50 protein-coding genes, 2 pseudogenes and 1 riboswitch (1 of these 53 running past the window's edge) are annotated in these 57,671 nt (G+C 36.9%); of the genes and pseudogenes, 18 read left to right on the top strand and 34 right to left on the bottom strand.

Annotated elements, in window-relative coordinates; genetic code table 11:
* From GA0061081_RS09375 to ilvI, 4 genes are all read right to left on the bottom strand, one after another.
* Positions 1-1,543: the 5' portion of an IgaA/UmoB family intracellular growth attenuator gene (locus GA0061081_RS09375; RefSeq protein WP_091350275.1), read on the bottom strand. It extends 1,022 nt beyond the left edge of the window; 1,543 of the gene's 2,565 nt are visible here — the first part of the coding sequence; its start codon is at positions 1,541-1,543; the stop codon falls past the left edge of the window.
* Between the two features lie 114 nt (positions 1,544-1,657).
* Positions 1,658-3,841: an IgaA/UmoB family intracellular growth attenuator gene (locus GA0061081_RS09370; protein ID WP_209435400.1), complete on the bottom strand. Its 2,184-nt coding sequence runs from the start codon at positions 3,839-3,841 to the stop codon at positions 1,658-1,660.
* 109 nt (positions 3,842-3,950) lie between these two features.
* Complete coding sequence (gene ilvN / locus GA0061081_RS09365) at positions 3,951-4,445, bottom strand: acetolactate synthase small subunit (RefSeq protein WP_065586122.1); 495 nt, start codon at positions 4,443-4,445, stop codon at positions 3,951-3,953.
* On the bottom strand, positions 4,445-6,163 hold the full coding sequence (ilvI, locus tag GA0061081_RS09360) for an acetolactate synthase 3 large subunit (RefSeq protein WP_091350268.1): 1,719 nt from the start codon (positions 6,161-6,163) through the stop codon (positions 4,445-4,447). The genes ilvN and ilvI overlap by 1 nt, the downstream gene beginning before the upstream one ends.
* Before the next feature lie 283 nt (positions 6,164-6,446).
* Between ilvI and ygfZ the strand changes: the two genes are divergently transcribed.
* The gene (ygfZ, locus tag GA0061081_RS09355) at positions 6,447-7,322 is read left to right on the top strand and encodes a tRNA-modifying protein YgfZ (RefSeq protein ID WP_091350264.1); all 876 of its coding nucleotides are present in this window, start codon (positions 6,447-6,449) and stop codon (positions 7,320-7,322) included.
* Positions 7,323-7,391: 69 nt separating this feature from the next.
* Here the strand turns inward: ygfZ and GA0061081_RS09350 are convergent, their stop codons facing one another.
* The 5 genes from GA0061081_RS09350 to ppdD all read right to left on the bottom strand — a co-directional run bounded on the left by GA0061081_RS09350 (position 7,392) and on the right by ppdD (position 12,265).
* On the bottom strand, positions 7,392-8,549 hold the full coding sequence (locus GA0061081_RS09350; RefSeq protein ID WP_091350262.1) for a M20 aminoacylase family protein: 1,158 nt from the start codon (positions 8,547-8,549) through the stop codon (positions 7,392-7,394).
* A gap of 214 nt (positions 8,550-8,763) precedes the next feature.
* Positions 8,764-9,513, bottom strand: coding sequence for a prepilin peptidase (locus tag GA0061081_RS09345; RefSeq protein ID WP_091350259.1), 750 nt, complete (start codon positions 9,511-9,513; stop codon positions 8,764-8,766).
* Positions 9,513-10,688, bottom strand: coding sequence for a protein transport protein HofC (gene hofC, locus GA0061081_RS09340; RefSeq protein ID WP_091350256.1), 1,176 nt, complete (start codon positions 10,686-10,688; stop codon positions 9,513-9,515). Before hofC ends, GA0061081_RS09345 begins: the two co-directional genes overlap by 1 nt.
* Positions 10,685-11,794 carry an ATPase, T2SS/T4P/T4SS family gene (locus tag GA0061081_RS09335; RefSeq protein ID WP_091350254.1) on the bottom strand — a complete coding sequence of 370 codons (1,110 nt, stop codon included), beginning with the start codon at positions 11,792-11,794 and terminating at the stop codon, positions 10,685-10,687. Before GA0061081_RS09335 ends, hofC begins: the two co-directional genes overlap by 4 nt.
* Before the next feature lie 39 nt (positions 11,795-11,833).
* Positions 11,834-12,265 (bottom strand): prepilin peptidase-dependent pilin, encoded by a 432-nt coding sequence (ppdD, locus tag GA0061081_RS09330; RefSeq protein WP_091350251.1) that lies wholly within the window; start codon positions 12,263-12,265, stop codon positions 11,834-11,836.
* 201 nt (positions 12,266-12,466) lie between these two features.
* On the opposite strand from ppdD, the pseudogene ampD reads away from it, so the two are divergent.
* A pseudogene (gene ampD, locus GA0061081_RS11375) lies at positions 12,467-13,015 on the top strand (1,6-anhydro-N-acetylmuramyl-L-alanine amidase AmpD); the annotation flags it as partial.
* Positions 12,995-13,318, top strand: a complete 324-nt coding sequence (locus GA0061081_RS11370; protein ID WP_370737817.1) for a YqcC family protein — start codon at positions 12,995-12,997, stop codon at positions 13,316-13,318. The pseudogene ampD and the gene GA0061081_RS11370, both read left to right, overlap by 21 nt.
* A gap of 122 nt (positions 13,319-13,440) precedes the next feature.
* Here GA0061081_RS11370 and mltG read toward each other — a convergent pair whose 3' ends face one another.
* Positions 13,441-14,463, bottom strand: a complete 1,023-nt coding sequence (mltG, locus tag GA0061081_RS09320) for an endolytic transglycosylase MltG (RefSeq protein WP_091350244.1) — start codon at positions 14,461-14,463, stop codon at positions 13,441-13,443.
* Between the two features lie 7 nt (positions 14,464-14,470).
* A complete protein-coding gene (gene alr, locus GA0061081_RS09315; RefSeq protein ID WP_091350241.1) occupies positions 14,471-15,556 on the bottom strand; it encodes an alanine racemase in 1,086 nt (361 codons plus the stop codon).
* A 202-nt stretch (positions 15,557-15,758) separates the two neighbouring features.
* On the opposite strand from alr, the gene GA0061081_RS09310 reads away from it, so the two are divergent.
* A complete protein-coding gene (locus tag GA0061081_RS09310) occupies positions 15,759-17,903 on the top strand; it encodes a TonB-dependent receptor (protein ID WP_091350237.1) in 2,145 nt (714 codons plus the stop codon).
* Positions 17,904-18,005: 102 nt separating this feature from the next.
* Here GA0061081_RS09310 and GA0061081_RS09305 read toward each other — a convergent pair whose 3' ends face one another.
* Positions 18,006-18,335 carry a nitrous oxide-stimulated promoter family protein gene (locus GA0061081_RS09305; RefSeq protein WP_091350233.1) on the bottom strand — a complete coding sequence of 110 codons (330 nt, stop codon included), beginning with the start codon at positions 18,333-18,335 and terminating at the stop codon, positions 18,006-18,008.
* Positions 18,336-18,405: 70 nt separating this feature from the next.
* On the opposite strand from GA0061081_RS09305, the gene GA0061081_RS09300 reads away from it, so the two are divergent.
* Entirely contained in the window at positions 18,406-19,236 is an 831-nt protein-coding gene (locus tag GA0061081_RS09300; protein ID WP_167349344.1) for a shikimate 5-dehydrogenase, read from the top strand.
* 54 nt (positions 19,237-19,290) lie between these two features.
* On the opposite strand, the gene ycaO is transcribed toward GA0061081_RS09300, so the two are convergent.
* Positions 19,291-21,054: a 30S ribosomal protein S12 methylthiotransferase accessory factor YcaO gene (gene ycaO, locus GA0061081_RS09295; protein ID WP_091350230.1), complete on the bottom strand. Its 1,764-nt coding sequence runs from the start codon at positions 21,052-21,054 to the stop codon at positions 19,291-19,293.
* A 126-nt stretch (positions 21,055-21,180) separates the two neighbouring features.
* Here ycaO and GA0061081_RS09290 point away from each other — a divergent pair, with 126 nt between their 5' ends.
* Entirely contained in the window at positions 21,181-21,537 is a 357-nt protein-coding gene (locus tag GA0061081_RS09290; protein WP_180214330.1) for a DUF4282 domain-containing protein, read from the top strand.
* A 97-nt stretch (positions 21,538-21,634) separates the two neighbouring features.
* Here GA0061081_RS09290 and tsaD read toward each other — a convergent pair whose 3' ends face one another.
* The 4 genes from tsaD to coaE are packed head-to-tail and all read right to left on the bottom strand — an operon-like array spanning position 21,635 to position 24,263.
* Positions 21,635-22,660 carry a tRNA (adenosine(37)-N6)-threonylcarbamoyltransferase complex transferase subunit TsaD gene (gene tsaD, locus GA0061081_RS09285; protein WP_091350227.1) on the bottom strand — a complete coding sequence of 342 codons (1,026 nt, stop codon included), beginning with the start codon at positions 22,658-22,660 and terminating at the stop codon, positions 21,635-21,637.
* Positions 22,660-22,878, bottom strand: coding sequence for a DNA gyrase inhibitor YacG (yacG, locus tag GA0061081_RS09280; RefSeq protein WP_091350225.1), 219 nt, complete (start codon positions 22,876-22,878; stop codon positions 22,660-22,662). Before yacG ends, tsaD begins: the two co-directional genes overlap by 1 nt.
* Positions 22,879-22,915: 37 nt before the next feature.
* Positions 22,916-23,653, bottom strand: coding sequence for a cell division protein ZapD (gene zapD / locus GA0061081_RS09275; RefSeq protein ID WP_091350220.1), 738 nt, complete (start codon positions 23,651-23,653; stop codon positions 22,916-22,918).
* A gap of 4 nt (positions 23,654-23,657) precedes the next feature.
* Positions 23,658-24,263, bottom strand: coding sequence for a dephospho-CoA kinase (gene coaE, locus GA0061081_RS09270; RefSeq protein ID WP_091350216.1), 606 nt, complete (start codon positions 24,261-24,263; stop codon positions 23,658-23,660).
* Between the two features lie 245 nt (positions 24,264-24,508).
* Between coaE and lexA the strand changes: the two genes are divergently transcribed.
* Together lexA and GA0061081_RS09260 are read left to right on the top strand one after the other, a co-directional pair.
* Positions 24,509-25,135: a transcriptional repressor LexA gene (gene lexA / locus GA0061081_RS09265; protein ID WP_091350213.1), complete on the top strand. Its 627-nt coding sequence runs from the start codon at positions 24,509-24,511 to the stop codon at positions 25,133-25,135.
* Between the two features lie 62 nt (positions 25,136-25,197).
* A complete protein-coding gene (locus tag GA0061081_RS09260; protein WP_091350209.1) occupies positions 25,198-25,587 on the top strand; it encodes a hypothetical protein in 390 nt (129 codons plus the stop codon).
* 140 nt (positions 25,588-25,727) lie between these two features.
* Here GA0061081_RS09260 and GA0061081_RS09255 read toward each other — a convergent pair whose 3' ends face one another.
* The 3 genes from GA0061081_RS09255 to GA0061081_RS09245 are packed head-to-tail and all read right to left on the bottom strand — an operon-like array spanning position 25,728 to position 27,920.
* Positions 25,728-26,438 (bottom strand): ABC transporter permease, encoded by a 711-nt coding sequence (locus tag GA0061081_RS09255; protein WP_091350206.1) that lies wholly within the window; start codon positions 26,436-26,438, stop codon positions 25,728-25,730.
* 6 nt (positions 26,439-26,444) lie between these two features.
* The gene (locus tag GA0061081_RS09250) at positions 26,445-27,128 is read right to left on the bottom strand and encodes an ABC transporter permease (protein ID WP_091350203.1); all 684 of its coding nucleotides are present in this window, start codon (positions 27,126-27,128) and stop codon (positions 26,445-26,447) included.
* 3 nt (positions 27,129-27,131) lie between these two features.
* Positions 27,132-27,920: a lysine/arginine/ornithine ABC transporter substrate-binding protein gene (locus GA0061081_RS09245; RefSeq protein WP_091350199.1), complete on the bottom strand. Its 789-nt coding sequence runs from the start codon at positions 27,918-27,920 to the stop codon at positions 27,132-27,134.
* Positions 27,921-28,308: 388 nt separating this feature from the next.
* Between GA0061081_RS09245 and GA0061081_RS09240 the strand changes: the two genes are divergently transcribed.
* From GA0061081_RS09240 to GA0061081_RS09230, 3 genes are all read left to right on the top strand, one after another.
* Positions 28,309-28,665 carry an ArsC family reductase gene (locus tag GA0061081_RS09240; RefSeq protein WP_091350195.1) on the top strand — a complete coding sequence of 119 codons (357 nt, stop codon included), beginning with the start codon at positions 28,309-28,311 and terminating at the stop codon, positions 28,663-28,665.
* Positions 28,666-28,678: 13 nt separating this feature from the next.
* The gene (dapE, locus tag GA0061081_RS09235; RefSeq protein ID WP_091350192.1) at positions 28,679-29,818 is read left to right on the top strand and encodes a succinyl-diaminopimelate desuccinylase; all 1,140 of its coding nucleotides are present in this window, start codon (positions 28,679-28,681) and stop codon (positions 29,816-29,818) included.
* Positions 29,819-29,895: 77 nt separating this feature from the next.
* A complete protein-coding gene (locus tag GA0061081_RS09230) occupies positions 29,896-30,087 on the top strand; it encodes a YpfN family protein (protein WP_091350188.1) in 192 nt (63 codons plus the stop codon).
* Between the two features lie 8 nt (positions 30,088-30,095).
* Here GA0061081_RS09230 and cysZ read toward each other — a convergent pair whose 3' ends face one another.
* The 7 genes from cysZ to GA0061081_RS09195 all read right to left on the bottom strand — a co-directional run bounded on the left by cysZ (position 30,096) and on the right by GA0061081_RS09195 (position 36,833).
* The gene (gene cysZ, locus GA0061081_RS09225) at positions 30,096-30,941 is read right to left on the bottom strand and encodes a sulfate transporter CysZ (RefSeq protein WP_245176389.1); all 846 of its coding nucleotides are present in this window, start codon (positions 30,939-30,941) and stop codon (positions 30,096-30,098) included.
* 102 nt (positions 30,942-31,043) lie between these two features.
* Positions 31,044-33,071 (bottom strand): GNAT family N-acetyltransferase, encoded by a 2,028-nt coding sequence (locus GA0061081_RS09220; RefSeq protein ID WP_091350185.1) that lies wholly within the window; start codon positions 33,069-33,071, stop codon positions 31,044-31,046.
* A gap of 3 nt (positions 33,072-33,074) precedes the next feature.
* On the bottom strand, positions 33,075-33,530 hold the full coding sequence (locus GA0061081_RS09215; RefSeq protein WP_091350181.1) for a DUF441 domain-containing protein: 456 nt from the start codon (positions 33,528-33,530) through the stop codon (positions 33,075-33,077).
* A complete protein-coding gene (gene purC / locus GA0061081_RS09210) occupies positions 33,530-34,240 on the bottom strand; it encodes a phosphoribosylaminoimidazolesuccinocarboxamide synthase (RefSeq protein ID WP_091350174.1) in 711 nt (236 codons plus the stop codon). Before purC ends, GA0061081_RS09215 begins: the two co-directional genes overlap by 1 nt.
* 72 nt (positions 34,241-34,312) lie before the next feature.
* Positions 34,313-35,062 (bottom strand): outer membrane protein assembly factor BamC, encoded by a 750-nt coding sequence (gene bamC / locus GA0061081_RS09205; RefSeq protein ID WP_091350171.1) that lies wholly within the window; start codon positions 35,060-35,062, stop codon positions 34,313-34,315.
* A 37-nt stretch (positions 35,063-35,099) separates the two neighbouring features.
* A complete protein-coding gene (dapA, locus tag GA0061081_RS09200) occupies positions 35,100-35,978 on the bottom strand; it encodes a 4-hydroxy-tetrahydrodipicolinate synthase (protein ID WP_091350169.1) in 879 nt (292 codons plus the stop codon).
* A gap of 96 nt (positions 35,979-36,074) precedes the next feature.
* A complete protein-coding gene (locus GA0061081_RS09195; RefSeq protein ID WP_091350166.1) occupies positions 36,075-36,833 on the bottom strand; it encodes a Nif3-like dinuclear metal center hexameric protein in 759 nt (252 codons plus the stop codon).
* 202 nt (positions 36,834-37,035) lie between these two features.
* On the opposite strand from GA0061081_RS09195, the gene rnt reads away from it, so the two are divergent.
* Complete coding sequence (rnt, locus tag GA0061081_RS09190) at positions 37,036-37,710, top strand: ribonuclease T (protein WP_209435399.1); 675 nt, start codon at positions 37,036-37,038, stop codon at positions 37,708-37,710.
* 104 nt (positions 37,711-37,814) lie between these two features.
* Here the strand turns inward: rnt and GA0061081_RS09185 are convergent, their stop codons facing one another.
* The 4 genes from GA0061081_RS09185 to clpB form a co-directional block, all read right to left on the bottom strand.
* Complete coding sequence (locus GA0061081_RS09185; RefSeq protein ID WP_091350279.1) at positions 37,815-38,141, bottom strand: Grx4 family monothiol glutaredoxin; 327 nt, start codon at positions 38,139-38,141, stop codon at positions 37,815-37,817.
* Between the two features lie 774 nt (positions 38,142-38,915).
* On the bottom strand, positions 38,916-40,301 hold the full coding sequence (locus GA0061081_RS09180; RefSeq protein ID WP_141683363.1) for a hypothetical protein: 1,386 nt from the start codon (positions 40,299-40,301) through the stop codon (positions 38,916-38,918).
* Between the two features lie 867 nt (positions 40,302-41,168).
* Positions 41,169-41,765: a hypothetical protein gene (locus GA0061081_RS09170; RefSeq protein ID WP_091350153.1), complete on the bottom strand. Its 597-nt coding sequence runs from the start codon at positions 41,763-41,765 to the stop codon at positions 41,169-41,171.
* A 165-nt stretch (positions 41,766-41,930) separates the two neighbouring features.
* Positions 41,931-44,501 (bottom strand): ATP-dependent chaperone ClpB, encoded by a 2,571-nt coding sequence (gene clpB, locus GA0061081_RS09165; RefSeq protein ID WP_091350152.1) that lies wholly within the window; start codon positions 44,499-44,501, stop codon positions 41,931-41,933.
* A gap of 286 nt (positions 44,502-44,787) precedes the next feature.
* Positions 44,788-44,833, top strand: a riboswitch (PreQ1 riboswitch).
* A gap of 3 nt (positions 44,834-44,836) precedes the next feature.
* Here clpB and queD point away from each other — a divergent pair.
* The gene (gene queD, locus GA0061081_RS09160; protein ID WP_091350149.1) at positions 44,837-45,259 is read left to right on the top strand and encodes a 6-carboxytetrahydropterin synthase QueD; all 423 of its coding nucleotides are present in this window, start codon (positions 44,837-44,839) and stop codon (positions 45,257-45,259) included.
* A gap of 2 nt (positions 45,260-45,261) precedes the next feature.
* On the top strand, positions 45,262-45,876 hold the full coding sequence (locus GA0061081_RS09155; RefSeq protein ID WP_091350147.1) for a 7-carboxy-7-deazaguanine synthase QueE: 615 nt from the start codon (positions 45,262-45,264) through the stop codon (positions 45,874-45,876).
* A gap of 157 nt (positions 45,877-46,033) precedes the next feature.
* On the opposite strand, the gene GA0061081_RS09150 is transcribed toward GA0061081_RS09155, so the two are convergent.
* Positions 46,034-47,623: a hypothetical protein gene (locus tag GA0061081_RS09150; protein ID WP_141683362.1), complete on the bottom strand. Its 1,590-nt coding sequence runs from the start codon at positions 47,621-47,623 to the stop codon at positions 46,034-46,036.
* A 550-nt stretch (positions 47,624-48,173) separates the two neighbouring features.
* On the opposite strand from GA0061081_RS09150, the gene argS reads away from it, so the two are divergent.
* Together argS and pbpC are read left to right on the top strand one after the other, a co-directional pair.
* The gene (argS, locus tag GA0061081_RS09145) at positions 48,174-49,907 is read left to right on the top strand and encodes an arginine--tRNA ligase (protein ID WP_091350142.1); all 1,734 of its coding nucleotides are present in this window, start codon (positions 48,174-48,176) and stop codon (positions 49,905-49,907) included.
* Between the two features lie 75 nt (positions 49,908-49,982).
* Positions 49,983-52,322 (top strand): penicillin-binding protein 1C, encoded by a 2,340-nt coding sequence (gene pbpC, locus GA0061081_RS09140; protein ID WP_091350140.1) that lies wholly within the window; start codon positions 49,983-49,985, stop codon positions 52,320-52,322.
* A gap of 51 nt (positions 52,323-52,373) precedes the next feature.
* Here pbpC and GA0061081_RS09135 read toward each other — a convergent pair whose 3' ends face one another.
* The gene (locus GA0061081_RS09135; protein ID WP_091350138.1) at positions 52,374-52,664 is read right to left on the bottom strand and encodes a putative quinol monooxygenase; all 291 of its coding nucleotides are present in this window, start codon (positions 52,662-52,664) and stop codon (positions 52,374-52,376) included.
* 456 nt (positions 52,665-53,120) lie between these two features.
* On the opposite strand from GA0061081_RS09135, the gene GA0061081_RS09130 reads away from it, so the two are divergent.
* Positions 53,121-54,137, top strand: coding sequence for an amidohydrolase family protein (locus GA0061081_RS09130; protein ID WP_202983816.1), 1,017 nt, complete (start codon positions 53,121-53,123; stop codon positions 54,135-54,137).
* A 129-nt stretch (positions 54,138-54,266) separates the two neighbouring features.
* Here the strand turns inward: GA0061081_RS09130 and GA0061081_RS09125 are convergent, their stop codons facing one another.
* Positions 54,267-55,655, bottom strand: coding sequence for a hypothetical protein (locus GA0061081_RS09125; RefSeq protein ID WP_091350135.1), 1,389 nt, complete (start codon positions 55,653-55,655; stop codon positions 54,267-54,269).
* Positions 55,656-56,306: 651 nt separating this feature from the next.
* On the opposite strand from GA0061081_RS09125, the pseudogene GA0061081_RS09120 reads away from it, so the two are divergent.
* Positions 56,307-57,671: pseudogene (locus tag GA0061081_RS09120) on the top strand (hypothetical protein); the annotation flags it as partial.

Below are 57,671 nucleotides of genomic sequence, written 5' to 3'. Positions count from 1 at the left end.
GATAACTAGCCAGTGTCAAATTATCGGTGATATTAACTAATTTAAAGATGCTAATAGATAAAATAAGCGCTGTAACAAATAGTATTAGATTGCGCATTATAAATTTTGGCGGTCCAAATTCTTCTATTTCACGACTGATGGATAATGAATTGCCATAACGAAGCAGTTTTTTGCTATTTGCAACGATATCCATGTCGATATTTTCATTCGTTTTATCAGGCAGAAATGGAGCCCAATAAGCGGGGTATTTTAAAGTTAGATCATCACCAACTATCATTTGGTTTTTTATTTCATTTTTGTGTCGAATTTTCGTTTTTATGTGGTTAACATCTAATGTATAAGATTCAGCTTTACGAAAGTAAAAGAAAGCAGTAGCAGATAAACTAAGCGCGATAAATACAGGTAAAAAACTATCAAAAGAGTACCAGTACTTAGCAAATAACATCGCTGCTACCACTAAAAAAACGGCGGCAAATATGCCATTGTTTTTTTTACTTCGATTCGCCGATTCTAGAGGTGTTTCTTCACGCTGTTCGACTATTTCACAAGTAAACTTGCTTTTTAATTCAGTATCTTTATCAATTTTAATTATGCTGTCATTTGCATCAGTTAGGTTTTGTTCAAGTTCAAGTTCGACTTCTGCTTTTTGACTTTCCCAAGGCTTCGCAAAATGTGGTTTTAGGTTTGGTTGCTTTTGATTTTGTTGTGCTGTTTTTAGGTCATATTGATTGAGTTTGATCACTATTGCATAGTGTTCGGTAAATACGACTTGTACGATGTTGATGTCTTCAACGTATTGTTCCATGTCATAAGGAAAAAAGACAACGGTATCACCAATTCGATAAGTGTAGATAGGATCATTACGCTTATTAGATTGGTTAATAGCAATACAAGAACCAACAATAACTGAAACTGTTGGACTAACTAGTGAAGGTCCATGTTCATAAGGCCCTACCATAGACGGGTCGTTAAGATAAGGTTCAAGTAGTTGGTATTCTTCTTCTCTTATTGTTCGACTTAAGTTAGAGAAAAATGATAAACCATATTTGTTATTTTCATCATTGGAATTATCACTAAAATCAGCTAACGTGTCTAAACCATAGCCGTTAAAACTAACGGCAATCGCATAGCGTGATGTGAAAACGACTTCCACAACATTATAATCTAAAGCAAATAGTTGTAAATGATAAGGAAATAGGACTTCGATACCATCAATTTTGTAATAAAATTCGGTTTCTTTTGAATCGGTATAAAGACTATGGCGAACGCAGTCTCCCTCAATAATAGATACTTCAGAATTCACTAATGAAGATTGCAATTTATAAGGCTTAACCAATTTTTTATTGGTGAGATAAGGGGTTATCAGCTCAAGTTCTTCTGATGTTAATCTTCTTGTTGTTTGGAGATTATTTATACGCTCTTCTAGGTTTCTTCTGTTTTGTCGACGTTCATATTTAAAATCACTCCACTTCGCAAATCCGATTAAGGCACTAAATAACATGATTAGGAGTAAAATGATTTTTAAAGTAAAAATAGTATCCATTGTTTGGCGTTTTCCTTTTTATTTCAGTGTATTTCTATTTTCTTTATGTTTAACAATGTAGAAAACCAATGCGATTACATTTAATTTTCTATATAACAATATGTTATATAATAATTATATTATTCGATTTTTATATATAGCTAAAATTTTATTCTTACGTCGATGATTAGCCAACAATTTGTAACAAATTACAACGCTATTTAAAATCGAGACTAAAGCCGTAATCATAAAAACAGCAAGACTAACAAAAATTGGGGATACGAATGAAAATAGTTCATCTAAATTCGTACTGTAATGAGAGTTTGCCTTAATCTTCAAACCCGATATTGAATTATCATCTCGATAATAAATATCGCTAACTCGTCCAACAATGTCAATGTTCCCCGCTTTTGCAAATAGCACATCATAATAGTATTCTACATTTAATAATGAAACAGGCCCTGATTTGTCATTATTTATATGTTCTAGTTTGCCCATTTCTAAGTAACTATTTTCGGATAAATCAATCCTAAAACTTGATTTATTATGCTGATAATCTGAAACAACACTCTTTAATCTTGTGATTACATCTGCCTTCAATCTTGAGATTGAATTATCAAGCTTAGAAACATTTCTGACGGAAACAATCTCATCATGATTTGGATTAATTTCAGATTCATTAACAAATTTTTCCCAATCAGATAAATCATCTGAAACCTGTATATCAAACAAAGCAGTCAACTCTTTCTTGACGCTTAGACAATCGATTTCAGAAACTTTGCATACTTTATCCACAGTAATTACGATTTTTCCAATATCTATTAGTTTTGTAAATGATTCTTTGATATATCGTTGATATTGAGATGTTATCCTATCAAAGGATTTATACAATTCAATCAATCGGTCTTGATATTGCTGCGCTGCAATAACATCTTGATCAACACGAGTATTTATAAAATTATCTTTAAATAAATTTTTTATTGGTTCAGCTATTGATACTATGTAATTAGTTTCGATATCAATAGGTTGATTATTGATGAATAATGTATGACACCTATTTTCATTTTTCTTTTCATTTACATCGCATGATGCACCACTTATTTTTATATTGACTAAATCACCTTTTTGAATTGGACTATTTTTTAAGGTTGATTCATCCTGTAAATTTCTAGCGGTTATATTGTCGTTGAAAAATTGATAAGCTAACATTGCATTATCAACTAAACTTGTTTGAAAATAGACAACAGCAGATAAAATAGTTCCAGTAATTAAGAGTATTAAATTATGCTTAGCAAATTTTGGTGCTCCAAATTGTTCGATCTCTTGGTTAATGGAAAGTGTATTTTCATAACGAATTAGCTTTCTATCACTCACTGATATGTCCATGTTTGCAGGCAAAGACGACTTGTCAGGAAGAAAAGGCAGCCAATGGTGGGGAATGTTTAAAATATAATCTTCACCAATGATAACTTCTTTTTTAGAAACGTTTTTATTTTTAATTAAGCCCTTAACGCAAATTACGTTGTTTAAATCGTATTTAGATCTAGGCTGATACCAATAAAAGACAATGGAAAGTATCGCACTAAAAATAACTAAAATAAGAATGGTAGAATTATTGGAATACCAATAGATAAGGAAAAACACAGTCATCAAAGTTAAAAAAATAGCTGATAATAGACCGTTACCTTTTTTATTTCTATTTCTTGATTCTAATGGAGTTTCTTCACGTTCCAACAATTTTACAAAATCTATTTTTTTGTCAGGGTTCGGTTTTACGCTCACTACAGTATCATTACTTGTTTGTTCATCTTCTGGCATTTTAGAATCAAAAGATTGCTCATACATCCAAGGTTCATCTAATTCTGAGCATATGATTCCGCCTTGAGATTCTGCGGCAGTTTTTAGATCATAATCATTGATTTTAACTACAAATGCATATTTTTCGGTAAAAACGACTTCTGCAACGTTAAAATCTGAAATATGGAGGTACATGTTATAAGGGAAAAAGAGTTCAATCCCATCAATCTCATAATAAAAAGATGTTTCTTCAGTATTCGTATATAAACTATAACGGACACAATTTCCTTCTATCTTTGATACTTCTAAATCAATTAATGATGATTGATATTTATACGGAAACACTAACCATTTATTATTCAGATAAGGTTCTAAAAGTTCAAATTCGTTTTCTGTTAATTTTCTTATTGATATGCGATCTTTAATGACATCCTTTAAATTTCGATTATTTGTATGTCTTTTTGAGCTATAGTTAATCCAAGAAAATATAGCAAGTCCTATTAAAAAAATCTTAATTAACAAATAAAACTCCATTTCACTATTTTCCTTATATTATTTTTTTATTCTAATATTTTTAATAACATTAAGGCGCACAATGCGCCTTAACTAAAGATGCTAACAATGAATATCACTATTTAACTGTTTTTTCACTACGTGATAAACCAATAATCCCAGAGCGTACAGTTTCGACAATATTACAAGTTTCGCGAATTGAAGCTAAGAATGAGTCTAGCTTTTCACTCGTGCCCGATAATTGTACGATGTAATGAGTTGCAGTCACATCGACAATCGATCCTCTAAAAATATCGGCACAACGTTTTACTTCGTCACGCGCATCAGAACCTTTTGCGGCAACTTTGACTAGCATAATTTCACGCTCTACATGTGGTCCTTCGGTTAAATCATGCACGCGATAAACATTAACTAATTTATGCAACTGTTTTTGGATCTGTTCAAGAACATGCTCATCACCCGTTGTTTGAATCGTCATACGATGCATAGTTGGGTCTTCAGTTTGCGCGGTAGTAATTGTTTCAATATTAAAACCACGTTGTGAAAATAAGCCAATTATTCTTGATAATGCGCCGGGTTCGTTTTCGGTTAAAATTGATAAGATATAACGCATTAGGTTCTCTCCGTTTTACTAAGCCACATTTCGTTCATTGCCCCACCTCGCACTTGCATTGGATACACATGTTCAGTGGCATCGGTCATGACATCAACAAAAACCAACCGGTTTTTAATTGCTAACGCTTGTTTTAATTTTGGTTCAAGTTCTTCACGCTTGGTTATGACCATTCCAACGTGGCCATAGGCTTCTGCAATTTTGGCAAAATCAGGTAAAGATTCCATATAAGAACTGGAATGCCGTCCAGCATAAATCATATCTTGCCACTGCTTAACCATGCCTAAAAAACGATTATTTAAATTTAAAACCAGTACAGGTAGGCCATACTGTAATGCGGTTGATAGCTCTTGAATATTCATTTGAATACTGCCATCACCAGTTACGCAAACAACGGTTTTTTTAGGGAATGCCAATTTAACCCCTAAAGCTGCTGGTAAGCCAAATCCCATGGTGCCAAGTCCACCCGATGTAATAAAGTGACGCGGTTTGTCAAATGGGTAATAAAGTGCCGCAAACATTTGATGCTGTCCAACATCGGTTGCCACAAAGGCATCACCTTTGGTCAATTTGTATAATACTTCAATTGCTTCTTGTGGTTTAATGCTTTCTCCATCATGACGATAAGCCAAACAGTGACGAGCTCGCCAATGTTCGATCTGCTTCCACCAATCAACTAATGCATCCAAATCACGATCTACATTTAGCTCATCGATTTGAGATAACATTGTTTCAACCACCATTTTTGCATCGCCCACAACCGGTATACTTGCCATAATGGTTTTTGATATTGAAGTTGGGTCAATATCAACATGAATAATTTTTGCTTTTGGGCAATATTTTTCAACATTATTTGTTGTTCTATCATCAAACCGTGCACCTATAGCCAAAATGACATCGGCATTATGCATAGCCATATTCGCTTCATAAACACCGTGCATACCAATCATGCCAAGGTTATGTTTGTCTGTACCAGGAAAGGCGCTAATACCCATTAATGTTGAAGCAACTGGTAAATTTAGTTTTTTAGCAAACGTTTTGATTGCATCACTTGCATTGGCGGCAATCACACCACCACCAATAAATAAAACGGGTTTTTTAGCTGCTAAAAAAGTCGTTAACGCTTTTTTAATTTGCCCTTTGTGACCTTGTATCGTTGGGTTGTAAGAGCGCATGGTGACAGATTTTGGATAATGATAGTTATACTTATTGGCAGGATTAACCATATCTTTTGGCAAATCAATCACCACTGGCCCCGGTCTACCTGTCGATGCGATATAAAACGCTTTCTTAATCGTTTCAGGGATGTCTTTACTATCTTTAATTAAAAAGCTGTGTTTCACAATGGGGCGTGAAATTCCAACCATGTCACATTCTTGGAATGCATCGTTACCAATTAAATTACTCGCAACCTGCCCGGATAATATTACTAGTGGTACAGAGTCCATGTATGCCGTTGCAATGCCAGTAATGGTATTTGTAGCTCCAGGACCCGATGTAACTAAGACGACACCAACATCACCCGTTGCTCTTGCATAACCATCAGCCATATGTACCGCAGCTTGTTCATGACGAACTAAAATATGTTCAATGCCACCTAATGTGTGAATGGCATCATATATATCAAGAACACTACCACCGGGATAACCAAATATCTGTTTTACTCCTTGGTCAATCAAAGATTGAATAACCATCTCTGCGCCTGACAGTTTTGCCATGGTTGTTGCCTCCAATGTAACTGATTTGTCATTTTTAGAATCATTTTGCATCAACTTGTAAGTAAAATCAATAAAGTCAATTAGCTAAGTTTATTACAAGTAAAATTGAGCACTCACAATATTAATTTTTAAAATATTGTGAATAATATCCATAATCTATCAATTTTATTTAAATATTGCTGATTGATTTTATTGTTATTTTATTGTTTTTTATATACACTCAGAATCTAAGTATTTCTAGTCATAGCAGTACTAGAATTCTTCATTATTCAAAGGTATAAATATGAGCAATATTTCATCTAAACCAATCTCACTTGCTGACTGGCAATTGGTTAAAGTTACTGGCGACGATAGCCGTGTTTTTCTGCAAGGACAAATAACCAACGACATTAACAGACTTTCGGAACAATCAACACTCTATGCCGCTCATTGCGACAATAAAGGCAGAATGTGGAGTACTTTATTATTATTTCAACGCGGTAACGATATTTACTATATTGAGCGTAAAAGCGTTGTTAAAAAGCAAATTGCTGAACTGGCAAAATACGCTGTTTTTTCTAAAGTGACTATCGAACCAGTCCAAGATTTAAATATGATCGGTTTGGTCGGTGATTCGATTCCCACAGCAATCGCTACAAAATTAAGTGATATAAGCTGTTTAACTGAAAATAATATCACCTATATCAAAGTACCTTTACCGGAAATGCGCGTTATTATGATCACGCCAGAACCAATTCCGGATGATTTAAATCCATGTAGTGACTGGTTAAAACTTGATTTGCAAGCGGGTTATCCTATTATTGATGATAGCAATATGGCAATTTTATTACCGCAAGCCTGTAACTTACAATCTTATGATGCAATTAGCTTTGACAAAGGCTGCTATTGTGGTCAAGAAATGGTCGCTAGAGCGCAGTTTCGTGGTGCTAACACTCGTGGAATGTATGTAATAAAAGGCACCAGTGATATTCTTCCTAAAATTGGCAATACGCTTGAATATAAACTTGCTGGTGGTTGGCGAGAAGGTGGACTGGTATTAGCCGTAGCCAAACTTGATGACAAAGACGGCATTTGTGTTCAAGTCGTTCTTAATAATGGTATTGATTTAAATACACCATTTAGAGTTTTTGGAAATGATAACAGCCGAATGACGTTTTAATTCTTTTTGATCAATAAGCTGGAATAACATCACGTTTATTCCAGCTGTCTTTGTGCCTATCGTTTTATCTTAGTTCGCAAGTTCTTGGTTAACAATTTCAATAAAATAGCTTACACCAGTTGTTAACACTTCATCATTGAAATTAAAGGCTGGGTTATGTAAGTTAGCACCTTTACCAGCACCTAGCCAAACATATACTCCTGGTATTTTTTGCAACATAAAAGCAAAATCTTCTGAGCCCATTGAAGGAAGAGGATCAATAATTACGTTATCTTTCCCAACGATTTTTTTAGCCGCAGTGATAGCAATATCGGCTTGTTTGGCGTAATTAATTGTCGCTGGGTAACGGCGTTGATAATCCACTTCAGCCTTAGCTTCAAAAGTTGTTGCAATACCTGTTGCTATTTGCTTAATGCGACTTTCAGCCATATCTTGCACTTGGGCACTAAATGTCCGAACCGTGCCACGAATCACTGCTTCTTGTGGTAACACATTCCAGGTATCACCACTATGGATTTGCGTTACGCTAACAACCAACGAACTTAAAGGATCAGCATTACGACTCACAATACTTTGTAAACCATTGACGATTTGTGTAGCCGTTACGATGGTATCTTTGCCAAGATGAGGAGCAGCAGCATGCGCACCCACACCTGTTATTTTGATTTCAAATACATCATACGATGCCATCATGGGACCATGATTGATATAAAAGTGATTTAACTCCATATTAGGTTGATTATGAATGCCATACACCGCTTCAATCGGGAATTGTTCAAATAAACCGTTTTCAACCATAACGCGTGCCCCGCCCTCGTTTTCTTCGGCAGGTTGAAAAATAACTACAACGGTACCAGCAAAATCACGGTGTTCACTCAAATACTTAGCCGTGCCGAGCAACATAGCAGTATGCCCGTCATGACCACATGCATGCATTTTGCCATGCGTGGTTGAGCAATAATCGATAGTATTTTCTTCAATAATATCTAATGCATCAATATCAGCCCTAAGCGCAATCCATCGCCCTTCTTGATTACCTTTAATAATGCCAACAACGCCCGTTGGTGCAAAATCAGTATATAACTCGGTAATGCCAAATGATTGCAGTTTTTCGATGATAAATTTGGTGGTGTTGACTTCTTCGAAAGCAGTTTCAGGATGAGCATGAATATGATGGCGCCATGCGATCATTTCGCTTTTCAGTTGGTTAATAGTATTTGATATCATGAATGATTCCTTAATTAGTGACTAACTTACAGCATAACACGCCGATTTAGCTAGCACTATAACGCGATTTTCACTTTTATAAAAATAACTATTTTTACTATGGATAGCAATTTTGGTTATATGTTGAATATATTAAACAGAATAATTACTTTATGCACTTTTAACACATTATTGATTAAATAATTTATTAAAATTAAATGGTTCCTAAAAATTTTTAACAATAATAGTAAAGCACATAACCAGAAATTAATAAAAAAGGCCCAAATGCAATACCTTTTAAGGTGTTTTTATTAAGGATATAGCGCAAAAAAAGATAATACACTATCCCCAGTAATGAGGAAAAAAATAATAACATAGGTAGCTTAGTATAAGGCACCCAACAGCCTAATGCCGCTAGTAATTTAATGTCCCCCCCACCTAAGCCCTGTTTTTTAGATACTAAATAAAAGAAAGTGGCTGGAAATTTTAATAATAGATATCCCCAAAAGATACCTAATAGCGCATCGGTTAAGGTGATGTTAGTCATGTTAAAATAAGCAAGTATTAAACCAAACCACATCAACGGTTGCGTAAACAGATCAGGTAATAAATAGTATTTAAAATCAATGAACGCCAACAGTAAAAAATAGCAGCCAAGAAGCATTAAAATACAACTTTGAAAATTAATACCTTTATCAAAATCAATAATCGCAAATAATGCTGCGACAAATAATTCAACAATAAGATAACGACATGAAATCTTGGCTTTGCAATAATGACAGCGCCCTTTTAGTATTAGCCAAGCAACAACTGGCACCAATTGCCAAGCATTAAGTCGATGATGACAATGTGGGCAAGCAGATCGGTACACACTAATGCGGTATAAATATTGGCAAGTCGTCAGTGTTGGCAAATAGCGACAATAAGCGACATGCACAAAGCTACCCATGCAAAGCCCCAAACAGATGATCATAAACATTAGCATTAGTGAATCACCTCGCCCATTTGAAAAATAGGTAAATACATCGCCACAATTAAACTACCAATAATCAAGGCTAATACAAGCATTAATAATGGCTCAAACGCTTGTGATAGATTATCAGTTAAAGTCTGATTTTGTTCTTGATAATAGAACGCTAGCTTATCAAGCATTAAATCTAACGTACCTGACTCTTCTCCCACAAAAATGAGTTGAACGCATAAGTGGGGAAAGTGTACTTGCCGATGCAATACATGGCTAAATGAATACCCTTGTTCAATGCCTGTAATGACTTGTGAAAGACTATCACGATAAAGACCATAATAAGTGGTATTAGCCGCTGCAGCTAAACCGGCTAATAATGGTATGCCTGCTTTTTGGGTGATAGCAATGGTTTGGAAAATTTGGGCTAAGCAACTGGTTTTAATCACCTGACCGATAAAGGGAAATTTAATTACCATCGTCTCTATTTTATGGCGATAACGCACTTTTAAATAGCGTTGATAACATAAATAACTGATAAAAAAGACTACGCACCAAATTAACCAACTTTGTTGTAAATAGGTGGAAAAATCGATAATCGCTTGTGTAAAAGCGGGCAACTCGGCATCGAAATCTTGATAAATATCCGAAAATTTTGGTAAAACAAATAATAACATTACTAAACTTACAATTACCGCAACTAATAATAAAAATAGTGGGTAACGCATTGCCTTTTTGAGTTTTTTTTGTAATTTTATTGATTTTTCAAGTAATAACGCCAACTGCTCAAAGCTTTCATCAAGCTGCCCTGTGAGTTCACCGGTTGCAATAATTTCGCAATACAGTGCAGAAAACACCTCGTGATGTTGCTGTAATACTTGCGATAAAAATTCGCCTTTAGCTACTTGTTGCTGAATATCAAGGAGCAGATATTGCCAGTGTGGTTTGGTTTGTTCTTGGGCGAGCAACTGTAATGTATCAATGATGGATAACCCCGCCTTTAACATAGTCGCTAATTGTTTGGTAATGATCAGCAGATCAGCACGATTAAAACTGCGTGCGGTAATAACATTACCTGCTTTGATCTTAATAGCGATTTTACCTTGTAACAATAACTGACGTTTAACAGCTTGTGGTGATTTAGCGATGATTTTGTGTTGATTAAAATCTATATCATACCAATAATAGAGCCGATTCATACCGTATCACCCAATACGCGATTTAACTCAGCTAGTGTTGTAATGCCCTGTTTAACTAATATTTGCCCAGCCATTTTTAGCGAAGTCATATTTGAAGGAAAAATAGTTTGATTCGCTAATATCTGCTGTTGAATATTGGGGGTGATAACTAAAAGTTCGTATAGTCCAATTCGTCCTTTATAACCGCCAATACAATTAGGACAACCTGTGGCCAAATAATGTGGCTCGAGTTCATTTCCCAACCTAACCAAATCACTTGCCACTACTTTGCAATGTGGACATAGTTTCCTAACTAGCCGTTGGGCAACAACTAATTGTAGACTTGATGCCAACAAATAATTTTCAATGCCCATCTGTTTTAAGCGGGTTATTGCCTCGACACTTGAATTAGTATGCAAGGTTGAGAGAACTAAATGCCCTGTTTGCGCAGCTTGAATAGCAATTTCGGCAGTTTCACGATCGCGAATTTCACCAATCATCATTACATCAGGATCTTGCCGTAGTAAGGCCCGTAAGACCATAGCAAATGTTAACCCAGCTTTAAGATTAATAGCAGTTTGGTTAATGCCCTCAAGAGGAATTTCAATAGGGTCTTCAACACTGCAAATATTACGTTCGGTTTTATTTAACCATTTTAATCCACTATATAATGTGACTGTTTTACCACTACCAGTTGGTCCAGTAACTAAAATCAATCCTTGGGGATAATCTAGAATTTGTTTGAACGTTAATAGATCAGCATCAGTTAAGCCCAAGTCATTGATTGTTAATTCAGATTCATGATTATCCATTACTCTTAAGACAATCTTTTCACCATGCATAACCGGTAAAGAGGCTATACGCATTGTGTAACGGTCAATCACAAGTTGACCATCTTGGGGCAATCGATGCTCAGCGATATTTAACTTAGACATGATTTTTAGCCTTGCTGTTATCTGTTTAGCCAATGAAAGCTGTGGTGATAACATATCATGTAAAACACCATCAATGCGCATGCGAATACGATAGCTATGTTGGTAAGGCTCAAAATGAATATCCGAAGCGCGCTTTTCTAATGCTTCAAGCAACAATTTGTCGATACTTTCAATTAGTTGTTCTTCTTGCATAAAGGCGCTTCCTTATTTATTAATCGTCAAATACGAACATTAAAATTTAAAGATCTCTTCACAAGCGCTAGTTAAACTGGCATCGACTGGCGATGTGGTGCAAGCGCGAGTCCAATCTAAATTACCATGCGTGGCATTAATGGTTGGTGTCAGTGTGGTGGTTAACCCCGCTAAGGCACTAGTTCCAACCAAGGTAATAACGCCATTATTGACCGTTATTGAAGTTACATAGTTAGACGTTCGGCTTGCCGGTACACCATTATTACCATTACTACAATTGGTTAAACTGCCTTGCTCTACAGCACAAATTTCGACAGCCGTTTTATAAGATGTCATGGTTTGCAGCATATCAGTCAACGCCGCTTTTTTTACATATCCTTGATATGCAGGTACACCAATAGCCGTTAAGATGGCAATGACAATAATGGCAATCATAAGTTCAAACAACGTAAATCCCGATTGATTAGACATAAATACCTCGATTTTTCAGTCAATGATTTAATAGAAGAGCCTTTATAGCAAAACAAAAAAATGGAATAATAGCGAAGTAGTAAGTTTGGAAAGAAAAATCCATTACGCAATTTGTTATTACGTTGTATGCTCAATTTTCGCGAAGCAGATCGCAAAACAAACAAATCCATACATCGGTTTATTAGATAAGTTGGAGTCAATATGTCCCTAAAAATTGTTAACGGTTGGTTACAAGATATAAAACACGTCGTTTCACCTTTTTATAATGAACGACCAGCCAATAAACCGATATCATTACTTGTTATCCATAATATCAGCCTACCGCCCAATCAATATGGGGGGCCTTATGTTGAACAATTATTTACAGGTCAGCTCGATCCTAATAAGCATCCCTACTTTGCTTCAATTTATCAACTTGAAGTCTCAAGCCATCTGTTTATTCGGCGAGATGGCGAAATCACTCAATTTGTGCCATTTGATAAACGCGCTTGGCATGCAGGGAAATCCGTATTTGCAGGGCAAGAGAATTGTAACGATTTTTCAATCGGTATTGAAATAGAAGGATGCGATAGCGACAGTTTTACTGAACAACAATATCAGCAATTAGCGAACGTGACGCTATTATTACAACAAACTTATAGGATCGAAAACATAGCTGGCCACAGCGATATTGCCCCAGATCGTAAAACAGACCCTGGTCCCTGTTTTGATTGGCACTACTATCGAAGTTTGTTAGCGCAAAAATCACAAGAACAAAAGCTACTCAATCAAATCGAGCAAATTATTGCAGAGTTACAAAAAATCGATTTATGGCAAATCACACCACCAAAACCTGATGCATTTTTAAGCCAAGAGCCCTTTGCGCTTGACACCATGCAAGCACACGAATGGTTACAATGGATTTTTATTCCACGAATACAAGCCATGATTGACGCTAAAGTAAACTTGCCAAAATTTGCTTTGCACCCATATTTTGAAGAAGCGTTAAAAGAGCAAGAACAAGATGTTAATCGCCTGCTCAATCTTATTAAACAGCTTGATGAATTATCATAAATTAACAAGATAAAATGTACCGCATTAATATACGGTACATTAGTGTGTAATAATGGTTAAAACCGAAAAAATCGAATAAAAATCGGTTAGAAAACGTATTGATTTTATTGATTTTTTTAAATCTAATTTCCACCATTCGATAACTGTCGATATACATTAACCGCTTGCTGATGGTTGCTATAAGTGGTTGAAAAGGTATGCCCACCTGTTCCATTCGCAACAAAAAACAGATAATTGGTTTTAGCTGGGTGCGCGGCTGCTTCTAATGAAGCAAGGCTTGGCATTGCAATGGGTGTTGGCGGTAGTCCCTCAATGACATAGGTATTATAAGGATTTTGGGTATCGGTTAAATCAACCCGCCTAATGGTACCTTTATAGTTATCACCTAAACCATAAATAATGGTTGGGTCAGTTTGTAACTTCATTTTGCTTTTTAGGCGATTAACAAATACCGAAGCCACATTTGCCCGTTCAGAGCTGATGCCGGTTTCTTTTTCAATGATCGATGCAATAATAAGTAGCTCATAAGGTGATTGGTAAGGAAGATTGCTATCGCGGTTATCCCAGATTTTTTGCAAGTTACTTTTCATGATCATATGCGCACGTTTTAAGATATTAATATCTAATGTATCAGCCGTATACTGGTAAGTATCCGGTGATAACCAGCCTTCAATCGATCCTTCAATGCCTAATAATTTAGCAATTTCGTCCTCTGTTTTGCCTGCTAGGGTTTGTTGAATATACGGGGTGGTTTGAATAACATTTAACCAATCTTTAGCGCGTTTACCTTCAACAAATTGGATCGAAAAATTGCTCTCTTTGCCTGATACCAACAATTGCAAAAATTCTTCGACTGTCATATGTGGATGCAATTGATAAGTTCCTGCTTTAATGGATCTTAACGATGGGTTTAATTTGCATAAATAAGGTAGCAAATATGCGCTTTCGAGTAATTTACTTTCTTTAACTTGCTCAACTAACTGATGCATAGATGTGCCTTTTTTCAAAACAAACATTTGATTTTCGGCAGTGACTTGCATTTGCTTTGTAGAAAACTGCTGTAAAAAATAATAACCAATGCTAATTGAACCACCCGCAATTAAGATCAGGGTGAATAGAGTGTATAAAAATATCTTTTTAATCATAACTTATTTATCTAATATAATGAATTTTTGCGCGTGAAGTTAAGCGCGTTATTAATTCGTAAGCACTAATACCGGTGTGCTTAGCGATTTCTTCAACGGGGAGATCTGGTCCCCAAAATATGACTTCGTCACCAGGTTTTTCAAGGCTGTCGATGCCCAAATCAACCACAATCATATCCATTGAAACTCGACCAACAATAGGCACTTTACGACCATTAATCAAAACAGGGGTATTTTGTGGAATACTACGTGGATAGCCATCACCATAGCCCATCGCAACTACGCCGAGTTGAGTATCTTGTTCACAACACCAAGTCTGACCATAGCCAACCGATTCGCCTTGTTTGTGCTTTCGTACTGCGATTAATTCTGATTTAAATGTCATCGCTGGTTTTAAATCGGCAATTGGTGCATCAAAGGGCGAAACACCATACAAAGCAATGCCTGGACGCACAACATCACGCTGAGCCATTGGCCAAGCCAAAGTGCCACCCGATGCGGCAATCGAACATTTACCTATTAGTGATTTATCGTCAATTGAAGCAATAAACTGATCAAAGCATTCAATTTGCTTTAACGTTTGCTTTGAAGTGAGATCGTCAGCCGAACTAAAATGACTCATAATATTAATCGGTTTACAAACGACAGAACAGTTAGCTAAACGATAAAACTCTTCTTTAGCTTCATCAAGACAAAAACCTAACCTATGCATACCAGTATCGATTTTAAACCATGTAATAATTTGCTTTTCAAGCGGTGATGATTGCAGCACATCGATTTGCCATTTGCTATGAATAGCTGGTTGAACATTAAAATTAATCAAATCCCACATATCATCATGCGGAAAAAATCCTTCCAAAGCCACAATAGGCGTATTAATACCTGTGTTTCGCAATTGTATTGCCTCGGCAAGCCGCGAAACGCCAAAATAATCTACCTTATCGGCTAATAGCTGCGCAATTTCCTCAATACCATGGGAATAAGCATTGGCTTTAATAACCGCAACTAGCTGACTATTGGGTGCTATTTTTTTTAGATATTCAACATTATGAATAACGGATTGACGACTGACTTCAATAACGGCGATAGACATCTTATTACCTAGATTTTGATTAAGTGATTATTTTAAATTTTGTTTCTAATAATAACAAATTTTTATTTTTATATATATCTATTAGTGACTTAACATTATTTATAAATGGGTATCTTTTTATTTACATCGTTAATGATAATGGTTATCATTTGCATTATTACTAAAAATATCAAATTTTTACTGATATAGGAAATGATAAACAATGAAATTAAACGTAATCAAGCTTTATAAACCGACGTCATATATTGCAATGTTAACCCTTTGTTTTAGTGCTGATACTTTTGCCGAAGAAAACCGGACATCTTCTCATGACACCATTATCGTGACAGCTGATCGTAATGAAAAAAGCATATGGGACAGCGCTGTATCGGTTAATGCGATTAACCGTGATGATATTGAAAAGCAAAATGGTGATTCTGTTGCCGAGGTATTACGCGATATTCCCGGCGTTGAAATTACCGACAATTCGCTAGCGGGTCGTAAGCAAATTATGATTCGTGGCGAAGCACCATCGCGCATTTTAATGTTAATTGATGGGCAAGAGGTGACCTATCACCGCTCAGGACACGGTTCTGGAGCAGGTGTATTAATTGATATGGAATCAGTTGACCGGATAGAAGTCATTAAAGGTCCTCATTCTGTCCTTTATGGTTCACAAGCCATCGGTGGTGTGGTTAATTTTATTACCCGAAAAGGTAGCAAAAACGGAGCTCTCCTTAATGGTGATGTTAAAGTTGTTTATAACCAATCAACTAATGGCTTTACCGAAATGGGCACGGTTAATGGCACAATGGATCAGATTTTTGATTATCGAATCAGTGGCACTCATGCCCAAAATAACGATCGTAAAGCTTATCAAGGCAAACTTCACAATACTGATTTCGGTAATGATAGTTTAAGTTCATGGTTTGGAGTTAATTTAGATAAGCATAAATTTGGACTTGCACTCGATCATTATAGACTTGATACTAAAACTTATTTTGATAAAGATAGTAACGCTCCTTCAATTAAAGAATTTTGGGTCAAATTACCCAAATTGCAACGTGAAAAAATTGGTCTATTTTATGACTATAATATTGATAGTAATGTCCTTAAAAAGCTACATTATGATGCCTATGCACAAAAAATGAATCGTGAATTTAGAAATCATGTTGTTGTGTCACCAAGACCTATGATCAAAGTTAACACCAATACAGCCACAAACGATGAACAAAAAACTTATGGCATGACATTTCAATCCGATTTTATACCACATAAAAACATGAAACTAATTACCGGAGCACAATATCAACAAGATAATGTTGATCAAAATTCACATAACTCGTTGGTATCCAAAATGCCATCACCAAGAGCAAGCTATACTCAGCATAAATATTTAGCGAATAAATGGCAACAAACTAGTGTTTCTTTATTTGGACAGAACGATTGGGCAATAACTGATGATATATCTTGGAACATAGGCGCTCGTCAATATTGGGTTGAATCAAAACTCAAAAATGGAACAACGTCCCTAAATAAAATACCCGTTATAGGTCGCCCATCTACAACTTATACTATTGATGGAAAAAAGAAAGATCGCGATAACAATTTTGTTGTGTCGTCTGGATTAACCTATTCTGGCATTGAAAATACACAATTAAGAGCCTCGTTTGCACAGGGCTATGTTTACCCAACACTTTCACATCTTTATGCAGTTACCTCGGCATCAACCCAAACACTTTATGGTAATTCAAATTTAAAACCTGAAAAATCAAATAACTATGAAATAGGCTTGCGCTACAATAACAATACTTGGTTAGTTGATAGCGCCATTTATTATTCTGCCGCTAAAAATTATATTACTGAAATGAGTTGTAATGGTTCGGCTATTTGTGATGGTGCATCAGGAGCTAATTTTAATTATTATAATAATGCTAACAAAGCCAACACTCATGGCTTAGAATTTAGCATAGAATATCTTGATCTAGCTTTTATCCCTTATGTTAAAGGCAATTATTTGCGACGTCAGATAAAAACTGAACGGTACACCACTTATGATTCAGGCAATCCGCGTTTTATGGGGAATGCGGGTATCAAACATACAGCTTATTTAGATTTGTTTGATATTGATTCTGATCTATTTATGCGATTTTCAACAAAAGCAACTCGCCGCAGTGATTCATCGGTTTACCGTTATAGTGGTTGGTCAACCCTAAATTTATCAACCATCACTTCATTTGGCACCAATCGCCAATACCGGATTGGTTTAGATATAAATAATATATTAAATAAAAACTATACAACCGCTTACGAAACCATACCTGCAGCAAAATTCCATGCACTACTTAGCGCAAGTATGAAATTTTAACACCTCAAAGATATAATTTAAGATAACAATCAAACCTATTCCATCCATTACCCGTTACTCTTTTTATAATTAGCGGGTAATATCACTGAAGTCAGTAGCCTATTATTTACTCAACAAATTCTTATAAAGATGCCTAAAAGCCATTACTGGATGATAGATGATCATCCTTGGGCCGGCATAGCGCATAACTTGTTTTATTTTTTGTTTATAATCCTTACGATAACAATGTTTTGGGCAACGCTCACAGGTTGTTTTGGCTTCACCAAAACGACACATTGTTAAACGTTGCATAGCATATTGCAATAGATCATTGCATTCATTACATAACTGGTAACGTGAGGTGTGATGATTTTGGTTGCAATATAAATAAATCATTGCACTCACTGTTGCTTTTTCTTGCTGTATTTTAGGACCAGTATTGTTTGCAACCATAAGACATACACATTAATGAAGAAAGTGGTAAAATAAAATCACCAAACTATGATTACAAGGATTTATTGTAATGGCAAGAATTATCAATAAAGACACGACTGTTTGCATGTCCCTTTCAGCCAGACCAAGCAATTTCGGTACTCGCTTTCATAATTATTTGTATGAAAAACTCGATCTTAATTACTTATATAAAGCCTTTACTACCAATAATTTAAAAGATGCAATTTATGGCATTAAAGCCTTAGCAATTCGAGGTTGCGCCATTTCAATGCCTTATAAAGAAGCTTGCATAGAATTTATTGATGAATTAGATGACTCGGTAAAATCTATTCAATCGGTCAATACGATTGTTAACACAAACCATCATTTAAAAGCATATAACACCGATTATATTGCGGTTGCCAAGCTCATTACCGAAAATAAAATCGATAATACTACACCATTTGTGTTAAAAGGCAGCGGCGGTATGGCTAATGCGGTGATTGGTGCTTTTTATGATGCAGGATTTAAAAATGGCATTATTGCAGCGCGTAACCAAGCAAAAGGCGAAGCGTTGGCCAAACGCTACGGTTATAAATGGGTCAAAAATGAACAAGACATATTGCCAAAACAAGCCAAACTGATTATTAATGTGACTCCAATTGGTATGCTTGGAGGTGTTGAATCTGAAGAGCTTGCATTCCCCTCTATCATGATAGAAAATGCCGATATTGTGTTTGATGTGGTTGCATTACCCGTTGAAACACCAATGATAAAATATGCCCAAAAGCTAAACAAAACCATTATTTCAGGTGCCGACGTCGCGGTGATTCAAGCTCTTGAACAATTTGTGTTATATACGGGCGTAACACCTAGCGAAGAGTTGGTGAAAAAAGCAGGTGAGTTTGCAAGACAAGGCTAAATAGTGTTATTCATTCCACTGAGTATATCGGTGGAATGAATAACAAATAGGTTATCACATCACCTGATGTAATTTGTTATACACAGCTAATAATTTTTGATGCATAGCAAATTGTGCTAAATTATCATTAGTCGCTTTATCGGCTGTAGCAGAGTCAGCCAAGCCCAAAAATGTTTTTTCGCCATTAGCGTATTGCCACATATCGTCAACACAAGCTTTACCATACATTTTATTAAATGCAGTTCGATAGTTGTTAAACTGTTTTTTGTCACGTTGCAAAATAAAGTTAACCAGCGTTTGCAAGCAACGATAATCATGATTGCGCTCTGGAGTAAATATAGACTCATTCATTTCAACTGTCCAATCAATCCATTGTTGTGCTTGCACTAGGTCTTTACCTGCCAATGCCAACATTGCTTTTAATTCACCAACGCGCAGTGTAAGCCAAGCATTATCGTTACCGGTTGCAATGCCAAGTAGTTCGCGAACACGTGCATAATCATCAAGACCTTCATCATCAAGCTGTTCAATAATGGCTAGGTACTGTTTAGCAGTGCGTTTTTGATAAGGTAACGACAAAATAAGATCACGCAGACCAATTGCCATATTGCTATTAGCAATTAAAAGATCTTCAGGGGGATAGATTTCCGACATACCAACGGCTAAAATTCGACAAGCATAAACGCCAAGATGCTCATAGTCCATAATTAACACTTCGGTGTTATGACGGGTAAAAATAGCCATTAAATTAGCAAATTCTTGCTCGGTCGTGCCTGAAAAGTCCCAATCGACAAATTCATAATCAGCTTGCTCATTAAATAGATCCCATGAAATCAAACCGCTTGAATCAATAAAATGGGTTTCTAAATTGCTAAGATCAGCAATATCATCATTATCAAAACTTGGTGGTGAAAATACATCAAGATCTTTTAAACTACGCCCTTGTAATAGTTCAGTCACAGTGCGTTCAAGTGCAACGCCAAAATTTGGATGTGCACCAAACGATGCATAACATGTTCCATTTTGCGGATTAAATAACACCACACAAATAACCGGAAACTCACCGCCTAATGAAGCATCAAAACAATAAAGTGGAAATCCCTCGCTTTCAAGCGCCTCAATGGCAGCTAAAACAGCGGGATAGCGATTAATAACTTCGGTTGGAATAATCGGTAAGCTAATGGCCTCGGCAATAATTTTGTTTTTCGTATAACGTTCAAAAATTTCCGATAACCCTTGCACTCGCGCTTCATTACGAGTATTTCCTGCTGACATACCATTAGATGCATATAAATTAGCAATTAAATTAACGGGCACATAGACCGTTTGCTTATCAGACTGCTGCTCAAACGGTAATGCGCAAATACCTCGCTCGCCATTACTTGATTGTAAATCAATTAAATCAGTTGCACTTAACTCATGATCGGGATCATAAAATTTAAGTAGTTTTTCAGATAATAACCCTTTAGGGAGGGAATTATCTTCAGGAATAGAGAACCATTTTTCGGTCGGATAATGCACAAAATCAGCATTTGCAGCTTTTTTGCCTAAATAAAAATCGGAAAAAAAGTAATTGGTTGATAATCGTTCAAAATACTCTCCTAATGCTGATGCCAACGCCGCTTTTTTGCTTGCACCTTTACCATTAGCAAAACACAGTGGGCACTTTGTATTTTGAATATGCACTGACCACACATTAGGCACAGGGTTGAGCCAAGAAGCTTCTTGCACTTCTAAATCATATTTTGTTAATTGTTGCTGAAAATAGTTAATGGAATCTTCAAGGGCTGCATCTTTGCCTGGGATATAAGTTTTCATAGTTAATCTCAAAATAATTTTATGTTATAATTTTCGATTCTTATCGCTTTTAAGAATTTATCACTTTATACGCAAATATAAAAAAATAGAAGTAATAAAATTAACCTACCTAAATAAGGAAATAAAATGAACAAAAAATTTGATTTTAAAGATCTTACCATTAAAGATTTTTTCTTCTTTAATAAAATGTTAACACCTTCATTTATTACTATCGTGTATTGGATCACATTAATTCTTATTGGCTTTAGTACATTGACTATGATATTAGGTAGTTTTGCTTTATTTGCTTATAGTTTTACTGCAGGTTTATTTACCTTTTTTACTGGTATTATTACCTTTGTTGTAGGATTTGTTTCAACTCGTATTGGTTTTGAATTGATTTGTGTGCTATTTAATATTAATCACAATATTCAAAAATTAGCTAACGAAAAAACAGATTCCGAAAAAACGGAAGAATTGTCTAACACCGATACTATTAATTAATAGTATTGATTCAACTATATAGGCAAAAAAGCGGGAACTAGTTCCCGCATTTTTTTTGCTTTTGTTGTAATCTATATTTTTAAATCAAAATAATCGGTTAACTAGCATTAAGCTCGCTAAGAGGCCATCTTGGTCTAACATTGATTGCTAAATCTGAATACTGCTTTGCTTTTAAATGAATCATCCCCGCGTAAGCAATCATGGCACCATTATCGGTACAAAATTCGAGTCGTGGATAATAAACCTGTCCTTTACGCTGATGCATCAACTCAGTTAACCTATTACGCAGTGTTTGATTAGCGCTTACTCCGCCGGCTATCACTAAATTTTTAAATCCAGTTTGATCAAGCGCTCGCCGTGATTTAATTACTAATGTATCAACCAAGGCATCTTCAAAGGCTCTAGCAATATCAGCTTTAGTTTGCGCATCAATAATATGATTATCACTATGTTGATGAATGATATTGGCAGCGGCTGTTTTAAGGCCTGAAAAACTAAAATCCAGCCCAGGACGATCAGTCATCGGTCGAGGAAAATGAAACCGAGCTCCATTACCCTGCTCAGCTAATTTCGACAATTTTGCCCCGCCTGGATAATCTAAACCAAGTAATTTAGCAGTTTTATCAAAAGCTTCGCCTGCTGCATCATCAATGGATTCGCCAATAAGTTCATATTGACCAATACCTGTTACGCTAATAAGCTGTGTATGCCCACCCGAAACTAATAATGCAACAAAGGGAAATTCAGGTGGATTAGATTCTAACATTGGCGCCAATAAGTGCCCTTCCATATGATGCACAGCAATAGCAGGTACATTCCACGCATAAGCCAGCGAACGACCAATTGATGCACCGACCATCAAAGCACCAATTAAGCCTGGACCTGCTGTATAAGCCACACCAGCAATATCTGCTGGCACCACATTTGCTTCTTTTAATGCTGCTTGAATTAAAGGTACGGTTTTACGAATATGATCGCGCGATGCTAATTCAGGCACCACACCACCATAATCAGCATGCAATTTAATTTGTGAATAAAGTTGATTGGCAAGTAAACCATTGGCATCATCATAAATAGCAACACCTGTTTCGTCGCACGAAGTTTCAATACCTAGAATCTTCATTAATGTTTACCTGCAAAATCGGTAAGGTCTTCTTCACTCCAAAGATCTTGTTCAGTAATGTCTTTATCGGCAATGCGATGTTCCTCAGTTGCCCAATCGCCTAAATCGATAAGCTGGCAACGCTTGCTACAAAATGGACGGTACGGACTATCTTTACTCCATACAACTTGTTTTTGGCAAGTTGGGCAATTGACATATGTAGTGTTATCTTTATTCATTGTGACTCTTTTTTTTTAAAATTAGTATTTAGCAGTACTAACAACAAGCTAATTCAAATTCAATACTATCGCTATTCACGTTATCACAAGTATCAAGCGGTAAAAACCGAATGCTATAGCGTGACATATGACCAGACACTTGGGGATAGACATTTTTATCTAACGAAACCCGAATACGAATTAAATTAACATCACCATTGGTTTCTTGAAAAAAATTATTAGAACAAATAAATGGTTTAAATTCACCCATTTGTCTAATTAATTGCATATAGCATGTTAGAGATTTATCTAAAATTGACAAGTGTTGTAACCAATTTTCAACTTGAATATTACGCCTTTCTTGCGGAATTTTTAACCATAAATGGAACAAAGGCAAATCAAAACTACAACAACCTCCGGGGATCGTTAAACGTTGGCGAATAGCAGTAATAAAACGGTCGTCTTTTAATGGTTGCCCTAGGCGGGTTATCAGATTAAATTGAGCTAAAAAATAATCAAATTGGTAAATCAAGTTGTTAAGTAAATCATAGTCAACACCATCAAAAGTTAGCCACAAGATTAACTTTTGTTTTTGTGATTCAAGTTCTTTAATCAAATCACCTTTTACATCGTTACGTTCAATAATTTCTAATAACTCAGACAGCGCGTGAAAAAAAATCAACGCATTATTTTGATCAAACTGGCAATGCCTATTTAATTGATTTAACAAAAATTCAACACGAAGCCAAGTACGCATTTTTTCATTTAATGGATGTTCAAAAATAATGTTATTCATCAATCTAAATCTTACAATTAAAGTTATCTAAATATTGTTGATGCAATAAATTAACTTGTGCAGTTAGCCTAGCTAAATTATCATCATTTACAATAATATCATCAGCATAAGATAAGCGCTTTTTTAAAGACACTTGCGACAATATCATCTTTTTTGCTAATGACTCACTAATATTATCTCTTTTTACTAATCGCGCCAATTGTAACGACTCAGGAACATCAATGATTAGCACACGATCAGCCAGCGTATGCAAATTGTTTTCAATCAATAACGGCACAACCCAAATTACATAGGTTGTATTTTGCATAGCAATTTGTTTTTGAGTTTCTTGTTGAATAATAGGATGCAACAAATGATTAAGCCACAGTCGTTCGTGGTCATTATTAAATATAATTTCACGTAGCTGACTGCGATCAAGTTCGCCATTAGCAAGCAAAATTTCTTGGCTAAAGTGCTTAACAATTTGGTTAAACGCATCACTACCGACTTGCACAACTTGCCTTGCAATAATGTCTGCATCAATAATAGGTACGCCCAATTTGGCAAACAAATTGGCGATAGTACTTTTACCACTGGCAATACCGCCACTTAGTGCAACAACATAAGGCATAAGGCAAATTCCAATTCAACAAAAACAGGGCATCATTATAACATATAACTAGGTTGATCATATAACGTAAAATACAGACAAAAACTTAACAATTAATGGGATATTTATCGATAGTAAATTCGTAAACTTACTCACGTCAACGGAAAATTTATCGCCTACTGTCAAATAAATAGAATAAAACAGTTGTTTTATATCATTAGCTGTATATAATCACATATATATGTATATAAAAACAGGACAAAGTAATGAAACCGTTAACCGAACGTCAACAGCAGATTTATGACTTAATTAAAGACAATATACAAACCACAGGTATGCCACCGACACGTGCTGAAATTGCCCAAAAGCTAGGATTTCGATCTGCCAACGCGGCTGAAGAGCACCTTAAAGCGCTTGCTAAAAAAGGCGCGATCGAAATGATCGCCGGCTCATCTCGTGGGATTCGTCTTTTACTTGAAAGCCAAGCTGAACAAAATGAACTTGAAGGTTTACCCCTAATTGGGCAAGTAGCTGCTGGATCGCCTATCTTAGCGCAAGAACACATCGAAAGTCATTACCAAGTTGATCCGTCACTATTTAAACCCCATGCTGATTTTTTACTAAGAGTACATGGTATGTCAATGAAAGACATCGGTATCTTAGACGGCGATCTATTAGCCGTACATAAAACTCAAGATGTTAAAAATGGTCAAGTTGTTGTTGCTCGTATTGACGATGAAGTTACCGTTAAACGCTTATCACGCAAAGGCAAACATGTTCATCTGCTTGCAGAAAATAGCGAGTTTTCTCCCATTGAAGTCGATTTAGAACAACAAAATTTTGCTATTGAAGGGCTTGCCGTTGGCATTATTCGTAATGGCTCTTGGATGTAATAATGTAGATGTATAAACAAAGATGGTATAGAATAGTAAGCAATAAAAAGTAGGAGATTACTATGTGGCTATTTTGGTTATACGAAGGTTTAGCATTTGTTGCAATCATATTGCTCATTTTTGGATATTGCCGTTTTAGAGGAATTGGTTTTTGGTCCCTCATTTGGAAATATTTAAAATGGTTCTCTTTAGCTGTACTTATTGTTTGGTTAGCCATCGCAATTCTTTGTCGAGTTGACTTATATAACGCTGCTCACTGCTATTTTAGAGGTGAAAGTATGCATGCAAACACCAAATATTCTATCTTTTTAGGTGAGTGCCAAGTTGAAACACCTAGTGGCAGTTATGTTCCGATTGAGCGAGCTAGAGCATTACCAGGTTCAAGTAACCATGATCACGATGATGACCACAGCGACTCCGGCTCTACAAGTGAATTCTATCCTGTAAATTAATGTATTGAAAATAAATAAAACAATCAAAATCCGGCAAATGTTATTACAATTGTCGGATTTTTGTTTAAGTAATAAATTACAATCTAAATGATGAGTTGAGAGTGGATAAATCGGCAAACCCAATAAAGTTATCCATTGTTTTATTCATTAACTTTCTGAAAAGCCAAGCAACGCTGCTCTAATTTTTTAAAACCAAAAATTAACGTAAAGCTAACACAAAGATAAATCACCGCAGCAATCCCAAAGGCATGAAAAGGTTGATATGTTTCAGCATAAATATCACGTGCAATTTTCATTACATCTGGCACTGTAACCGTAAAGGCAAGCGCCGTTGAATGCAGCATAAAAATCACCTCGTTACTATAAGCAGGCAATGCAATACGAAACGCTCTTGGCAAAATAATATAACGATATAACTGAAAACGGCTAAACCCAAGTGCAGTTGCAGCTTGCATTTCGCCTCTAGGTACATTGCGCATGGCACCAGCAAAAACTTCAGTAGTATAAGCGCAGGTATTTAAAGTAAAGGCTAACACCGTGCAATTTAAACCACTTTGAAAAAAGTCACCCAGCCAAGCATGATTTTTAACCACACTCAATGTATAAATGCCAGTATAAATAATCAGCAACTGTACATATAAAGGCGTGCCCCGAAAAATATAAGTAAACAGCCAAATGGGTAATTTAATCAGCTTATTTTGCGAATTTCGCCCTACTGCTAACCCTAGCGACAAAATGCCACCCATTAAAACTGATAGAATCAAAATCCACAGCGTCATCGCCAGACCAGTGATATTATAACCATCACTCCATAATAGTGCTTGCCAATATTGTTGAATAATTTCTAGCATGAGTTCTTATAACTTAGTTTTGATTGTGCCAATGGAATAACGCCGTTCCAGCCACCATAACACGATATTCGATATTGACGTAAAAAACAGATAAAATGCCCCTGCGATTAAGGCAAACAATAAAGGTTGGTACAAGGCTTCACCTGCGTTTTTAGTGGCTTTAACTAAGTCTGATAATCCCAGTAACGACACCAATGCCGTGGCCTTTAACACCACTAACCAATTATTTGCAATGCCCGGCAAGGCAAAGCGCATCATTAAAGGAAACATCACATAACGAAACACTTGGACTTTACTAAGCCCAAGTGCCGTTGCCGCCGCTAACGTATTTTTAGATACAGCAAGATAAGCCCCTCTAAAGGTCTCGGTAAAATAGGCGCCGTAAATAAAGCCTAATGTAAAAATACCAGCCATTAATGGATTCACTTCAATAAAAGAGGCATTAAAATAATCGGTAATATTATTAACCAAAAACTGCAAACCAAAAAATATTAGCATCATTAGCACTAAATCAGGCACACCTCGAATTAACGACGTATAAGCCTGACAAAGCACATTACACACTTTTGAATCGGCCAACTTGCCCAGCGCACAAACAATGCCAAGTAGCATAGCTAACAGTAGCGATGCTAGTGCTAAAATAATGGTTAGCCATGCCCCTTGGCAAATTAACGAAATATAACCTTGCATGGTTTATTTTTTATTACCATACACATTAAAATCGAAGTACTTATTATTAATTTTTTGGTAAGTGCCATCGGCTAAAATCGCTTTTAACGCTTGATTAAAGGCTTCGCGTAATTCATTATCGTTTTTACGAAAGCCAAGACCCACCCCCACATCAAAATAGTTAGCATCTTTCAATTCATCGCCAGCAAAAACAAAACCTTTACCTTGTGGCTGTTTTAAAAAGGCATAACTTCCAGTAACTTCGTCTTGCAATGCCGCATCTAAACGACCCGCCACTAAATCCGAAAATACTTGCAACTGATTTTGGTAAGGGACAATTACCACGCCATGAGGACGCCACATTTCGTTGGCAAAATGTTCTTGTGAGGTACCTTGCTCAACCCCAACGCGCTTACCTTTTAACGATTCAGCATTAGGCATTAAATTAGTACCTTCTTTAACAATCAAACGCGAGTAAGTCATAAAAATCTCGTCAGAAAATGCAATCTGCTTTTTACGCTTTTCGGTCATCATCAGCGAAGAGGAAATCATATCAATCTTTCTTGATAATAACGAAGGGATCAATGCATCAAAGTCGGTCGATTGAAAGGTGCATTTAATGTTAGCCTTTTCACATAAGGCTTTAGTAATTTCAATGTTAAATCCTGTAATATTACCGTTAGCATCAATAAAATCAAAAGGCGCATAAGATGTATCAGACCCAACTTTAATCGATTCAGGCAACGCGGCATAACTTGTTATAGGTAAGCTTAAACACCCCAAAATGGCTAACGCTTTTAATAAATTCTTCATAATTTATCTTCCTTCGTTTTTAGCTAAAGGCATAATATAGCGCGTTATGTTGTATTTTTATAATAAAAAAAAGTTATTATTGTTGTCCAAAAAATTAAAATTACTTAACTGTAAACACAAAAATAAAATTGTATTTGTAAATTAAAACACCACTTTTTAGCCTAAAAAACATTAATAAAATCAATACCTTTTCTGACCGATTTTTGTGCTATTTTTATTCTTGTAAAACATAGCTGAAAACGTTATCAATGCGGTCATTTTTGCGACTTAGCATATCCCCAATAATTCAACCACATCAAAAATATAAATTAAAACACCCCCCTTCGATTTGCGGCCCCCAGCTTATAGCTGTTATAATTTCCTCATCTTTCAAATTAGGATCACCTTTATGTACACCATTTATGGCATTAAAAACTGCAATACAATGAAAAAGGCCTTTACTTGGCTTGATGAGCATCACATCAATTATCAATTTCATAATTATAAAACTGATGGGCTGTCAGAAGCACTTTTAGATAGTTTTTTACAATTGGTAGACTGGCAAAGTTTGCTTAATACTCGCGGTACCACATGGCGTAAGTTAGATGAGTCTGTCCGTGCACAGGTTGATAATGAGCAAGCTGCAAAACAGATCATGTTAGCCAATCCTTCCATTTTAAAACGTCCTTTGCTTATTGATGGTAAGCGTGCTTTGTTAGGTTATTCAGACGAACTTTATTCCCAATTTATTTCACAATCTAAATAAAATCGAGACCATTATGACTGAACCTGTTATTGCGCTAACCAAAGCACTCATTGCTGAAAAATCGATAAGCCCTGACGACAAAAACTGCCAAAAACTTATTATTGAACGATTAAAACCACTCGGTTTTATTATTGAAGAAGTCAATATTGGGCAAACCAAGAACTTATGGGCCTATCATGGCGATGCTACCGGCAAAACTTTGATGTTTGCTGGCCATACTGATGTCGTACCAGCAGGTGATGAAAGCAAATGGCTTTATCCGCCATTTTCACCAACGATTGATGAAAATGGCATACTTTATGGTCGTGGTGCATCGGATATGAAAAGTGGTGTTGCTGCCATGGTTTGTGCAGCAGAAGATTTTGTTAAACAATATCCTAATCACACTGGGCGCATCGCCTTTTTAATCACCTCAGACGAAGAAGCCGATGCAAGCGATGGCACAGTTAAAGTGGTCGATCTACTGATGAAACGCCAAGAGCGCATTGATTATTGTATTGTCGGCGAACCGTCGAGCGATACAGTGCTAGGTGATCAAATCAAAAATGGCCGCCGCGGTTCACTGACAGCCAATTTAATTGTGCATGGCATTCAAGGTCATGTGGCTTATCCTCATCTTGCTGATAACCCTGTGCATCGTTTTGCTCCTGCATTAAATGAACTGGTTAATACTGTTTGGGATGAAGGCAATCAATACTTTCCACAAACGACAATGCAAATAGCCAATATTAATGGCGGCACAGGAGCTGAAAACGTCGTGCCGGGTGAGCTTCGTGTACAATTTAATTTCCGTTATAGTAGCGAATTAACCGACGCAGACATTAAAACACGCGTTGAACAGATTTTACAAAAACATAATGTAAACTACACCTTAACTTGGCGGTTATCAGGCCACCCATTTTTAACACCACAAGGTGATTTAACCAACGCGGCTGCTAGCGCTATTAAGGAATTTACCGATATTGATACCAAACTATCCACCAGTGGCGGCACATCTGACGGACGCTTTATTGCCAAAATGGGATGCCAAGTAATTGAGCTTGGGGTACTTAACAAAACCATTCATAAAGTGAACGAAAATGCCAATTGCCAAGATATTATTACCTTAACCGCAATTTATCACCGCATTTTAGAAAAATTGCTGTTAGTATAGTATTGCTAGCATCGTGTTATTGGCATGTATGATTGCTATAGTTGGATGATTTCGATTTTAACTTAAAGGAGAACACGATGGAGTGGCTCAAAGATTATTGGTGGATAATTGTCGTTATTTTAATTGGGATTTTTATTAATACCATTAAGGCACTAAACCGATTGAGTTATAAAGCGTATCTTGAAAAAAAGAAAGGGATAAAACCTATCCCTTATCAAGATGACGACGATGATGATTGGCCGTCAACAAATTCAACGAAAAAAAAGTAATACTTCCCTTAACGAAAATCTTGGCTACCGCTGTCAAATAGTGCTTGATGACGGTAGCGATCAACCCACATTGCCGTTGCGCCACAAACTGCAATAGGCATAATAATTAAATTAAGCACCGGTACCATGGTAAAAAAGCTGACTAACATGCCAAAAGTTAAATTATCGACCCGATCTTGTTTAAGTAACTCACGCATACGTTGAAAAGTGATTTTGTGGTTATCAAAAGCATAATCGGCATATTGGATATTAATTTGCCAAGCCGTAAATAAAAACCAAATCACCGGCGTTACTGATTGCCCAATAACAGGAATAAAATAGGTCAACAGTATCGGAATGGCCCATAATAAATAATTAATCAATTTTTGAAATTCGCGACCAAAAACCCGCGGAAGATCTTTAATAATGCTAATCCACGATGTATCAACTGCTGGCATCCCTGTTAACTGCGCTTCGACTTGTTCAGCTAATAAACCATTAAAAGGTGCGGCAATGATATTTGTCACCGTACTAAAAAAATAACAAAACAAAATCACCAGCATTAAAATCACAATAAAAACTATAATATAGCCCAACCAATGTAACCAACCCGGCACATACGATAACCCCCAATCCACCATGCCAGTAATAGCAGTAAAAAACCAATAAAATAGTGCCGACATAACTACAATATTGGCAATTAATGGTAAAAAAACAAATCGCTTAATCCCCGGACTAAATGCTAACGACCAACCTTTAAAAAAGTATTCAATTCCTGTTGTGGGTTGACGTTTTGGATTGTGGTTGTTTGATTGGTTGTATGTTTGATTTTGCGAATAGCGATGTTGCATCTGATTTTCTAATTTATTATGCATCACATTCAGTTCCTTTTAAATTAAAACGAATTGAGTTAAAACAAATTCAGTCAAAACATGATGACTATTGTAAACATACCGCTTGATAACCTGCAATGGTGATCAGCTATCTTTACTGACTATTTCGGAAAATATTGCATTACTAGCCTGCTTTGCTAACCATGTTTTAACTTCATGTTTAACAGCTTGCATTAATGCATTTTTACCTGCAAGTTGGTATGAATCAATAACTAAAGGCTGATTATTTTTGCTTTTTAACAGTGCGGATAAAACAGGAAAAGAGGATACTTGAGATGATTGTTGGTGTATTTGTATATACCTATTTAATCGACATAATGCAGCATAACTGGCTTCGAATGGCCGATGATAGTGAGCAAATCCAGTAAGTTCATCTAAATCATTGACATCTAAATCTAATGATAATAGCCAACCGCCATCGCTGATAATCATATCGTTAAACGGTAAATCAATGATATCCTTCAGCCAATAGGCGTTACGCTGTAGTTTTTGTTTTAATTTATGGGTTAATAGTTCTCCAGATCGGGTGATTGGTTTAAGCGCCATAACCGAATAACTGCCACTACTAGCTTGTTTATGGCTGCTTACATGAACCAAGACAAAACCACAAGCTGTCCAAAATTGATAATTAGACGAGCTATAAGCAAAACTGACCGACACAAAATCTTTATTTTGCACTTTGGCATGATCACAAATCGTCTGCACCAGTTGTTTTGCGATATGCTGCCGTCGATAATCCTCCATAACCGCAATGCGGTTAACGCGAACTGAGCGCAACTTAGCCGCTAACCGTTCACCAGCATGAGCAACGAGCGATTGCGCCACTAAATTGCCTTTAGGGCGGCGTGTTCCTTGCCATACTTGGGTTATTAGGTTATCAGGCAAATTCCCCTCGGTAAGGGTAAGTGCCGCGGCAATTTGTTTATTGTCTATTGTTGCCTGCCAAACCGACAAATTTTGCGCATCAAACAGACGCCTTAAATCGATTAATGTGGTTTGATAGTGAGCCATTTTTAATAGATAAAAGATCGATCTTAAGGAATCAACATCATTGCGTTCAACCGTTGAATATTGGATTGATGATAGGCCTGTAATAGGATTATCATCCTGAATTAATAAGCCATTAAGTAATAGCCGATCACTAAATTGCTCTAGCATATCACCTGCCTGCCAACGAATCGGGGTGTGTAGATGAAAATATTGGCATGCTTTACCTGATAGCAATTTCAACAAAAAGCCCTGTCCAGTACCTTCATATCCGTCAACGGTGGTGGTTAACAATATCCGACAATTATTGGCAATTGCCAGTTGTAGCAGTTTTTCGAGCATAGGTAACGGAATCATGGCTGCTTCGTCAATAATGAGATAATCAGCAAAATCAATCTTTGACTGCAAAATTAATTCATCAGGTGCAAAAAATGGCGTATCGGGCTTAGCAAAAGCAAAAAAGGTCGTCAATGCTGATTTATTGGGCGCAGTGACAATACTACGTTGATAATGGCTAAACATTCCTGCTAGTGCCGATTTACCCCGTCCGCGTTTAGCAACTAATACATTTATGGGCTTATTGCTATTTAATAACTGTTTTAATGTGGCTTGTTGTTCGGCTAAATCACAAGGATCATCGCTCATCACTAGCAAAGATGATGTAACGGATATAGCGTTTTTTGGCAAAGATGTTGAATTGATTGACACACCAAATTCGGCCAAAGTTTGTATTAAATGTGCAACAAAATTAGGTACAGTAATCGGATTTTGGCTTTCGTTCCAGCGCAAGCTATCTTGATCATACCAAGTGGATAGATTCTTAGGTAATAACAAAACCAACATACTACCTTTGACTAGCGTGCCAACCAGCATGGCAAAAGCATCAAGATTAAATCCTACCGTTGCATCAAAAAGAGCATGTCGATACTGCTGGCCTAATAGTTGTTTGGTTTGATGGGGCTTGAGTACGTTGGCAATTAACGAACTAGGCAAATAATCAGGCTGATAGGTAACAGTTACCCAATCACCAACGTTCTGCTCAAGGATGGAGCTCAATTGTTCAAATAATTGCGTGCTCTCACCCTGTAACACCCATAGCATTCGGGTGCTGTTGGGATTGTGCATAAACTAACTTTTCCCAATTAATAGCGATAATATACCGGCAGCAATCAGTGGACCAACTGGAATGCCTTTGAAAAATGCAACACCAATTAGCGTGCCAATAATTAAGCCATTGATAATGGTAGGATGTGCACCAATGAGCGATATACCACGCGTACCAAGCCACGAGACTAAAATACCCACCAAAATAGCTAATAGTGATTGCCAAGTAGTAAATGATTTAGCAATATCACCAATTTTTAACGATCCATCGGCCAATGGCACCATCATCGCGGCAGTTAAAATAACAATACCGATAGTTAAGCCATATTTATTTAAAAACGGGAAATAAGTGTCAAGCGGCGTTAATTTAAACAGTAACAATAACAGTACAGCAAATGTCACTGTGTTATTATGAGTTAAATAACACAGTGCCGCTAAACCCAAAAGAAGAAAAAAAGAGATATCAAACTGCGCAAACATTACAAAGGCACACCAATGCGTTTTGCCACTTCTTCATAAGCTTCAATCACTCCACCCAATCCTTGACGGAAGCGGTCTTTGTCCATTTTTTTAAGTGTGGACTTTTCCCACAGGCGACAACCATCAGGTGAAAACTCATCACCTAAAGTAATTTCGCCTTTAAATAAACCAAATTCAAGTTTGTAATCAACCAATATCAGCCCTGCTTTATCAAACAAATCAGTCAAAATGGTATTAATTTTAAAGCTGAGTTCTTTCATTTTGGCTAATTGCTCATCGCTAGCCCAACCAAAGGCTTTACAGTGTGATTCGTTAACCATTGGATCGTGCAATGCATCATTTTTTAGAAATAATTCAAATGTAGGAGGATTTAAAACCTGACCTTCTTCAATCCCTAAACGTTTAACTAAAGATCCCGCTGCGCGATTGCGCACTACACATTCAACTGGCACCATTTGCAATTTTTTAACAAGTACTTCATTGTCAGATAATAAGGACTCAACTTGAGTTGGAATGCCAGCTTGGCGCAATTGCGTCATAATAAAATAGTTAAATTTATTATTCACCATGCCTTTACGATCTAACTGCTCAATGCGTAAACCATCGAATGCTGATGTATCGTTGCGAAACTCAAGGATTAGTAAATCAGGGTTTTCGGTGGTATATACCGTTTTTGCTTTACCACGATAAAGCTCAGCCAACTTTTTCATGTTTATAACCTTATATCAAATTGCTTATAAATAATTAAGGAGCTATACGCTCCTTAAATTCCAAACTTATTCTTAATTTGTACTGCTCACGGCTGTTGCTGGTTTTTTACTTTCGGCCTTATTTTTTTCAGCTTCTTTATCTTGTGCTTTTGGCGGCGCTACACGCATTGAATCTGGTGCAACATCATCCATAATGTCATTAAACAAACCGACAACATAGCGTTGAACTTCAATTGGTTGTGAAGTTAAATCGTCAGTGCCACGAGTTAACGACGTGATCAAAATAGTGATTGTTTCGGTATCACCTAGCAATTGACGTTTAATTGAATAAGAAGCCTCAACCGCTTGCTCTTCATCCGCACGGATTATAAAAGCTTTATTTGTTTGAATAGCGTTGCTATCTTGGCTAGCGATTGAAATATTTCTTTTGCTTAAGCTATTAGGAATGCGTTCCCACACTTGATTACTTAATGGTGCATTAAAGGTAACTGAACCACTATTATAAACCGCAAAAGCATCTGGCACTGTTGGGATTGGTAAACTTGGCGGTCTAATATCCAATTGTTTGCCTAAATTGCCTTTAATCTCGGTTTTATCAACATAAAAGTCACTTGTTGCAGTTGGTACTGAAACGCCTTCGGGAATGATTAACGGTTTTAAAGAGGGAGATTGAAGATAATCTTCGTTACCTTCGACTTCGCGCTTAAAGTTCTGATCACTACCACAACCCGCAAGGAACAAAGAAGCCACAACGGACAAAATCGCCGTTTTTTTAAGGACATTGCTTTTAAATAAGGTTCTGTTCAATGTATTATTTAACATAGATATCTGCTTTTTAATTAAAGGTTATACAAAACTATTACAGTAAATTTGCCTCTTTTAACGCTTGCTCAACCGCTGGAATTGACGAAGTGCTTAGCGATACCAGTGGCAACCGAATTGTTGCGCTTTGCATTAAACCTAATCTTGCGCAAGCCCATTTAGCTGGCGTTGGGTTGGGTTCAATAAATAAATTATGATGTAAAGTCATCAAAGTATCATTTAAACTGCGTGCCTCTTTAATTTGGTTATTAACCACAAGCTGACAAACAGTTGCAACGGCTTTGGCTGCTACGTTGGCAGTGACCGAAATCACTCCATCGCCACCTAAAATCATAAAGTCTAAAAATGTTGAATCATCGCCACTTAATAATTTAAAATCAGGACCGACCAATTTGCGAGTTGGGTAAACTCTTGAAAGATCACCTGTTGCATCTTTTAACGCAACAATATTTTTGATCTTCGCTAAACGCCCAACGGTTTCAGGTTTAATATCACTACTAGTGCGCCCAGGTACGTTATATAAAATCTGTGGCAATGCAGTGCTTTCGGCAATAGCTTTAAAGTGTTGATACATGCCTTCTTGTGTTGGCTTATTATAATAAGGCGCAACAGTTAAGCAACCGACAACACCGATATTTTCAACCCGACTGGTTAATTCAATAGCTTCCTTCGTTGCGTTTGCACCAGTACCAGCAATAATAGCAATACGCCCATCGGCATAATCAATTGTTCGTTTTATAACATCGATATGCTCATGGTGATCAAGCGTAGCCGATTCGCCAGTAGTACCGACCGAAACAATACCCGATGTCCCATTAGCAATATGGTATTCAACCAATTTTTTTAAGCTTACGTGGTCAACGTTTCCTTTCGTATCCATGGGAGTAACAAGTGCAACCAGACTTCCTGTAAACATAAAATGACCTCTCACATAATCGGTTTATAACATAGGGTAAAGAATAAAAAATCTGCGAATAAGTATGCGATATTTCTAAGGTAAATTCAACTTTTGTTATGCAGGATTATCAATATCAACAAAAATAACCTCAACACCATAACTACTCGCTAACCATTTCCCTAGTTTTTCAATACCATAACGCTCGGTTGCATGATGCCCTGCCGCATAGAAGTTAATACCATATTCGCGTGCAATATGAATGGTGCGCTCTGACACTTCGCCAGTAAAAAAGGCATCCACGCCCATTTGCGCTGCTTGTTCAATATAATCTTGTCCACCACCACTGCACCACGCAATGCGCTTAATCACTTGAGGTGCGTTATCACCACAAAACAGCACTTGCCGTTTATTATTATGTAACAGTTGCTCAAGCTGGTGTTTAAATTGTAAAGCTGTGAGTGGAGTATTTAGTGTGCCAGTAAAAAGTAAATCGATGATATCATTACGCTTATCGACCGAAACACCCAATAAATTAGCCAGCTCAATATTATTACCCAAAATGGGGTGACCATCTAACGGCAAGTGGTAACCATATAGATTAATATCGTTAGTTAATAGTGTTTTTATTCGTTGATATTTAATGCCGGTAATGGTTTGTACTTCATTCTTCCAAAAATAGCCATGATGTACTAGCACGGCATCGGCTTGTAGTTCGACTGCTTTATCTAACAATAACTGGCAAGCGGTCACGCCTGTCACAATCTTATTGACTTGCGCACGCCCCTGCACTTGCAGTCCATTTGGTGCATAGTCCCGATAACGAGCAATTTGCAACTCGTTATTAATAATCTGCTCTAATTCTAAGTGATGCATAATCTGCTCGGTTTTAAAATCATCAAAACATAGGGGATAATTATAATCGCTTTAGCTAATAAGCGCATCTACTCGTTTATCTTAATGTGATTTGCATAAAACTTAGAGAAAATAGATTAACAACAAACGCTTAAAGCCAATACTAGGCGAACCGTTTAAAAACTGGCATAATAGCCTTTTTTGACAAATAAGATAAATTGTTGTGCCAAACGCCAAATTATGTGAACGCTTTCGTGGATTTTATCCCGTTGTCATTGACATTGAAACCTCAGGATTCGATTCAAAACTCAACGCCATTTTAGAAATCGCCGCCATTACCTTAAAAATGACACCCGACGGCTGGTTAGAGCCAGATCAAACCTTGCAATTTAATGTAACCCCATTTAATGGAGCCATTTTAGAGCCCGCGGCACTCGCCTTCAACGGTATCGATCCTGACAATCCACTGCGCGCTGCCGTGGACGAAAGGCAAGCCTTAGACGAGATATTCAAAATGGTCAGAACAGGCATAAAAGACAGCAACTGCACGCGCGCGGTAATGGTTGCACATAATGCGCACTTTGATCACAGCTTTTTAATGGCAGCGGCTGAGCGCTCAGGCATCAAGCGTAACCCTTTCCATCCATTTGCTACCTTTGACACTGCATCGCTCAGTGGTCTAGTTTTTGGGCAAACGGTGCTAGCCAAGGCTTGCCAAGTGGCGCAAATCACCTTCGATCATAAACAAGCCCACAGCGCGCTATATGACACGCAAAAAACCGCTATACTTTTTTGTAAAATTGTTAATCGACTTAAATCGCTTGGGGGATGGCCTTTAGCGGCTATAGATAGTGAAACAGAGACACAACAAGAACAGAACCATAACAGTGCGCAATAAACTAAAAACGAATAAACAGATAAATACAATCGAAAATTAATTTACTCGTAGTATAACTCACACAAAAAAGCGCGCTAAAGTTGCGCGCTTAATTCGTCGCTTAATTAAGATTTATGCTTTTCAGCAGTTTGCTTAATAAGCGTTTGCAATTCACCAGCTTGAAACATTTCTAACATAATATCACAGCCACCTACTAATTCGCCTTCCACCCATAATTGTGGAAACGTTGGCCAATTAGCAAATTTAGGCAATTCGGCACGAATATCAGGGTTTTGTAAAATATCAACATAAGCAAATGGCTCGCCACATTGCGATAAAACCTGCACCGCTTGAGCCGAAAAGCCACAACTTGGCAATCTTGGCGATCCTTTCATATATAGAATAATCGGGTTTTCAGCAATTTGTTTTTTGATTTTATCGAGTGTTGTCATTTCGGTTGTCATGCGATTTCCTTGGTAATTTATTGTAATAATGTAAGCTATTTTAACGCACAATTGGGCTTGTTCCTACTGCTATCTTATAAACGAATTGCTTAATGGAGGTTTTTAGAGCAATTTATGGAGGCGTTGTTTTTGTGAAAAAACAGACAGAAAAAACCTTAATAAAATCAATACCTTTCCTGACCGATTTTTGCTATGTTATTTTTCATGGGGTGTCGTATGGTTGTTTTTTAACTTTGTTTTGAGGGCCAAGTCAGTTGGTGTTTTTTGATATAAGCAAAATCAAAACCTTTCGCACCCCAGTTGGGAAGTTACAACCTAAGATGCGTATATCGCTGATTTAACAATATCCCCTTACTTTCGTCCTTTTTATCAGCAAGCTTGCGTGACAATTTTAGGCTGAAAACCTTGGGTGATAAATAAATGCTGTGTTAGTAGTGCTCATTTTATTGTTAGGCATATTATTCCAAGCATTTAATAGATGCCATTAGTCGAATTAACACCACTATGTTAAAGTACACAGCAAACACTTATCATTACCACCAACTGCTTGGTTATTCTTATTTATTTTGCCCTTGAGCCATCGAAAGCCACGCTTTCAGCGTAGGCGGCGGCGTGGGCGGCGCGATTGTAGCTTCACCACAACAACGCAACCCTAAGGGAAAACGCCCAACTTATGCGGGGGCGTTATTCTTTGATAAATTATCCTCTATCTGCACCATAACCGCCCCCGCAGCCTAAGGATTAAGGACTAAGAAATAAAAGCTAAGGTGTGGTGCAAACAGCGTAAACGGTATCGGCAAAGTTATTGCGGCCAACTCTGCCGTTGCCCCCGTTGACAGCGAAGCCTTCGCTACTACTTACTACGTCGCTCGTCCAGTAGGTGTTGGGGACGAACTCCGCACCAGAGTAATTAATCATGCGGCCCCACTCAGTGAAAAACCCTGCACCTATGTGACGCATATAAGTATTATTAGATGAACTAGGTGTGGCGCCGACAGAACCTTGACACCAACTTCCTGAATTTTCACCAGAACAAACCGCATTGGTTAAATCTCTTACCCTAGCAAGACGATAACCCAAATTACTACACCAATTGGAGACCCTAGACCGGTTACCCGTAGAAATACCCCGATTGACGAACCACTGCTTTAAGACAAATCCATACTTCACCCCATTACCATCACTATCCCTACCCACCAACTCAAATGTCTGTGGCAAAGTGGGTACATCTAGAGGACTAGGATAATTTGAACGTATCCGAGCACTATCCGCCCTAGGACCACTTAACTTAACTCGTGCGACAACTTTTCCCCTATCAACACTAGGAATCCAACTATCACTAGGTGTAACACTTGTCACCGTAGCTGTTATATTACCATTCGTGACAACAGACCACGTCAACTGACTTGCATTAATTCCAGTAGGCACCTCTAAGTCAAAATACAACCCATCAGCACCCGTTGTCGGAAAATTTTGGTCATAAGATGATGAACGCGTTGACTGAGTTAAAAAACCTTTTGTAGGACTCCATATGTTAGATGGGCCTGCGTAGCGAGGGTTGTCGTTAGAATTGATACCAGTAGTACCACCATATAACAAATTCGGCCTTGCCGACTGCATAAAAACCAAACAATTTGCATTTGGTTTGAAATAATAATACTCCCTGTCATTAGTGGTTGAAAATACACGTCGATTTGGCACGCCATACTGTGTAGTTAAACTAGCACCATCGAGGTTTAAACCTATTGTTACCCTATAAGGCGCCTTACATGCATCTAATGTATCATTAAGGCCTACAGTATTTCCATTCTTATCCTCTAATGAAAGCCATAAAGTCCCTGTCGCCGTTACACCATTAGTACCCTGTCCATCTCCATCATCATCTCCCCAATAATGATAAGTATTGACTAAATCATTTAAACGCACAAAAGTGGTCGATGGTGGAAAAATAGTCTTTATATCAGCAAAAGTACGCCATGTTGATAATACTATTGGATTTGTTCTACTTGATGTATTCGTTGACGGCGAGACCTTTGCACCATGAGGCAACGTAATGGCGAACAACGATTCAAGGTCTGTTACCTTGGTTAGGCCTCCATCAGATGTTAAATACGGCCCACTCCCCTCAATAACCCTTGAGGTTTGCACTGTTAAGGCCTGTACACCAAATGAACACAACCAAAACAATAACGCCGCAATCCATAGCGGAGACTTTGATAAGAACGATAAAAGATTGAAACTCTGCCTCGACAACAACCCTACCGATAAACTCGGCGAGTTCACTAAGCTAGATAATTTCGGTGATAAAAATAAGAATGGAGTCTGATTTTGACTACGATGATATTGAAAAAGATTTAGGGCGTAGGTTTGGCAGGCCAGATGCCAGATGCCAGATGCCGATTATGATAGCGCATTTCGATTATCCTGTCAAGTAAATTTTTGTTTTATTTGGATTTTTTGTAATTGACTGCTCAGCTAATGAGCATTTCCTTGCTTTAAAAGCGCTTAAATTATAACCGCTTGAGTAATAATGCGCTAGGTTTTTTGTTAAATATTTGTAAAGTTTTGTTAAGTGCATAAGGTTGAGCTTTTGGTGGCGTGTTTTGGGAAATGGTTTTGGTGAGGTTTTTTGAATAAAAAACAGCTAGAAAAAACTTTAATAAAATCAATATCTTTTCTGACCGATTTTTGGCGGAAAATTAGGTCTTTTTTTGTTTTGGTGGATAGAATGAATTAGGTACGGTGGTTTCGGACGTTTTGACCTTTGGTAAACAAAATAGCCACAGTGACCACGTCCGAGCTAAGGGAATTAGAGCGAATTCCCTTAGCAATCCCGCGCTTGGCTGCAGAATGTGGCCTGTGGATGCCCGACGCCGGAATAGGACAAACAACATAACCATCTTTTTTGTAAGATATTATGTTTTTATAATTATAAAATTGATTTTATTTGAATTAAACGCCTATACGGCGTTTAATTAGTGGTTTTCTTACTCTATTTATATTTTTATACAAACGTTACTTCCTTGCATAAATCTTTTTTTCTGAATCAGGAACCGGTTCGCCAACTTCCCTTGCAATTAATTCGAATTTGTTTTCGATGACATTTTTATAAAAGATATCAATAAACTGTTGAAAAGCTAGAAAGTTATCTTTGATTTCGGTGCTTGATGATGGTTTTTGTTCAATAGAAAAATCAAGTATTGTATCTTTATCGCCAATATTTTCAATATTTAATTTGATACGGATACAATCCAATTTAATAGAGTCAAGAGTATGGATAAAGAAGATGTGGATTCGTTGTAATGGGATTACCGTTGTTGGTCGTATTTCAGATGATAGGGTTAGGTTGTGTTCATCAATGCTGATTTGTAGGTTTTCTTGCTGTTTTTTTACTGTAAGATAAAAGCCTAATCGAAAAGCCGCCGCGGTGATTATGAGATACCCAACACAGATGCCTACTGGCACCATCCAATTTTTTGAAGTACAAGTTAATAGAAGATAAATAAAAATTGCTGTTGGTATGATAAACACAAATATAAGAAATAACATTTGGATAAAAGTGGAAAAGCCTTTATCTGCAGCGTGCACGGTAAATTTGTAGTTATGGTTCATTAGACCACCTAAATATTCTATCCTGATTTTTTTAATTATAAATTAAAGCAATTTTTTTTATATAAAAAATTAAAGTTATTTTTATTTTCAGGCGGTTGTTATGGTGTTTATTTTAGTGGCATAAAAAAACCGACCATAAAGGCCGGTTTGTTGTTTGATGGTTAATTACTGTTTAGCTTCGATGTTGTCGCCAACTAAATCTAGATGAATGGTTTTACCCGGAACTAGTTTGCCAGACAGTATTTGCTGTGCCAATGGGTTTTCGATCTCTTGTTGGATCGCTCGTTTTAGTGGTCTTGCCCCATAAATTGGGTCAAAGCCGACTTTAGCAAGTTGTTCCAACGCTGCATCCGAGATATCCAATTGGTAACCACGTTCATCTAACCGTTTTTCAACGTGTGCTAATTGAATTTTTGCAATCGCTTTGATGTTTTCTTGACCGAGTGGGTGGAAGACCACTGTTTCGTCAATACGATTGATAAATTCTGGTCTAAAGTGTTTAGCAACAACTGTCATCACTAGCGCTTTCATTTCGTCATAACTTAACTCAACTTGACCTTGAATTAGATCTGAGCCTAAGTTTGATGTCATAATTATGACGGTATTACGAAAATCAACCGTGCGACCTTGGCCATCAGTTAAGCGTCCATCATCGAGAACTTGCAGTAAGATATTAAAGACATCTGGATGCGCTTTTTCGACTTCATCAAGTAAAATAACTGAATAAGGTCGACGTCTAACTGCTTCTGTTAAGTATCCGCCTTCTTCATAACCAACATAACCCGGAGGTGCACCAATTAAGCGAGCAACAGAGTGTTTTTCCATAAACTCTGACATATCAATACGCACCATGGCATCTTCGCTATCAAACATAAAGTTAGCCAGTGATTTGCAAAGCTCGGTTTTACCTACCCCTGTTGGTCCTAAGAATAGGAACGATCCAATTGGTCTGTTTGGATCTGAAAGCCCTGCTCGGCTACGGCGAATTGCATTAGCAACCGCTAATACCGCTTCGTTTTGGCCAATGACACGTTTATGTAAAGCATCTTCCATATGTAATAGTTTGTCTTTTTCGCTCTCAAGCATTCTAGAAACCGGAATACCTGTCGCTTTAGATAGCACTTCGGCAATTTCGTTATCGGTCACTTTGTTACGCAATAACTTCATGGTTTTGCCTTCTAACTGAGTTGCTGAAGCCAGTTTCTTTTCGAGCTCTGGTATTTTGCCGTATTGTAATTCAGACATTTTGCTCAAGTCGCCAGCTCGACGTGCTTGCTCTATTTCAGTACGCGCTTTTTCTAGCTCAGCTTTGATGCTTTGCGTGCCTGAAACAGCTGCCTTTTCTGATTTCCATTCTTCTTCAAGTGATGCATATTCCTTTTCTTTTTCAGAAAGTTCATCGTTTAACATCTCAAGTCGTTTTTTACTGGCTTCGTCAGACTCTTTTTTAAGCGCTTGTTGTTCAAGTTTAAGTTGAATGATGCGCCTTTCAAGTCGATCTAAAGATTCAGGTTTTGAATCCATTTGCATACGAATGCTGGATGCAGCTTCATCAATTAAGTCAATTGCTTTGTCAGGTAACATGCGATCTGAAATATAACGATGCGATAACGTTGCCGCAGCCACAATTGCCGGATCGGTAATTTGTACATGATGATGCAGTTCATAACGTTCTTTTAAGCCACGCAAAATGGCAATAGTATCTTCAACTGTTGGCTCGGCAACATAGACTTTTTGGAAACGACGTTCTAACGCCGGATCTTTTTCGATATATTGACGATATTCATCTAGTGTTGTTGCGCCCACGCAGTGCAATTCTCCACGCGCTAATGCAGGTTTTAGCATATTACCGGCATCCATTGCACCATCGCTTTTACCTGCACCAACCATGGTATGGATTTCGTCGATGAACAATATTATGCGACCTTCTTCTTTTGCTAAGTCTTTAAGCACGGCTTTTAGCCGTTCTTCAAATTCACCACGATATTTAGCACCCGCAATTAATGCGCCCATATCTAGCGATAAAACGCGTTTATTCCGCAATCCTTCAGGCACTTCGCGGTTAACAATACGTTGAGCTAAACCTTCCACAATGGCGGTTTTACCAACACCTGGTTCACCAATTAATACCGGATTATTTTTAGTACGGCGTTGTAATACCTGAATTGTTCGGCGAATTTCTTCATCACGACCAATAACAGGATCAAGCTTACCTTGTTCTGCTCGTTGAGTTAAATCAATAGTATATTTTTTAAGAGCACCACGTTGATCTTCTGCATTAGGGTCGTTCACGTTATCGCTACCTCTTACTTGATTGACTGCTTGGCTAAATTTGTCTTTATTGACGCCTGATCTTTTAAGAATATCACTTAAGCTACCTTTGTCTTCTAAAGCGGCTAATATAAAGAGTTCTGATGATATATAGCTATCGCCATTTTTTTGGGATAATTTGTCGCATAGATTTAATACGCGAATAAACTCTTGCGATGGCATAACATCGCCACCCACACCTTGAACTTGGGGTAATCGATCAACGGCTTGTGTTAATTCTTGTTGCAAAACAGCGACATTTGCACCAGCAGCAGTCAATAATGGCGTTACACTGCTACCTTCTTGATTAAGCATGGCTGATAGAACATGCACAGGCTCTATATATTGATTGTCTTTACCTAATGCCATCGACTGCGCATCAGCTAAAGCTTGTTGAAACTTGTTTGTTAGTTTATCTAACCTCATAGTATTTATCTCCTGAGCAATAGATTTGGATTCAATGTTTAACACATTCAACCCATTTGCATGTGATCTAAATGTGTGTTGCAATCTAAATTTCAAGAGCAAATTTAGAATATTTTTTATAAAATTTATACAGCAAGATCAGCAAATATTTGAAGCTTAACTAGCGTTAAAAATAAAGATGATCGCAATTCAATCAATTACCACTCAATGTTGTTTTAAATAAAACTTGCAAGATGACAACTCAGCTTTTATCTATTATATTAGCGCCTTTATTTTGTTAGGTTAGCTAACCGTGGTTCGTAACCCATCCCACGTAAAAAAACTAGGAATATAAAATGTTCAAAATAGCTAAAGAGTTTCAATTTGACGCCTGTCATATGCTAGATGGGCACAATAAAAAGTGTCACAATCTGCACGGTCATACTTATCGCTTATTAGTCGAAATTAGCGGTGATCTTATCAATAATGGTTCAAGTCAAGACATGGTCATGGATTATGCTGATCTAAAAATGGTAGTTAAACAACATATTATCGATCCGCTAGATCATGCTTATCTTTACAACCAAAATAACCCAAATGAGCGCCGTATAGCCACGTTACTACAAGAAATGGAGCGCAAAATTTTTGCCTTTCCATGTCGCACTACTGCTGAAGCAATGAGCAAATTCATATTTGATTGCCTGTCGCAATATTTGCCTGTTTCGATGATCAAATTATGGGAAACACCAACTTCGTATTGTGAATATCATCGGAGCTAAAAATGATCGAATTTCGCATCGTTGAAATCTTCGAATCTTTACAGGGCGAAGGTTATAATACTGGCATGCCTGCTGTTTTTATCCGTTTTGCTGGGTGCAATTTAAATTGTGCTTGGTGTGATACTAATTTCCGCCAATTTACCCGGTTTACGTTAGATACACTGCTTGCTAAAGTGAATGAATATAACAGCAAAAACATTATTATTACTGGCGGCGAACCGACTATGGTTAAAGCTTTACCTCAATTGCTTGTACCATTAAAAAATGCGGGTTATTTTATTGCCATTGAAAGTAATGGACTTGGCAAAGTTGATCCGCTTATAGATTATATAGCTCTTAGCCCTAAGTTTTGTTATCAGTCACGCTATCAAAAAATAGTACAACCGACTGCCAATGAAGTGCGGATTGTTGCCGAAAATCATGCTGATTTTATCCCTTTTTGCCAATATATCGAAACTCAAATTCACGCCAAACGCTATTACCTTTCACCGTGCGAAAAAGATGGTGCGTTTAATATGTTTGAAACCATTGAACTATTGGGGAAAATCAACAAAGATCGCTTTGATAATAAATGGCTACTTAGTGTACAAAGCCATAAGTTTGCCAATATTGATTAGTCTTTTAAATTGAAGGAAACGGTTTTGCTATTAAATAGCAAAACCGCTTGGCATGCACTTTTTAATTACTCAGCACGCCAACTGTGCAGGGTGCTGTTCTTTGATAAATTATCCTTTATTTACACCATAAGTATCCCCACAGCCTAAGGATTAGAATCTAAGGCGTGGTGCAAAGGCCATAGTAGTTGTAAGAAGTTCTTTCTTTGCGCACGGTACCGCCGAGCGTGACATGGAACCCTGAGCCATTAATAACATCATCCGTCCAATAATAGAAGCTGTCAACGAAGTTCGCACCGACGTAATCAGACATGCGGCCCCATTCAGAGAAAAACCCAGCACCAATATGACGCATGTAAAAACCCTTAGACCCCCACGGAGTGGCCCCGTTTATACCTCCATAACATGGAAAAGCACTTGTGATACCACACCGATGGTTAGTCAAGTCCTTGATCTTAGGAAGACGATAACCTAACCTACTACACCAAGAGGAATGCTCAGGCTGCGTCGCTGCTCTATTGTCACGATTGACGAACCACTGTTTTAACACAAATCCATATTTAATCATCACATTACCACTTCTATCCCTACCCTCTAACTCAAAAGTATGTGGTAAACTTGGCGCATTTAAAGAACTAGGACTAGTTGTATTTATCTGACTAGTACTCGCTTTAGGACCATTTAACATTACCCTCGTTACAGGCTGAGAGTTAATAAGCCAATTATCACTGTATCTTCCCCATGTGACTGTTGCAGTTATCCCATCATGAGAAACAGGAGACCACGTCAACTGACTTCCATCCATTCCACCGATATCTAAATCAAAATACAAACGATCAGCACCTGTTGTCGGAAAATTTTGGCTGTATAATGTGGGATTGGTTGATGGGCGATCTTTAAAACCCTTCTTAGGATCCCAAGCTGGACCGATATGCCCAGTATCTTGGGGACTGTCGCCCATGATACGACCTGTACCACCATAGAACAAATTCGGCATTACGGAACAGATTTCTGCTCCCGAAGAAATATAATATGTTGCCGTGCCACTAGGAAAATCACTACGATTAGGTAGGCCATAACGAGTTTTTAAACTTCCATTTGTAACACTTAATGTCATCTTATATGGTCCCCAACATGGGAGTAAACGATTACTAAGATAGTTTACATTGTTACCATATCTGTCTATGATCGAAATTGATAAACGTCCCGTCGCAGTAACATTATAAGTACCTTGACCATCTCCATCATCATCCCCCCACCAATTCTGATAGGCCCTCACTATAGTATCTAAATCCGAGGCAAAATTTGGGGAAGGCACAAAAGTCCTTATATCGCTAAAGGTACTTCCGGCAGGTAACATTATCGGATTTCCCGCACTTGTTGTATTAATTGACGGCGTAACCCTTGTACCATTAGGTAATGTGATAGTCAATAAATCATCCGTTGTGGTAGCCCTAGTTCGACCGCCATCATACGTAAAATACGGTGCAGAACCGTGAATAACTTGTGATGTCTGAGCGGTTAACGCCTGCGAACTTTGCGAATACGACAATAACAGCAATGGTGCAAAGGCCAATGGTGACTTCGATAAGTAAGATAAAAAACTCGGCCTCTGCGGTAACGCCAAGCTCGATGATTTAGATAACTTCGGTGATAAAAATGAAAATTGAGTCTTTTTTGGACTACGGTGAAATTGAAAAAGATTTAGGGCGTAGGTTTGGCAGGCCAGATGCCAGATGCCAGATGCCAAGTATGATAGCGCATTTCGATTATCCTGTCAAGTAAATTTTTGTTTTATTTGGATTTTTTATAATTGACTGCTCAACTAATGAGCATTTCCTTGCTTTAAAAGCGTTTAAATTATAATCTGTTGATTAATAATGCGCTACTTTTTTTGTTAAAAAATTGTAAAGTTTTGTTAAGAAGATGGAGTTAAGCTTTTGGTGGGTAGACTGGTTTGGCTATGGGGGGCGAACGTTTGTTGTTTGGATGTTCAAAATAGTTATAATGAGCACGTCTTCGTTAGGAAATTATGGCAAATTTTCTAACTCAGATATGGTCGATAGAGTTATTTTAATCACTAAAACTACAAACGCCCAAAATTTCTACACTAACTACATGCTATTCCCCCAAACAACCCTCCCAAATTTCAGATAAAACTGTCAGAAAACATATTGATTTTATTTTAGTTTTTTATTTTGTTTTTAAATAAAAAAAATATCCCATCACATCCAATCAGTGACAATTCGTCACTTTCTCGGTATGATATTAGCCATTTTAGAAAATAGATTAGGTTTAGTGTGAATATTCAACAATTATTAACGCAACGTGTTTCGCAAGCAATGATTATGGCAGGTGCAGATAAAAACTGCGACGCTCTAATTAAGCAATCAGCTAAAGTGCAATTTGGCGATTATCAAGCAAATGGCATTATGTCTGTAGCCAAAAAACTCGGAATGCCGCCTCGGGAGCTTGCTCAAGCGGTTTTACAACATTTAGATATTGACGATATTGCCGAAAAAGTTGAAATTGCAGGTCCAGGCTTTATCAATATCTTTTTAAAAAATAACTGGATTGCCGAGCAAAATGAAGTTGCTTTAATCAGTGATAAACTTAATATCACTTTACCCGCAAAACCACAAACAGTTGTGGTTGATTATTCAGCACCTAATGTCGCTAAAGAGATGCATGTTGGGCATTTGCGTTCAACCATTATTGGTGATGCCAGTGTTCGCGTTTTATCGTTTTTAGGGCATAACGTTATTCGTGCTAACCATGTTGGTGATTGGGGAACACAATTTGGTATGTTAATTGCGTATCTTGAAAAAATGCAAAATGAGCATGCCAATGATATGGCGCTATCTGATTTAGAATCTTTCTATCGCGCTGCCAAAAAACATTATGACGAAGACGAAGTGTTTGCCGAAAAAGCCCGTAATTATGTAGTAAAACTACAAGGTGGTGATGAATATTGTCGCGAGATGTGGCGAAAATTGGTTGATATTACCATGACGCAAAATATTGCCACTTATAAACGTTTAAATGTTACGTTAACAGTTGAAGACACCATGGGCGAAAGCATCTATAACAGTATGCTACCGGGTATTGTTGCCGATTTAAAACAAAAAGGGCTTGCCGTTGAAAGCGAAGGCGCGATTGTTGTGTTTTTAGATGAGTATAAAAACAAAGAAGGCGAGCCGATGGGTGTTATCATCCAAAAACGGGATGGTGGTTATCTTTACGCTACAACCGATATTGCTTGCGCAAAATACCGTTACGAAACGTTACACGCTGATCGTATTCTTTACTATACTGACTCTCGCCAACATCAACATTTGGAGCAAGTTTGGACAATTATTCATAAAGCCAAGTATGTGCCCGAATCTTTAAAACTTGAGCACCATATGTTTGGTATGATGCTAGGTAAAGATGGTAAGCCATTTAAAACACGTTCTGGCGATACCGTTAAATTAAATGATTTGTTAGATGAAGCTTGTGAACGTGCAACAACATTAATTCGTAGCAAAAATCCTGACTTAACAGAAAGTGAGCTTGCCGAAATCGTCGATGCAGTCGCTATCGGTGCAGTTAAATATGCCGATCTTTCCAAAAACCGTACCACCGATTATGTTTTTGATTGGGATAATATGCTGTCATTTGAAGGCAATACCGCACCTTATTTACAATATGCTTATACCCGTGTGTTATCAATATTTAAAAAATCAAATATTGCCGAAGACAGCTTAACAGGTAATATTAGTTTAGAAACCGATAAAGAGCGTGCCTTAGCGACTCGTTTAATTCAATTTGACGAAACAATTTCAATCGTGGCAAGAGAAGGTACACCGCATGTACTTTGTGCTTATCTTTATGAAATTGCGACGCTGTTTTCAAGTTTTTATGAAAACTGTCCTATTTTAACAGCCGACAGCGAAAGCTTGAAGCAAAGCCGCTTGAAATTAGCTTGTTTAACAGCGAAAACACTAAAAATTGGTCTTGATATGTTAGGTATTAAGACGGTTGAAAAAATGTAAGTAAACTGCCACCTATGTGACTGCATGGGTGGCAGTTTTGCTAACACACCTAACATTTTGGGCTATTAACTAAATATGATCCGATTTATTGTTCGTCATCAAAATAAATTAATGGCTTTGTTGCTATTATTTATTACAATTTTTGCTATTCGTTTATATCCACATCCCCCACTTTCAGAATCACTAAGCTTTTCAAAGCGCTATTATGATGATAGTGACCAGTTAATTCGCATGACATTAGCCAATGATGATCGTTATCGTTTATGGACGCCTTTAGAAGATATTTCGCCCGATATTGTTAATGGTTTATTACTGCACGAAGATCAGTGGTTTTATTATCATATTGGTGTTAATCCATTTAGTTTGATGCGCGCTTTTGGCGCAACTTATTTGACTGGAGGCAATCGTCAAGGCGCATCCACAATCACCATGCAACTGGCACGCATGCATTGGCGGTTAAATACTAGAACTATTGGTGGTAAATTGCATCAAATAGCTAGGGCAATTCAGTTAGAATTGATGTATTCCAAGCATGATATTTTAGAGGCTTATTTAAATTATGCGCCTTTTGGACGCAATATTGAAAGTGTTGGCGCGGCATCATTTATTTACTTTAATAAACCACCTGCGCAAGTTAATTTACCCGAAGCATTAACGCTGGTGGTTTTACCTCAATCCCCAACCTATCGAGTTGATCGTAAAACAGGATTTGCAGGTAAAGCATTAGTTAAAGCAAGAAATCAATTATTTGATCGTTGGCAAGAAAAATATCATGTTGATAGCCATATTGCAGCGCTTTTTTCGCAAAAGTTGGTTTTGCGTCAACCAGAACAAGTGCCCTTTGTGGCGCCCCATTTTGTGAATCAAATCATTCACCAGAAAAACGACCAAACCCAAGAAGTCAAAACCACATTAGACAGCAATCTGCAAAAAATCATCCATCGCCAAGTCAACGCGTTTATTGAGCGCAATCGTTTGAAAGGCATTAATAATGCCTCTGTGATTTTGGTTGATACCCAAACAATGAAGGTTAAAGCGCTGATCGGATCGGCTAATTATTTTGATAATTCAATTCAAGGTCAAGTGAACGGTACACTTGCCAAACGTTCACCGGGCTCGACGCTTAAACCGTTTATTTATGCGCTTGGCATTGATCAAGGTGTTTTGCATCCCCGGACCATTTTAAAAGATGTAGCAACCGATTTTGGTTCATACACCCCCGAAAATTTCGATCGCAACTTTCGTGGCCCTATTTCGGCTACCGATGCGTTAATTCATAGCCGTAATATTCCTGCGGTATGGGTTGCATCAAAATTGAATAATCCCACTTTTTACCAATTTTTAGTCAACGCCCATATCCAAAAGCTCGCCGACGAAGCGCATTATGGCTTGTCTTTAGTGTTGGGGGGCGGTGAAGTGAGCCAGCAAGAATTAGTTGGCTTATATGCCATGCTAGCTAATGAGGGACGCTGGCAACCACTGCAATTTACCGAATCAGAAACACTTCCCGAACCGGAAAAGTTGTTAAGCCCGCAAGCGGCATTTATGACTATCGATATGTTAAAACAAAATACCCGTCCACAAGATGTGCTGAGCAAAATGCAAAAAAATGTAGTCCCTGTTGCTTGGAAGACGGGTACTTCATGGGGCTTTCGTGATGCTTGGACTGCAGGGACTTTTGGACACTATGCTATGGTGGTTTGGCTTGGTAACTTTGATGGTAGTGGCAATAATGCCTTTGTAGGCGTTGACGCTGCTACACCACTCTTTTTTAATATCGTTGATAGTATTAACGCTTATTATCCTAACTTGCGTGCGCCCTATCGCCCATTACCGCCAAATTTAAGACGCATTGATATTTGCCTAACCAGTGGCAATTTACTTACCCAATGGTGTAAAGCAAAAGGCAAAACGTGGTTTATTCCTGGGGTATCCCCCATTAATCCTGATACTATTTTCAGACCAGTTATGGTCGATAATCAAACAGGTAAAGCGGTTTGCCCTCCTTATGATTTAGCCACATCCCACTTAGCTGTTTTTGAATATTGGCCGTCCGATTTAGCTGCTATTTTTGCCAAAGCAGGTATCCCGAAAAAAGCCCCCCCTTCAACAAAACATTGTCGTTCATCACAAAGCTATTTAGGTGAACCGCCTAAAATAACGTCACCTCTCAAAAATGTGGTTTATCAATTTAGAACAACAAAACAAAAAAATGAACAAATTAGTTTTACCGCTAATAGTGATGGTGATGTTAAAACACTTTATTGGTTTGTCAATGACAATTTTATTGGGCAAACCGATCCCCGAAAGGCAATTAACTGGATCCCAACACAAAGCGGAACGTTTAAAATTTTAGTGCTTGATGACCTAGGGCGAAGTGATTCACGAAGTGTAAAAATCGAACTCTTTGATTAATAAACATGATAGTTAACCTTAAGTAGCTAACTATCATAATCAACTTTTAAGCTACATGATTTGTTTAACTATATTAATTTCTAACCCATCAACGTGATCTTTAGCAAAGTTGGCAAATTCGACAAAATGAGGCGTTGCATTGTGAAAATCAATTGCCTGCTGTGAAGCCCATGTTTCGATCACAACAAAAATATTAGGGTTATCAATACATTGATTAAGTTCATAGCGCACGCAACCTGCTTCGGCTCTACTACCTGCGACTAATCGTTTAAATATCGGTTGAAATGCATTATAAAATTCTGGTTTAACGGTGATTGTAGCAACGATATTTAATTGGCTCATGTTAACTGCCCTATATTTCAAAATAATTGGTTAGCACAGTATACGCTTGGTATTACGAATAATCCAAAACAGAATAATGAGATGAATAATCTCATTTTTGTGACGTTTAATTATTATTATTAAATAATAAGTTACCATTTAATTTTTTATTATATGAGTAATTTATATTTATTGAACACTTTTTTTTCAGTATAAAATCTAAAAAATAATACTTTAACCATTTCATTTATTTATATATTTTATGAATTATAGTGCTTGCTATTAAAAATATTTTGGTTAGAATTTCTGCAATTTTTAATTGATTAGGTATAAGCGCAATGAACACTTGTAAATCAATAATCCTACTAAATAAAATTATTGATATTACTTTTATCCTCCTTTTTGGGGGATTTTTTTTGCCTATTGCGCTCGATTTTATCCACTTTATTTAAAATAATTGCATTGTAGAGGCACATTATGATTGAACATAAAAACATGTTGTTAACCACAAGAGACCAAAGTTTAAAAGCCTATTTAATGAATAAAATTAAACAAAATGGCGGATGGGTTAATGCTCATATGCATGCCGATCGTGCTTTTACTATTTCGGTTGATAGTTTTGATGTTTATCAAAAACAGACCTTAATTGAAAAATGGGATACATTAGATAAAGTCAAGGCATCAATGAGCGAAGATGATTACTATCGCCATTTTAGTATGGCGGTTGAACGGATGATTGAGCAAGGTGTGAGTGCAATGGGATCGTTTGTTGATATTGACCCTATCGCTCAAGAACGGGCAATTAGAGGGGCGTTAAGAGCACGCGAAACCTATAAAAATGACATCACTATAAAATTAGTCAATCAAACACTTAAAGGCGTTATCGATAAAGAAGCTCGTTATTGGTTCGATAAAGGCGCTGATTTAGTTGATATTATTGGTGGTTTACCACGTCGTGATGAGCGCGATCATGGTGAAGGAATGGGACTGAAACATCTTGATGTGCTAATGCAAACAGGTAAATCATTAGGCAAAATGGTGCATGTACATGTTGACCAGTTTAATTCTCAAGATGAGATCGAAACGGAACAGCTTACCGATAAAACCCTTGAACATGGTATGCATGGTCGCGTTGTTGCTATTCATAGCATTTCGATCACAGCCCACAGTTTAGAATATCGCCAAAAACTCTATAAAAAAATGAAAGAAGCAAAAATGATGGTCATTGCCTGCCCATTTGCTTGGATCGATAGCCCACGCCGTGAAGAACAAGGCCCTACTCGTAACTCACTCACCCCAGTTGATGAACTAGCTGCTGCTGGTATTCCTGTTGCTATTGGTACAGATAATGTTAGTGACTATATGTTACCATTTTCAACTGGCAATATGTGGGAAGAGCTTAAATTGTTAGTGACCGGATGCCGTTATACTGATTTAGATAATGTAATTAATGTAGCAACCAAAAATGGACGAATGGTGCTTGGGCTTGAATAGTTAATCATCTTTATTAAATAAAAACCCCACAAACAAAATAATGTTGTTTGTGGGATTTTATTTTGCTTTGCATCACACTGATGTGATTAGATTATCTTTTCTAAAAATTTAAATATAAACTTTAATTAGTTATAAATATGAAAGATCCCTAATAATATCGTCAAATCGTGATTTTAGTTCAGTTAGTTGCTGTTCTTTTGCTGCTTGAAGTAAGCTATCTTTAGTTTTCAACACTCCTTCACTGTGGTTGCGCAAATTAGAAGGCACATTACCAGAATAAATATAATCATGTTTTGCCGATGTTTGAACAATGTCAAATTTTTTATTGTAACTATAAGCACCATGAACATCAATTTCAGTGGTCAAGGTTAATTTATTGCTATGCGTCACCGTTTTTAAATTAAATTGCTGATCTTTGTAGGTTTTAACTTGCTTTTTGTTGCCGTTTTCGTCAGACACTTCAACAAATTTATCAAAGACTTGTTCGGTTTTAGTTTCATTGTTAACTGATTCCCCAAGATCAGAAAATTCAACGTTTGTCGTAATGCGAATTGTGACATCTGCCTGACTTGGTTGATAAATAACAAATTCTATAAAGTCCTTACTTAAGATATCTAATACAAAAGATTTTAACTCTAAAGAATTATAATAAACTTTAATTTTTCCTTTTTTGGTATATTTATCTGCTTGTGAATTTGCATCACGAAATAATCCGTATTGACGATAAGTAGAAGCAGCCGAGGCGTAATATTTAGCAATTTCACGAAATTGATAACGATGCGTTGCAGTCTTTGCTAGTTGTTGTGCTTGTTCATAAGCAATCTCTGCTTGTTGAGTAGAGTATTTTCTATCATTATCAACAGAAAGTTTATCACTATCTTTGTACTTACCAAGTGGTTGATATACCGCCGATGCGTTATTAAATGCCTCGGCAGCGGCTTTAAAATCACCTTGTCGTTCTAACATTTTACCTTGGTCATAATACTCTTTAGCCGCAAGTTGTATATATTTTGTATTGGCATTTTTGTACAAACTTTCGATATTTTTATAGTTGTATTGCTCAAGCCCTTTTCCATATAAATCAGCTCTTATTCTATAACTTTCACTGTCGGTACCAGTGATTGAATTGCCATAATTGTAGTACTCTTTAGCAATATTTTGTTGTAATTGAGTAGTGTCATATTTGTTATCGAAAAAACTGATTTCTTGGCTATAAAAACGATCAGTTAATCGCATTTTCATGGCTAATAGGTTTTCGTAGCATTTTATTCGTGTGGCATAATCCGAGTTATTGGTGTTTAAAAGGCTTGTTTCATAATGTTGCATGACATTACTGACTATATTTTGCAGTCGTTGTATATCTTGTTTTCCAAATTCTGCAGGGCCTTTGTCCTCAATGCTGTCACCTAATAGGTTGATACTTTCTAAATATTTTCCTTCTTTATAAGCATCTTCTGCTGTACGTGTATGGCAAGCAGTTAATAAAAACATAAAAAAAACAACTATGATTATACGCATAATTTTCCTTTCAATTCATTGTAGCTTTGTGCTCGTTCATCTATTTATTATGATGAAAACTGTTTTAATTGAACTTAATTAATAAGCAGGCTAGTGAGTTTATTATAAATTGTCTCTAATTTATTAACTTTTTTTGCTAAAGTTGAGCAAAATCTCATCATCGATCAATGAGTGAGATTATTTTAAGGTAATATGAAGTATACAATTTAGTCACACTGTTTACAGTTATTTGTTCAATACGGAGATGAATATACATACAAATATTTTATCACAGACAAGCGATAGGAACTTTCATGGCAATTTGGGTAAAAACGTCTTATGAGTTTTTAGCAGATTATTCGAATCATGAAAAATAAACAACTCGCCATTTAGTCACCTAATATTAGTCAATATCAAGAATATGTTAGCATATTAACAGTCATTAACAATTTTTAACGATATGCTTGTTGATTAAATTAGCATTAATTTATTATTCTACATGTAGTTGTAAAAGTAATGGCTAATCTGATCATAATTTAGTAGAAAATTTTTACTTCCCAAAAGGATCGTAGTCAAGTGAATCAACTTATCCTTAAAACTATTGATGGGAATAATATTGGATAGCCATAAATAAAAAATACCGGATAAAAAATTTAAAAAATGAGTAAAATAATGATTAAACAATTTATAAAATCCGCTTTTTATGTATCTATATTATTTCAGCTATTTCCAATAAGTTATGCTAGCTATACTGCGCACACAGCACAGGTTATTCATGGAACGAGTCCTTCTTTATCACCGCTAATAGAAGAACATATTAATGATTTAAATTTATTTGGTTTAAAATCAGGTGATGAAGAGTATTTCGGTGATGAAGAAATAAAAAACATCTTGCTTTCCGGCTATTCCCCATTAAAAAGTCAATTATCCTCAATATTAAAACAGCCTAATAGTGATGAATTTTTTGATCCTGATGGAGATGAATTTAAAATACTCAACCTAAGGAATCAACATAAAGTTAGCATAACTTGGTATTATACTAATATAAATAATGAATTAGTGGAATTTACTCCTAACAATGAGGATACTTTTTGTAGCTTATCCACAAGAGGCATGTACGCGCCTTTTAAAGTAAAATTATCTGCTAATTTAGATTTATATTCAAAGTATGGCATACCGAATAACAAAACCTATCCAAATGAAGAGAACTCAACTCTCCCAGCTAAAATGTATACCATATTAGGACCAAACGATGCTTTTATTTGCTTTGCAAGACCTACGTTAAATCCCTCCAGTGTTAGTGGAAGTGAAAAAAACCAATGGAATCCAGAATATGGTTTCTTAACTCAATCGATTAGCAATCCATCTGAGAACTTTCCAACTACAGGTTTTTATGGAGCTAAATTTGACCTACTTTTATCCGACAAAAGAATGGTTTCAAACTACACTTGGGCAATTAAACAAGGCAGTGATCTTGTTACTCTAACCAATCATCCTAACTTTATAACAATAACTTTTAATACAGCTGATGCAAAAGATCCTGGAAAAGCTTGGCAGCATGTTATGGGTTCTGGTTCTGGGTATACTGTAATAATTGAGGGAAGACATAAAACCACAAATAAAACCATCCAATATGCATTTACCATTACTAAATGGTTTGACACTTGGAAACAAGATACTAATGAAGCAGGAGAACTAATAGCTCTTATAGCTCCTCTTGAAGAGGTAGTAGCTGCATGTAACGCCAAAAGTGGGCATTATCATGTAAGCCACTCAAATGAAATAAGTAATGCGCCGTTTGACAGTGGTACTGGGTATACTAGATATACACGTGAAATAGGTTCATTATTTAGTGAATGGAGTGATGTAGTTCAAAGTGCTTATCCCGGATCTTTTGGGCCAGATCTTGAGAAGCAAAAAGGAGTAGCTATGAGAAGGTATTATGTATGGGATATAAATGAAAAAAAATATTGTGATGTACACGCTCACAATAGTAAATACCATTGCCGTAGTGAACATGAAGAGAAAAATGCCGTA

It is taken from the genome of Gilliamella bombicola, from assembly GCF_900094945.1.
Taxonomy (GTDB): domain Bacteria; phylum Pseudomonadota; class Gammaproteobacteria; order Enterobacterales; family Orbaceae; genus Gilliamella; species Gilliamella bombicola.
Note: the sequence above shows the minus strand (reverse complement) of the source record. Positions and strands in the feature narration are given on the sequence as shown.

Excerpts from the sequence above, each read along its gene's own strand:
- GA0061081_RS09220 (WP_091350185.1), bottom strand. The coding sequence starts at position 33,071 with ATGCACAATCCCAACAGCACCCGAATGCTATGGGTGTTACAGGGTGAG.
- GA0061081_RS09185 (WP_091350279.1), bottom strand. The coding sequence starts at position 38,141 with ATGACAACACTCGATAAAATCAAAAAACAAATTGCTGAAAACCCGATT.
- GA0061081_RS09335 (WP_091350254.1), bottom strand. The coding sequence starts at position 11,794 with ATGCAAGAAGAACAACTAATTGAAAGTATCGACAAATTGTTGCTTGAA.
- GA0061081_RS09310 (WP_091350237.1), top strand. The coding sequence starts at position 15,759 with ATGAAATTAAACGTAATCAAGCTTTATAAACCGACGTCATATATTGCA.
- GA0061081_RS09260 (WP_091350209.1), top strand. The coding sequence starts at position 25,198 with ATGTGGCTATTTTGGTTATACGAAGGTTTAGCATTTGTTGCAATCATA.
- GA0061081_RS09170 (WP_091350153.1), bottom strand. The coding sequence starts at position 41,765 with ATGAACCATAACTACAAATTTACCGTGCACGCTGCAGATAAAGGCTTT.
- ilvN (WP_065586122.1), bottom strand. The coding sequence starts at position 4,445 with ATGCGTTATATCTTATCAATTTTAACCGAAAACGAACCCGGCGCATTA.
- lexA (WP_091350213.1), top strand. The coding sequence starts at position 24,509 with ATGAAACCGTTAACCGAACGTCAACAGCAGATTTATGACTTAATTAAA.
- GA0061081_RS09305 (WP_091350233.1), bottom strand. The coding sequence starts at position 18,335 with ATGGTTGCAAACAATACTGGTCCTAAAATACAGCAAGAAAAAGCAACA.
- GA0061081_RS09215 (WP_091350181.1), bottom strand. The coding sequence starts at position 33,530 with ATGTTTGCGCAGTTTGATATCTCTTTTTTTCTTCTTTTGGGTTTAGCG.
- GA0061081_RS09345 (WP_091350259.1), bottom strand. The coding sequence starts at position 9,513 with ATGCTAATGTTTATGATCATCTGTTTGGGGCTTTGCATGGGTAGCTTT.
- GA0061081_RS09250 (WP_091350203.1), bottom strand. The coding sequence starts at position 27,128 with ATGCAAGGTTATATTTCGTTAATTTGCCAAGGGGCATGGCTAACCATT.
- ygfZ (WP_091350264.1), top strand. The coding sequence starts at position 6,447 with ATGAGCAATATTTCATCTAAACCAATCTCACTTGCTGACTGGCAATTG.
- tsaD (WP_091350227.1), bottom strand. The coding sequence starts at position 22,660 with ATGAAGATTCTAGGTATTGAAACTTCGTGCGACGAAACAGGTGTTGCT.
- ilvI (WP_091350268.1), bottom strand. The coding sequence starts at position 6,163 with ATGGCAAAACTGTCAGGCGCAGAGATGGTTATTCAATCTTTGATTGAC.
- hofC (WP_091350256.1), bottom strand. The coding sequence starts at position 10,688 with ATGAATCGGCTCTATTATTGGTATGATATAGATTTTAATCAACACAAA.
- GA0061081_RS09290 (WP_180214330.1), top strand. The coding sequence starts at position 21,181 with ATGAACAAAAAATTTGATTTTAAAGATCTTACCATTAAAGATTTTTTC.
- GA0061081_RS09350 (WP_091350262.1), bottom strand. The coding sequence starts at position 8,549 with ATGATATCAAATACTATTAACCAACTGAAAAGCGAAATGATCGCATGG.
- pbpC (WP_091350140.1), top strand. The coding sequence starts at position 49,983 with ATGATCCGATTTATTGTTCGTCATCAAAATAAATTAATGGCTTTGTTG.
- GA0061081_RS09240 (WP_091350195.1), top strand. The coding sequence starts at position 28,309 with ATGTACACCATTTATGGCATTAAAAACTGCAATACAATGAAAAAGGCC.
- GA0061081_RS09195 (WP_091350166.1), bottom strand. The coding sequence starts at position 36,833 with ATGCATCACTTAGAATTAGAGCAGATTATTAATAACGAGTTGCAAATT.
- cysZ (WP_245176389.1), bottom strand. The coding sequence starts at position 30,941 with ATGCATAATAAATTAGAAAATCAGATGCAACATCGCTATTCGCAAAAT.
- GA0061081_RS09230 (WP_091350188.1), top strand. The coding sequence starts at position 29,896 with ATGGAGTGGCTCAAAGATTATTGGTGGATAATTGTCGTTATTTTAATT.
- GA0061081_RS09135 (WP_091350138.1), bottom strand. The coding sequence starts at position 52,664 with ATGAGCCAATTAAATATCGTTGCTACAATCACCGTTAAACCAGAATTT.
- GA0061081_RS09245 (WP_091350199.1), bottom strand. The coding sequence starts at position 27,920 with ATGAAGAATTTATTAAAAGCGTTAGCCATTTTGGGGTGTTTAAGCTTA.
- GA0061081_RS09300 (WP_167349344.1), top strand. The coding sequence starts at position 18,406 with ATGGCAAGAATTATCAATAAAGACACGACTGTTTGCATGTCCCTTTCA.
- GA0061081_RS09155 (WP_091350147.1), top strand. The coding sequence starts at position 45,262 with ATGATCGAATTTCGCATCGTTGAAATCTTCGAATCTTTACAGGGCGAA.
- mltG (WP_091350244.1), bottom strand. The coding sequence starts at position 14,463 with ATGATTAAAAAGATATTTTTATACACTCTATTCACCCTGATCTTAATT.
- GA0061081_RS09130 (WP_202983816.1), top strand. The coding sequence starts at position 53,121 with ATGATTGAACATAAAAACATGTTGTTAACCACAAGAGACCAAAGTTTA.
- ycaO (WP_091350230.1), bottom strand. The coding sequence starts at position 21,054 with ATGAAAACTTATATCCCAGGCAAAGATGCAGCCCTTGAAGATTCCATT.
- dapE (WP_091350192.1), top strand. The coding sequence starts at position 28,679 with ATGACTGAACCTGTTATTGCGCTAACCAAAGCACTCATTGCTGAAAAA.
- purC (WP_091350174.1), bottom strand. The coding sequence starts at position 34,240 with ATGAAAAAGTTGGCTGAGCTTTATCGTGGTAAAGCAAAAACGGTATAT.
- GA0061081_RS09255 (WP_091350206.1), bottom strand. The coding sequence starts at position 26,438 with ATGCTAGAAATTATTCAACAATATTGGCAAGCACTATTATGGAGTGAT.
- coaE (WP_091350216.1), bottom strand. The coding sequence starts at position 24,263 with ATGCCTTATGTTGTTGCACTAAGTGGCGGTATTGCCAGTGGTAAAAGT.
- ppdD (WP_091350251.1), bottom strand. The coding sequence starts at position 12,265 with ATGTCTAATCAATCGGGATTTACGTTGTTTGAACTTATGATTGCCATT.
- bamC (WP_091350171.1), bottom strand. The coding sequence starts at position 35,062 with ATGTTAAATAATACATTGAACAGAACCTTATTTAAAAGCAATGTCCTT.
- dapA (WP_091350169.1), bottom strand. The coding sequence starts at position 35,978 with ATGTTTACAGGAAGTCTGGTTGCACTTGTTACTCCCATGGATACGAAA.
- alr (WP_091350241.1), bottom strand. The coding sequence starts at position 15,556 with ATGTCTATCGCCGTTATTGAAGTCAGTCGTCAATCCGTTATTCATAAT.
- queD (WP_091350149.1), top strand. The coding sequence starts at position 44,837 with ATGTTCAAAATAGCTAAAGAGTTTCAATTTGACGCCTGTCATATGCTA.
- yacG (WP_091350225.1), bottom strand. The coding sequence starts at position 22,878 with ATGAATAAAGATAACACTACATATGTCAATTGCCCAACTTGCCAAAAA.
- clpB (WP_091350152.1), bottom strand. The coding sequence starts at position 44,501 with ATGAGGTTAGATAAACTAACAAACAAGTTTCAACAAGCTTTAGCTGAT.
- GA0061081_RS09125 (WP_091350135.1), bottom strand. The coding sequence starts at position 55,655 with ATGCGTATAATCATAGTTGTTTTTTTTATGTTTTTATTAACTGCTTGC.
- zapD (WP_091350220.1), bottom strand. The coding sequence starts at position 23,653 with ATGAATAACATTATTTTTGAACATCCATTAAATGAAAAAATGCGTACT.